51 protein-coding genes (2 of these 51 only partly in view) are annotated in these 55,991 nt (G+C 69.8%); 25 read left to right on the top strand and 26 right to left on the bottom strand.

Features of this window, described 5'->3' with window-relative positions; all coding sequences use genetic code 11:
- Together lepB and WQ53_RS07180 are read left to right on the top strand one after the other, a co-directional pair.
- Window positions 1-46 carry the 3' portion of a signal peptidase I gene (gene lepB, locus WQ53_RS07185; protein WP_052631511.1) on the top strand. 581 nt of this gene lie to the left of the window's left edge, so 46 of the gene's 627 nt are visible here — the last part of the coding sequence; its start codon lies off the left edge, out of view; the stop codon is at window positions 44-46.
- Window positions 47-201: 155 nt separating this feature from the next.
- A complete protein-coding gene (locus tag WQ53_RS07180; protein WP_052631510.1) occupies window positions 202-1,218 on the top strand; it encodes an alpha/beta fold hydrolase in 1,017 nt (338 codons plus the stop codon).
- Between the two features lie 242 nt (window positions 1,219-1,460).
- Here WQ53_RS07180 and WQ53_RS07175 read toward each other — a convergent pair whose 3' ends face one another.
- The 4 genes from WQ53_RS07175 to WQ53_RS07160 all read right to left on the bottom strand — a co-directional run bounded on the left by WQ53_RS07175 (window position 1,461) and on the right by WQ53_RS07160 (window position 4,225).
- The gene (locus WQ53_RS07175) at window positions 1,461-1,811 is read right to left on the bottom strand and encodes a VOC family protein (RefSeq protein WP_052631509.1); all 351 of its coding nucleotides are present in this window, start codon (window positions 1,809-1,811) and stop codon (window positions 1,461-1,463) included.
- A gap of 154 nt (window positions 1,812-1,965) precedes the next feature.
- A complete protein-coding gene (locus tag WQ53_RS16720) occupies window positions 1,966-2,241 on the bottom strand; it encodes a hypothetical protein (RefSeq protein WP_052631508.1) in 276 nt (91 codons plus the stop codon).
- Window positions 2,238-2,786, bottom strand: a complete 549-nt coding sequence (locus tag WQ53_RS07165) for a hypothetical protein (protein WP_144409262.1) — start codon at window positions 2,784-2,786, stop codon at window positions 2,238-2,240. Before WQ53_RS07165 ends, WQ53_RS16720 begins: the two co-directional genes overlap by 4 nt.
- Before the next feature lie 2 nt (window positions 2,787-2,788).
- Window positions 2,789-4,225, bottom strand: a complete 1,437-nt coding sequence (locus WQ53_RS07160; protein WP_052631506.1) for an amidohydrolase family protein — start codon at window positions 4,223-4,225, stop codon at window positions 2,789-2,791.
- A 167-nt stretch (window positions 4,226-4,392) separates the two neighbouring features.
- Here WQ53_RS07160 and WQ53_RS07155 point away from each other — a divergent pair, with 167 nt between their 5' ends.
- Both WQ53_RS07155 and WQ53_RS07150 read left to right on the top strand, forming a co-directional pair.
- Window positions 4,393-4,881 carry an RNA polymerase sigma factor gene (locus tag WQ53_RS07155; protein ID WP_052631505.1) on the top strand — a complete coding sequence of 163 codons (489 nt, stop codon included), beginning with the start codon at window positions 4,393-4,395 and terminating at the stop codon, window positions 4,879-4,881.
- Window positions 4,878-5,441: a hypothetical protein gene (locus tag WQ53_RS07150; RefSeq protein ID WP_052631504.1), complete on the top strand. Its 564-nt coding sequence runs from the start codon at window positions 4,878-4,880 to the stop codon at window positions 5,439-5,441. Before WQ53_RS07155 ends, WQ53_RS07150 begins: the two co-directional genes overlap by 4 nt.
- A 131-nt stretch (window positions 5,442-5,572) precedes the next feature.
- Here the strand turns inward: WQ53_RS07150 and WQ53_RS07145 are convergent, their stop codons facing one another.
- On the bottom strand, window positions 5,573-6,535 hold the full coding sequence (locus tag WQ53_RS07145) for a LysR family transcriptional regulator (protein WP_052631503.1): 963 nt from the start codon (window positions 6,533-6,535) through the stop codon (window positions 5,573-5,575).
- 117 nt (window positions 6,536-6,652) lie between these two features.
- Between WQ53_RS07145 and aceB the strand changes: the two genes are divergently transcribed.
- The 4 genes from aceB (at window position 6,653) to WQ53_RS07125 (ending at window position 13,926) form a co-directional block, all read left to right on the top strand.
- On the top strand, window positions 6,653-8,338 hold the full coding sequence (aceB, locus tag WQ53_RS07140; protein WP_052631502.1) for a malate synthase A: 1,686 nt from the start codon (window positions 6,653-6,655) through the stop codon (window positions 8,336-8,338).
- A 204-nt stretch (window positions 8,339-8,542) separates the two neighbouring features.
- The gene (gene aceA, locus WQ53_RS07135) at window positions 8,543-9,835 is read left to right on the top strand and encodes an isocitrate lyase (RefSeq protein WP_052631501.1); all 1,293 of its coding nucleotides are present in this window, start codon (window positions 8,543-8,545) and stop codon (window positions 9,833-9,835) included.
- A gap of 574 nt (window positions 9,836-10,409) precedes the next feature.
- Window positions 10,410-11,408 carry a GGDEF domain-containing protein gene (locus WQ53_RS07130; protein ID WP_052631500.1) on the top strand — a complete coding sequence of 333 codons (999 nt, stop codon included), beginning with the start codon at window positions 10,410-10,412 and terminating at the stop codon, window positions 11,406-11,408.
- Window positions 11,409-11,427: 19 nt separating this feature from the next.
- Window positions 11,428-13,926, top strand: a complete 2,499-nt coding sequence (locus WQ53_RS07125) for a putative peptide modification system cyclase (RefSeq protein ID WP_158497819.1) — start codon at window positions 11,428-11,430, stop codon at window positions 13,924-13,926.
- Window positions 13,927-13,960: 34 nt separating this feature from the next.
- On the opposite strand, the gene WQ53_RS07120 is transcribed toward WQ53_RS07125, so the two are convergent.
- The gene (locus tag WQ53_RS07120; RefSeq protein WP_052631498.1) at window positions 13,961-14,275 is read right to left on the bottom strand and encodes an NHLP-related RiPP peptide; all 315 of its coding nucleotides are present in this window, start codon (window positions 14,273-14,275) and stop codon (window positions 13,961-13,963) included.
- A gap of 86 nt (window positions 14,276-14,361) precedes the next feature.
- Here WQ53_RS07120 and WQ53_RS07115 point away from each other — a divergent pair, with 86 nt between their 5' ends.
- Entirely contained in the window at window positions 14,362-15,528 is a 1,167-nt protein-coding gene (locus tag WQ53_RS07115) for a putative peptide maturation dehydrogenase (protein ID WP_052631497.1), read from the top strand.
- 168 nt (window positions 15,529-15,696) lie between these two features.
- Here the strand turns inward: WQ53_RS07115 and WQ53_RS07110 are convergent, their stop codons facing one another.
- From WQ53_RS07110 to ubiK, 3 genes are all read right to left on the bottom strand, one after another.
- Entirely contained in the window at window positions 15,697-17,766 is a 2,070-nt protein-coding gene (locus WQ53_RS07110; RefSeq protein ID WP_052633964.1) for a S9 family peptidase, read from the bottom strand.
- Window positions 17,767-17,942: 176 nt separating this feature from the next.
- Complete coding sequence (locus tag WQ53_RS07105; protein ID WP_052631495.1) at window positions 17,943-19,451, bottom strand: YifB family Mg chelatase-like AAA ATPase; 1,509 nt, start codon at window positions 19,449-19,451, stop codon at window positions 17,943-17,945.
- A gap of 9 nt (window positions 19,452-19,460) precedes the next feature.
- Window positions 19,461-19,736, bottom strand: coding sequence for a ubiquinone biosynthesis accessory factor UbiK (gene ubiK / locus WQ53_RS07100; RefSeq protein ID WP_052631492.1), 276 nt, complete (start codon window positions 19,734-19,736; stop codon window positions 19,461-19,463).
- A gap of 177 nt (window positions 19,737-19,913) precedes the next feature.
- Here ubiK and WQ53_RS07095 point away from each other — a divergent pair, with 177 nt between their 5' ends.
- Window positions 19,914-20,252 (top strand): P-II family nitrogen regulator, encoded by a 339-nt coding sequence (locus WQ53_RS07095; protein ID WP_052631491.1) that lies wholly within the window; start codon window positions 19,914-19,916, stop codon window positions 20,250-20,252.
- 171 nt (window positions 20,253-20,423) lie between these two features.
- The gene (locus WQ53_RS07090) at window positions 20,424-20,684 is read left to right on the top strand and encodes an SHOCT domain-containing protein (protein ID WP_052631489.1); all 261 of its coding nucleotides are present in this window, start codon (window positions 20,424-20,426) and stop codon (window positions 20,682-20,684) included.
- 102 nt (window positions 20,685-20,786) lie between these two features.
- Here the strand turns inward: WQ53_RS07090 and speE are convergent, their stop codons facing one another.
- Window positions 20,787-21,647, bottom strand: coding sequence for a polyamine aminopropyltransferase (gene speE / locus WQ53_RS07085; RefSeq protein WP_052631486.1), 861 nt, complete (start codon window positions 21,645-21,647; stop codon window positions 20,787-20,789).
- Between the two features lie 317 nt (window positions 21,648-21,964).
- On the opposite strand from speE, the gene speA reads away from it, so the two are divergent.
- Together speA and WQ53_RS07075 are read left to right on the top strand one after the other, a co-directional pair.
- The gene (speA, locus tag WQ53_RS07080) at window positions 21,965-23,854 is read left to right on the top strand and encodes an arginine decarboxylase (RefSeq protein WP_052631485.1); all 1,890 of its coding nucleotides are present in this window, start codon (window positions 21,965-21,967) and stop codon (window positions 23,852-23,854) included.
- 85 nt (window positions 23,855-23,939) lie between these two features.
- Window positions 23,940-24,620, top strand: coding sequence for a MarC family NAAT transporter (locus WQ53_RS07075; RefSeq protein WP_052631483.1), 681 nt, complete (start codon window positions 23,940-23,942; stop codon window positions 24,618-24,620).
- Window positions 24,621-24,855: 235 nt separating this feature from the next.
- Here the strand turns inward: WQ53_RS07075 and WQ53_RS07070 are convergent, their stop codons facing one another.
- The 5 genes from WQ53_RS07070 to radC all read right to left on the bottom strand — a co-directional run bounded on the left by WQ53_RS07070 (window position 24,856) and on the right by radC (window position 29,640).
- Window positions 24,856-25,605, bottom strand: a complete 750-nt coding sequence (locus WQ53_RS07070; protein WP_052633963.1) for an SDR family NAD(P)-dependent oxidoreductase — start codon at window positions 25,603-25,605, stop codon at window positions 24,856-24,858.
- A gap of 217 nt (window positions 25,606-25,822) precedes the next feature.
- Window positions 25,823-26,545, bottom strand: coding sequence for an SPOR domain-containing protein (locus WQ53_RS07065; protein WP_052631481.1), 723 nt, complete (start codon window positions 26,543-26,545; stop codon window positions 25,823-25,825).
- Between the two features lie 52 nt (window positions 26,546-26,597).
- A complete protein-coding gene (gene argS / locus WQ53_RS07060) occupies window positions 26,598-28,286 on the bottom strand; it encodes an arginine--tRNA ligase (protein ID WP_052631479.1) in 1,689 nt (562 codons plus the stop codon).
- Between the two features lie 35 nt (window positions 28,287-28,321).
- Window positions 28,322-28,888 carry a DUF1697 domain-containing protein gene (locus WQ53_RS07055; RefSeq protein ID WP_052631477.1) on the bottom strand — a complete coding sequence of 189 codons (567 nt, stop codon included), beginning with the start codon at window positions 28,886-28,888 and terminating at the stop codon, window positions 28,322-28,324.
- A gap of 77 nt (window positions 28,889-28,965) precedes the next feature.
- Window positions 28,966-29,640, bottom strand: coding sequence for a RadC family protein (gene radC / locus WQ53_RS07050; protein ID WP_052631475.1), 675 nt, complete (start codon window positions 29,638-29,640; stop codon window positions 28,966-28,968).
- Window positions 29,641-29,735: 95 nt separating this feature from the next.
- Between radC and coaBC the strand changes: the two genes are divergently transcribed.
- From coaBC to WQ53_RS07035, 3 genes are read left to right on the top strand one after another with little or no spacing between them, the layout of a single operon-like run.
- Window positions 29,736-30,980: a bifunctional phosphopantothenoylcysteine decarboxylase/phosphopantothenate--cysteine ligase CoaBC gene (gene coaBC / locus WQ53_RS07045; protein ID WP_052631473.1), complete on the top strand. Its 1,245-nt coding sequence runs from the start codon at window positions 29,736-29,738 to the stop codon at window positions 30,978-30,980.
- Window positions 30,981-31,003: 23 nt separating this feature from the next.
- Window positions 31,004-31,462 (top strand): dUTP diphosphatase, encoded by a 459-nt coding sequence (gene dut / locus WQ53_RS07040; RefSeq protein ID WP_144409401.1) that lies wholly within the window; start codon window positions 31,004-31,006, stop codon window positions 31,460-31,462.
- Window positions 31,463-31,479: 17 nt separating this feature from the next.
- A complete protein-coding gene (locus tag WQ53_RS07035) occupies window positions 31,480-33,798 on the top strand; it encodes a phosphomannomutase/phosphoglucomutase (RefSeq protein WP_052631470.1) in 2,319 nt (772 codons plus the stop codon).
- Window positions 33,799-34,083: 285 nt separating this feature from the next.
- Here the strand turns inward: WQ53_RS07035 and WQ53_RS07030 are convergent, their stop codons facing one another.
- From WQ53_RS07030 to WQ53_RS16705, 6 genes are all read right to left on the bottom strand, one after another.
- The gene (locus WQ53_RS07030; RefSeq protein ID WP_052631468.1) at window positions 34,084-34,782 is read right to left on the bottom strand and encodes a hypothetical protein; all 699 of its coding nucleotides are present in this window, start codon (window positions 34,780-34,782) and stop codon (window positions 34,084-34,086) included.
- Window positions 34,783-34,804: 22 nt separating this feature from the next.
- Complete coding sequence (pyrE, locus tag WQ53_RS07025; RefSeq protein ID WP_052631466.1) at window positions 34,805-35,464, bottom strand: orotate phosphoribosyltransferase; 660 nt, start codon at window positions 35,462-35,464, stop codon at window positions 34,805-34,807.
- A 544-nt stretch (window positions 35,465-36,008) separates the two neighbouring features.
- Window positions 36,009-36,335: a hypothetical protein gene (locus WQ53_RS07020; RefSeq protein WP_052631464.1), complete on the bottom strand. Its 327-nt coding sequence runs from the start codon at window positions 36,333-36,335 to the stop codon at window positions 36,009-36,011.
- A 327-nt stretch (window positions 36,336-36,662) separates the two neighbouring features.
- Window positions 36,663-37,292, bottom strand: coding sequence for a hypothetical protein (locus WQ53_RS16715; RefSeq protein ID WP_144409261.1), 630 nt, complete (start codon window positions 37,290-37,292; stop codon window positions 36,663-36,665).
- A 143-nt stretch (window positions 37,293-37,435) separates the two neighbouring features.
- Window positions 37,436-37,753 (bottom strand): hypothetical protein, encoded by a 318-nt coding sequence (locus WQ53_RS16710; protein ID WP_144409260.1) that lies wholly within the window; start codon window positions 37,751-37,753, stop codon window positions 37,436-37,438.
- 9 nt (window positions 37,754-37,762) lie between these two features.
- Window positions 37,763-38,089 carry a hypothetical protein gene (locus tag WQ53_RS16705; protein WP_144409259.1) on the bottom strand — a complete coding sequence of 109 codons (327 nt, stop codon included), beginning with the start codon at window positions 38,087-38,089 and terminating at the stop codon, window positions 37,763-37,765.
- Between the two features lie 351 nt (window positions 38,090-38,440).
- On the opposite strand from WQ53_RS16705, the gene WQ53_RS07015 reads away from it, so the two are divergent.
- The 7 genes from WQ53_RS07015 (at window position 38,441) to WQ53_RS06985 (ending at window position 43,593) form a co-directional block, all read left to right on the top strand.
- Window positions 38,441-38,818, top strand: coding sequence for a helix-turn-helix domain-containing protein (locus tag WQ53_RS07015; protein ID WP_236685920.1), 378 nt, complete (start codon window positions 38,441-38,443; stop codon window positions 38,816-38,818).
- A gap of 172 nt (window positions 38,819-38,990) precedes the next feature.
- On the top strand, window positions 38,991-39,248 hold the full coding sequence (locus WQ53_RS07010) for a helix-turn-helix transcriptional regulator (protein WP_052631461.1): 258 nt from the start codon (window positions 38,991-38,993) through the stop codon (window positions 39,246-39,248).
- A complete protein-coding gene (locus tag WQ53_RS07005) occupies window positions 39,151-40,473 on the top strand; it encodes a type II toxin-antitoxin system HipA family toxin (protein WP_201774033.1) in 1,323 nt (440 codons plus the stop codon). The genes WQ53_RS07010 and WQ53_RS07005 overlap by 98 nt, the downstream gene beginning before the upstream one ends.
- A 172-nt stretch (window positions 40,474-40,645) precedes the next feature.
- Window positions 40,646-41,455 (top strand): exodeoxyribonuclease III, encoded by an 810-nt coding sequence (locus tag WQ53_RS07000; RefSeq protein WP_052631457.1) that lies wholly within the window; start codon window positions 40,646-40,648, stop codon window positions 41,453-41,455.
- Complete coding sequence (locus WQ53_RS06995) at window positions 41,452-42,771, top strand: AmpG family muropeptide MFS transporter (protein ID WP_052631455.1); 1,320 nt, start codon at window positions 41,452-41,454, stop codon at window positions 42,769-42,771. Before WQ53_RS07000 ends, WQ53_RS06995 begins: the two co-directional genes overlap by 4 nt.
- 76 nt (window positions 42,772-42,847) lie before the next feature.
- Window positions 42,848-43,075, top strand: coding sequence for a hypothetical protein (locus tag WQ53_RS06990; RefSeq protein WP_052631453.1), 228 nt, complete (start codon window positions 42,848-42,850; stop codon window positions 43,073-43,075).
- 11 nt (window positions 43,076-43,086) lie between these two features.
- A complete protein-coding gene (locus WQ53_RS06985) occupies window positions 43,087-43,593 on the top strand; it encodes an O-acetyl-ADP-ribose deacetylase (protein WP_052631451.1) in 507 nt (168 codons plus the stop codon).
- 265 nt (window positions 43,594-43,858) lie between these two features.
- Here WQ53_RS06985 and WQ53_RS06980 read toward each other — a convergent pair whose 3' ends face one another.
- The 3 genes from WQ53_RS06980 to WQ53_RS06970 form a co-directional block, all read right to left on the bottom strand.
- Window positions 43,859-44,863, bottom strand: a complete 1,005-nt coding sequence (locus tag WQ53_RS06980; protein WP_052633962.1) for an isoaspartyl peptidase/L-asparaginase family protein — start codon at window positions 44,861-44,863, stop codon at window positions 43,859-43,861.
- 71 nt (window positions 44,864-44,934) lie between these two features.
- Window positions 44,935-46,074, bottom strand: a complete 1,140-nt coding sequence (locus WQ53_RS06975; protein ID WP_052631449.1) for an anhydro-N-acetylmuramic acid kinase — start codon at window positions 46,072-46,074, stop codon at window positions 44,935-44,937.
- Between the two features lie 376 nt (window positions 46,075-46,450).
- Window positions 46,451-47,860, bottom strand: coding sequence for a peptidoglycan DD-metalloendopeptidase family protein (locus tag WQ53_RS06970; RefSeq protein WP_052631446.1), 1,410 nt, complete (start codon window positions 47,858-47,860; stop codon window positions 46,451-46,453).
- 173 nt (window positions 47,861-48,033) lie between these two features.
- Here WQ53_RS06970 and tyrS point away from each other — a divergent pair, with 173 nt between their 5' ends.
- A complete protein-coding gene (tyrS, locus tag WQ53_RS06965; RefSeq protein ID WP_052633961.1) occupies window positions 48,034-49,254 on the top strand; it encodes a tyrosine--tRNA ligase in 1,221 nt (406 codons plus the stop codon).
- A gap of 773 nt (window positions 49,255-50,027) precedes the next feature.
- On the opposite strand, the gene WQ53_RS06960 is transcribed toward tyrS, so the two are convergent.
- Window positions 50,028-51,179, bottom strand: coding sequence for a GGDEF domain-containing protein (locus WQ53_RS06960; RefSeq protein WP_052631443.1), 1,152 nt, complete (start codon window positions 51,177-51,179; stop codon window positions 50,028-50,030).
- A gap of 241 nt (window positions 51,180-51,420) precedes the next feature.
- Here WQ53_RS06960 and WQ53_RS17005 point away from each other — a divergent pair, with 241 nt between their 5' ends.
- Window positions 51,421-53,487: a tetratricopeptide repeat protein gene (locus WQ53_RS17005; RefSeq protein WP_052631441.1), complete on the top strand. Its 2,067-nt coding sequence runs from the start codon at window positions 51,421-51,423 to the stop codon at window positions 53,485-53,487.
- A 27-nt stretch (window positions 53,488-53,514) separates the two neighbouring features.
- Here WQ53_RS17005 and putA read toward each other — a convergent pair whose 3' ends face one another.
- Window positions 53,515-55,991, bottom strand: the 3' portion of a protein-coding gene (gene putA / locus WQ53_RS06950) for a bifunctional proline dehydrogenase/L-glutamate gamma-semialdehyde dehydrogenase PutA (protein ID WP_052631439.1). The gene runs 736 nt beyond the window's last position; 2,477 of the gene's 3,213 nt are visible here — the last part of the coding sequence; its start codon lies off the right edge, out of view; it ends in the stop codon at window positions 53,515-53,517.

Raw genomic sequence — 55,991 nt, 5'->3', positions numbered from 1 at the left:
GGTGTACTGGCGCCGCGGTGAGGGACCGGGCTGGCAGCGCCTGTAGTGCGGTCCGCCCAGCCCGTCGCCCGGTTCTCGATCCGCACAGCGACCGAGCCGCGCCACTCGACGAGTACCGGGCCTCTGGCCGCGGCTGTGTTGCCCGCTAGAATGCGCCGGCGGCTCGCCGCCGTTTGTCGCCACGGATCAGGAGCATCCCGAGTGAACCCGCCGTTCGTTGCGCTGCTGTCCCTAGCGTTGCTTTCCAGCCTGCCCGGTGCCGCGCACGGCAACCAACCGGACACCGAGGTGATTGCCGATGCCTACGCCAGTCCGGGGCAGCGGGTCGAGCTCGCCGACGGCCGCGCACTGAACTTGCGCTGCAGCGGCGAGGGTGAGCCAGTCGTCGTGCTGGAGGCGGGCGGCAACATGGACTCCAGCACCTGGTATCGGGTACAGCCACGGCTCGCGCAGCTGACCCGGGTATGCGCCTACGACAGGGCCGGCTATGGGTTCAGCGATGAAGGCCCGTATCCACGCGACCTGGAGGCGGATGTCGCCGATCTTCACGCATTCATTCGGGCGTCGGGCATTCCGACGCCGGTACTGCTGGTCGGGCATTCGCTAGGCAGCAACATCGTGCGCAGGGCCGCTCAGCTCCATCCCGGAATGGTCGCCGGACTGGTGCTCGTCGATCCCCCCGAGCAGGGGCCTGACGACCTGTTTCCAGAGGACTGGCGGTTGCAGGTGGCCTCCAGGGTCGCGCAGCGCGAAGAAATCCTGGGCGCCTGCGAGGGTGCCGCCGAAGCGGGCGACATGGACACCATCCGGCAAGCGTGCTTGCGTGCGCCGCCGCCGTGGATGAGCGAACCGGTCGCGGCAGCGATGACGCACAACAAGGCCAAGCCGTCGTACTGGCGAACGCTGCGCTCGGAGCTTGCGCACAACATCGACCTGTTCTCGGCACCGGTGGATGCCGACGAATCCTACGGGTCCATTCCGCTCGTGCTGCTGGCGGCCACCAGGCAGGACGGCGTCCCCGATGAGGTTCGCGCCGTCATCGGAGCTGCGCGTCGCGAAACCCATGCTCGCATCCTGGCGGCGTCCACCCGCAGCAGCCTGGTCGAGGTGGCGGACGCCTCGCACGACATCCAGCTGGATCAACCGGACGAGGTTGTCTCGGCGGTGAAGCGGTTGTTGGGCGCCGGGACCGGCGCGGATGCGCCGGCCGGCAACTGACAGGAAGGTCATTCACCACCGGTCAGTCGCATCCCTGAACGAGCATTCCAGGCCGCACGCGGGATTCCACGGATGCAATGCAGCGGCGGTGCCGCCAGGACGCGTGCTGGTGCTGGGCGACTATCGCGGCGACAGCGTCGACGGCTGCTGGTTCGGCTTCGAGGCCGATGCGATCTGCGCCCGTGCGGTTGCGCGGTCCTGGCGCCGCGGCGAGGCACCGGGCTGGCAGCGCAGCACTCCGCTCAGTCCGCCGTCCAGGCCGCCAGCGCGTAGCCGTCCGGATCGGCGAATTCGAAGCGGCGCCCGCCGGGGAAGTCGAACGCCGGCTTGACGATGCGGCCGCCGGCACCGGCTACGGCCGCTTCGGTGGCGGGCAGGTCCTGGGAATACAGCACCACCAGCGGTCCGCCGGGACGAGGCGTGCCATGGAAAAAGCCGCCGGTCAGGCGCCCGTCGCGGAACTCGCAGTAGTCCGGACCGTAGTCCTGGAAGGTCCAGCCGAAGGCCTGGCCGTAGAATGCCCTGGACGCCGCGATCGAGGCGACGGCGAACTCGAGGTAGTCGATGCGGTGGTGGTTGTCCGGGGTAGTCATCGTGGGCACGCCTTGGTGGATGTCGCCACCGATCCTGTCCGCGGGTGGGTCCGATGGTACGGGATTGCAGCCTGCGGCCGGAAGCGGGCGTGCAATGGTCGAGCCAGTGTGATCCAGTGCGGTCGCTGGCAGGCCAGCGACCGCGCCGTGCAGCTCAGGAAAAGCGCCGGCGCACCCTTTCCCACAGCTGCCGCCGCAGCTGGTAGACGCTGACGCCAAGCACCAGCGCTGTCAGCCAGAACGTGCCTTCGGTGGCCACCGCCGCGACGCTGGCCAGGACCAGCACCGTCCCGGTGCCGACCCCCATCAGGATGCCTGCGCCCAGTGCCAGCCACGACAGCAGGCAGATGCCGGCGGCGACGGCGATCCACCGCAGCTTGCGGCGGGAAGGAGGCTGCGGGGAGATTGCCTTGATGTTCGCCTCGTTCATTTCGCAACCCCGCCCGTGATCGGCTGCAGGTCCTTTGGCAACGGCGAGGCCGGTGTCTCGATCACGCCGACGTTGGACACGATCCACCAGCGCTCGCCATCGTTGAGCAGCTGGAAGTGGTTCAGGCCGCGCATCAGCGGCTTGTCGTCGTTGCGGCGAAGGCGGATCTCGAAGCTGCTCATCACCGAGGCCAGGCCGCCATGCTGTTCGACCCGCGTGACCAGCGGGATCTCGTGGAAGCCGGTGGCGGTGTAGGCCGACTCGGTGTGGGCGATGAGTTCTTCCGGGTCCATGCCCATGATGCCGCTGCCGATCGCGGAGTCCACCGCCACCGACATGCGCGCCCCTTCCAGGAACAGGGCGCGGTAGCGGTCCCAGTCGCGCCCGGCGCCGGCATCGGCGGAGATCACCTCGTACAGGGCATGCACGATGGCTTCGGGCGATTCCCAGTCCCTCGGGCTGGCGTTGGCCGTGCCGGCCAGGCCCAGGGCAAGGCCGGCGGCCAGCAGGCAGCGGGCGGTGGTGTGCTTGAACGTGTGCTTCATCTTCATTCTCCCTTGAGTTGGTCGAGTGCTTCTTGGTCGAGGAACCGGCCGTCGAGGACGACGGCATGGATGTCGCGGGTATGCCCGATGTCGTCGAGCGGGTTGGCGTCGAGCACCAGCAGGTCGGCCTCGTAGCCGGCGACGACGCGGCCCAGGCGCTTGCCCGCACCCAAGGCCTCGGCGGGGTTGCGGGTGGCGGCGAGCAGGATCCGCGGAACCGGCACGCCGGCGTCCGCCAGCAACTGCATTTCGCGATGCAGGCTGATCCCCGGCGCGATCCACGGGTTGCTCATGTCGGTGCCCAGGGTCATCCGCGCATCGGTGGCATGCAGCCGTACCGCCATGCGCTGCACCTTGGGCCAGATGGCGCGGGCACGGACGAAGTCTTCGGGCTGCCAGCCGATGGCGAAGGTGAACCAGTCGTTCCAGTTCGCCAGCAGCCGCGGATGCGCATGGTCGCGGGCATCGGCCTTGTAGGCGCTGTCCTGGTCCTGCACGAAGGCGGCGTGGAAGGCCACCAGCGTCGCGTCGAACACCGGGCGGTGCCGTTGGAAGGCGGCGACCACGCGATTGGCCTCGGGACCGTCGGGGTCGAAGTGTTCCCACCACTCGAAGAACGAATACGTGCCGCCGCGCGCCGTGCCCTGCCAGGCCGCTCGCTGCTCCACGGCCAGCAGGTCCGGGCTCAGCGGCATCAGGTGGACGATGCCGTCCAGCCCCAGCTCCAGCGCATCGGGCCATGCGATGCCTTCCAGGTGCGCCACCGCCGGGCGGCCGTGGCTGTGCGCCGCATCGATGCCGGCCTTCAGAAGATCCGGCGACAGGCCGGTGTAGAGCTTGATCCAGTCGGCCCCGGCCTCGACCTGCGCCTCGACCACCCGCTCCATCTCCTGCGTGGTGCGGGCCGCGATCGCCAGGCCCGGCAGGTCGGCGTTGTTGATCACGGGGCCGGCGTCGAACGCCTCCGGCCCGACCAGTTCGCCGCGCGCGATTGCCGCCTTGTAGCGGGCGGCCGCCGGCAGGTCGCCGCCCGGATTGCGCAGGGTGGTGACCCCGAAGGCCACCAGCCGGCGCGCGTTGTGTATGGCGATGTCGTCGTCGGCCTGCGCCTGCATGACCATGCGGCCGCGTTCGCGTTTGATCTCCATCGGGCCCAGGGTCAGGTGGGCATGCATGTCGATCAGGCCCGGCATCAGGTAGCGGCCGTGCAGATCGATGAGGCGGGCATCGCGCAGGCAGGCCTTGTCGCCGGCATTGGCGACGCGCACCAGGCGCCGTCCCTCTACCCGCACACACTTGGGCGCTGTGACGTGTTCGTGTTCGGCCTCGATGATGTGGACGTTGTCGAGGGCCAACGCATTCCCGGCGGGCCGGGCATCCGCCGGTGCGGCGAGCAGGGTGGACGAGAACAGCAGTGTTGCCAGGATCGGGCGCCGCATAATGGTGGCCTGTTGGCGGAGATGTCTGCCTCCGTAGTCGCCAAGGGCGCGGGAATACTTACGAAAAAAGTTTTCTTTTCCTGGCTGTAAGAAATCGCCTGCCGGCGTCGACTAGGGATTGCTGGCGGGCCATCCGGGCCGCCGATACCGCCATCCGAACCCGCCGCATGCATGCACTCTGGCCCAGCGTCCAAGCCTTCCACCCGCAGCTCTGGCGCGCGGTGTGCGGCTATGAACTCAACCATGCCGTGCGCGAGGAACTGCTGCAGGAAGTGCTTCTGGCGATCTGGGAGAGCCTGCCGCGATTGCGCGACCCGGACATGCTGCTTCCGTTCGTGCTGCGCATCGCCCACAACCTGGGAGCCAGCCACATACGGTCGGAGACGCGCATGCCGACCCCCGTGCCGTTCGACGAGAGCGTGCACGACATGCCGGACCCGACGGCGGGCGGTGACTGCGTGCGCACGCAATGGCTGTTCGAAGCCCTGGCCACGCTGCCACTCAACCTGCGGCAGGTGCTGATGCTGCAGCTGGAAGGTTTCGACTACCAGGAAATCGCGGACATGCTGGGGATCAGCCCGGAGAACGTGGGGGTGCGCCTGCACCGTGCCCGCGAGCGGCTCAAGGCGCTGTCCCGGGAGGAGGAACGACGATGAACTTCGACGACATCCTGAAAGACGCATGGCGGGGCGAGAGCCGCCATGCCGCATCCGTCGACTTGAGCCGCCGCGTACGCCGGCAGCGCCGACGGCACCGGCTGCTGCGCGCGCTGGAGGTGGCGCTGACGCTGATGGCCGTGCTGGTGTTCGGCCATGCGCTGGCGAGCGGACGCATCGGCCCCCCGCACTGGCTGCTGTTGCCGTTCTACCTGGTGTTCCTGCCGGTGGCCTGGGCCTTCATCCTGCGCACGCCACGGCGGTTCGGCGGGGACGTGGCGGAGAACGTGCAGTCGTATGCGAAGCTGCGGATCGCGCAACTGCGAACCGGGTTGCGCGACCTGTGGCTCGCGCGCGTCACGGCCTGGTCCTTGCTGGCGTATGCGATCGCAGCGAACGTGGGCGTCTGGACGCTGGGAGATGCTGATTGGCGGGCCGCAGGCCTGACGCTGCTGGGCTTCTCCCTGGCGTGGATCATTGGTATGTCCTGGTTCGGTCGCTGGCGGCGTCGGGCCTTGCTCAGGGAGTATCGCTCGATGAAGAGCCTGACGGGCGCTTGAGTGGAACTTCCAGGGCCTGGGCCACGTCCGCTTCTGGTCGGAACCTACTCTCGCCCGGTGCAGCGTCCGGCCATCGGCGCGTCCTCGCCGTAGCGGGCGCTGGGAAGGGCCATGCATGAGTACCGCCCGCCTCACCGCTCCGAATGTCCCGCCTCGTCGTACTCGCGCGGCGCCAGCAGGTCGGGCTTGATCAGGGCGATGAAGGCACGCGCCTGCGGCGACAGCACGCGGCCCTTGCGCACCACCACGCCGTAGCTGCGCGAGGGGAAGAACGCGGCCAGCGAGCGCGAGCCCAGGCGGTCGCGGTCGGGCTCGCCCAGGCAGATCGAGGGCACGATCGACACGCCCATGCCCATCGCCACGTACTGCTTGATCACGTCCCAGCCGCTGACCTCCAGCGCCACCGTGTACGGCACCCGGTTCTGCTGCAGCACCAGGTCGACCAGGCGCCAGGTGATCTGCCGCTTCGGCGGCAGGATCAGCGGATGGGCGGCCAGGTCGGCCAGTTCCAGCCGCGGCTTCTTCAGCAGCGGATGGCCGGGCGGGGCGATCAGGCGCTGCTCGAAACGGTAGGCGGCCTCGTAGCTGAGGTCGGCCGGCACGTCGAGCAGGGTGCCGACCACCAGCTCCACCGCATCCTCGCGCAGCAGGTCGGTGCCCTCGCTGGTGACCACGTTGTTGAGGGTCAGGCGCACGTCCGGGTGGCGGGCGCGGAAGGCCTCCACGATCTTCGGCAGCAGGTAGAGGATGGTCGAGCTGTTGGCGGCGATCTTCAGCTCGCCGGCGTCCAGGCCCTGCACCCGCTCGCGGAACGCCGCCTCCAGGCCGTCGATCTGCTCGACCAGGGGCAGGGCCATCTCGTACAGGACCTCGCCCTCCCGGGTCGGCGACAGGCGCCGGCCGTTGCGTTCCAGCAAGGGCACGCCCAAGTCCCGTTCCAGCGCCTGCAGCTGCAGGGTGATGGCCGGCTGGCTGACGAAAAGCGCGTCCGCGGCCCGCGACACCGACCCCAGCCGGACCGTCTGGCAGAACGCGCGCAGCGGCTTGAGCCGGTCGGATTTGTAGGAAAAACGCGGGCTTGCCTTGCTGGGCACGGAATGGTTGTGCCTATTTATTAGTTGTACTTATGAAGTACATTGCCAAAACTGTTTTGTCAAATACTTTGCCGCAGCGCAGCGTGGACTCCCGAGCCGAGCAGCCAGGAGCCTGCCATGTCCGCCACCGCCGCCACTGTCATCCCGACCCCGATCCGTCCGGCCCGTCCCGCCGTTGCCGTCGCCCCGCGCGCGGCCACCGGGCTTGCGTTGACCGAGCGCGTCGCCGGCCAGGAGCAGCTGCTGCCGGCGCCGCTGCTGGGCCTGCTGGTGTCGCTGCACCGGGCGATCGAGCCGGAGCGCCGGGCGCGCCTGGCCGCGCGCCGCGAGCGCCAGGCGTTCGTCGACGCCGGCGGCCTGCCGGACTTCCGCGCCGACACCGCTGCCCTGCGTGCCGGCGACTGGAAGGTCGCGCCGATCCCGCGCGCCTTGCAGGACCGCCGCGTGGAGATCACCGGCCCAACCGACCCGAAGATGGTGATCAACGCGCTGAACTCCGGCGCGCAGTGCTACATGGCCGACTTCGAGGACTCCACCGCGCCGACCTGGCGCAACCTGCTGGCCGGCCAGCGTGCGCTGGCCGCCGCCATCGACGGCACCCTGACCTTCGACGCGGAGAACGGCAAGCAGTACCGCCTGCGTCCGTACGAGGAGCGCGCGGTGCTGATCGTGCGCCCGCGCGGCTGGCACCTGGACGAGAAGCACGTGCGCGTTGACGGCGAGCCGATCGCCGGCGGCCTGTTCGACATGGCGGTGTTCGCCTGGCACAACGCGCGCACGCTGATGGCCAACGATCGCGGCCCGTACTTCTACCTGCCCAAGCTGCAGTCGATGGAAGAGGCTGCGCTGTGGGAGTCGGCGATTTCGCATGTCGAAGCGATGCTGGGCCTGCCGCACGGGCAGATGAAGGTCACCGTGCTGATCGAGACCCTGCCGGCGGTGTTCGAGATGGACGAGATCCTGCACGCGCTGAAGGACCGCATCGTCGGCCTGAACTGCGGCCGCTGGGACTACATCTTCTCCTACCTGAAGACCTTCCGCGCCCATGCCGACAAGGTGCTCCCCGAACGCGGCCAGGTGACCATGACCCAGCCGTTCCTGAAGGCCTACTCGGAACTGCTGATCCGCACCTGCCACCGGCGCGGCGCGCACGCGATGGGCGGCATGGCCGCGCAGATCCCGATCGCCGGCGACGAGGCCGCCAACGAGCAGGCACTGGCGCGGGTGCGCGCCGACAAGCTGCGCGAGGTCACCGCCGGCCATGACGGCACCTGGGTGGCGCATCCGGCGCTGATCCCGGTGGCGCGCGCGGTCTTCGACGCGCACATGCCCACGCCCCACCAGCACCATGTGCTGCGCGAGGACGTGCACGCCAGCCGCGATGGCCTGATCCGGCCCAGCGAGGGCACCATCACCCGCGAGGGCTTCGAGAACAACGTCGAGGTCTGCGTGCGCTACATGGCCGCCTGGCTGGACGGCAACGGCTGCGTGCCGATCCACTGGCTGATGGAGGACGCGGCCACCGCCGAGATCGCCCGCGCGCAGCTGTGGCAGTGGCTGCACCACTCCGATCCGCGCGGCCGCCATGCCGACGGCAGCCCGGTGCACCTGGCCGACGGCACGGTGATCGACTTCGCCCTGTTCGAGCGGACCCTGGCCGCGCTGCCGGACCGGCTGGGCGACACCGCCACCCTGCCGGGCGGATCGCGGATTCCCGAAGCCATCGGCCTGCTCGACGAACTGACCCGTGCCTGCCAGCTGGTCGAATTCCTGACCCTGCCGGCGTACGCGCGGATCGACTGACCGCCACCCGCGATCCCGTCCACCGGCGGGTCGCGACGAACGCCCCTGTGTAGGAGCGGGCATGACCGCGACCCGACGCCGTCGGCCCAGGCGACGCCCTCGTGATTCCGCCGCCCGTGTCGCGGTCATGCCCGCTCCTACAAAAGGCAAGCACGCCGCAACCTCCCCGCCGCCATACCGCACCCCGCCCCACGGAGACCCGCCATGACCACGCTGAAGACCGCCGACCAGATCCGGCACGAATGGAGCACCGACCCGCGCTGGGCCGGCATCACCCGCAACTACACCGCCGAGGACGTGGTCCGGCTGCGCGGCACCATCCCGGTCGAGCATTCGATCGCGAAGATCGGCGCGGAGAAGCTGTGGCGCTACCTGCACGAGAAGGACTTCGTGAACGCACTCGGTGCGCTGACCGGCAACCAGGCCATGCAGCAGGTCAAGGCGGGATTGAACGCGATCTACCTGTCCGGCTGGCAGGTCGCCGCCGACGCCAACCTGGCCGGGCAGATGTACCCGGACCAGTCGCTGTACCCGGCCGACTCGGTGCCGGCGGTGGTGAAGCGCATCAACAACGCGCTGCTGCGCGCCGACCAGCTGCACCACGCCGAGGGCGACGACAGCATCGACTTCCTGCAGCCGATCGTGGCCGACGCCGAGGCCGGCTTCGGCGGCGTGCTCAACGCCTTCGAGCTGATGAAGGCGATGATCGAGGCCGGCGCCTCGGGCGTGCACTTCGAGGACCAGCTGGCCTCGGTGAAGAAGTGCGGGCACATGGGTGGCAAGGTGCTGGTGCCGACCCGCGAGGCGGTGGAGAAGCTCAACGCCGCGCGCCTGGCCGCCGACGTCATGGGCGTGCCCACGATCCTGGTCGCGCGCACCGACGCCGAGGCCGCCGACCTGCTGACCTCCGACGTCGACGACAACGACAAGCCGTTCACCACCGGCGAGCGCACCGTCGAAGGCTTCTACAAGGTGCGCAACGGCCTGGAGCAGTCGATCAGCCGCGGCCTGGCCTACGCGCCCTACGCCGACCTGGTCTGGTGCGAGACCGGCAAGCCCGACCTGGAGTTCGCCCGCAGGTTCGCCGAAGCGATCCACGCCAGGTATCCGGGCAAGCTGCTGGCCTACAACTGCTCGCCGTCCTTCAACTGGAAGAAGAACCTGGACGACGCCACGATCGCCAAATTCCAGAAGGAGATCGCCGGCTACGGCTACAAGTTCCAGTTCATCACCCTGGCCGGCTTCCACGCGCTGAACTACTCGATGTTCAACCTGGCCCACGGCTACGCCCGCCGCCAGATGAGCGCCTTCGTCGAGCTGCAGGAGGCCGAGTTCGCCGCCGCCGAGAAGGGCTTCACCGCGGTCAAGCACCAGCGCGAGGTCGGCACCGGCTACTTCGACCAGGTGACCCAGGCGATCCAGCAGGGCCAGTCCTCGACCACCGCGCTCAAGGGCTCGACCGAGGAAGAACAGTTCCACGACCGCGCCGCGGCCTGAGGCCAGGACGGCCGGACCGGCAGCGCCGGAGGCAGGCCGGTCTTGCGGGTGCGCCTGGGAGAGGGCGCACCCGCTTTTTTTTCCCGGACCCGGCCGCTGCGCCCCCCGTTCCGACGTTACCCCTGTGTAGGAGCCGGGTTTGGCCGGCGACGCGACGACGCCGGCACAGGCGACGCCCTCGTGGTCCCGACGCCCGTGTCGCCGGCTGAACCCGGCTCCTACAGGACACATGCGACACGGGTATCGGAGTCACGCCATGCTGCGATATGGCCTGCCGGAATCGGGGAGCGCGCTTGCGCATGCGCCAGGCGCCGCCACCGGGCCTCGGCCGGGCCGGCCGCCGGTCCCGGCCCGTCGCGCCGCCCGCAAGGCCACCCGCCCCGGCCCACGCCCCCACCGGTCCATTCCCCGGATGCCCAGCGGTCGCCCCGGGCCGACGGCCGGTGGCCGACCTCCCATTTGGGTCCCGTGGCATACGCGACCCGATGGTATGCTCCCCGTTCACCCGGGGGGGGCCGGGTACGGGAGCCGTGGGATGTCGAGCGACGGCGTGGCACGCAACGTCCGAGACAGGATGGACCAGGATGGCAGCGGTGGCGGAAACGCCGCCCTGGCGGCGTGCGAGTTCGATTTGTTCGCCGCCGTCGGCCGCGAGCGGGTCGTGCGCGCCGGCGAGCGCGTGTTCCGCCGCGGCGACACCGGCGACCTCATGTACGTCATCGGCCACGGCCGGATCGAGCTGGACTTCGGCAACGACCTGGCCACCAAGCAGCTGGGGCCGCAGGAGTTCTTCGGCGAACTGGGCCTGCTGATCGGCGAGCACACCCGCAGCGCCGACGCGGTGGCCGCCACCGACGGCCGCCTGGTGGAACTGGGCCAGGAGGAGTTCCAGCAGCTGGTCGAGCGCAACCCGGGGCTGGTGGCGCAGTTCCTGCGCCGCTCCATCACCCGCGTGGTGCTCAACGAGCAGAGCCTGATCCGCCAGCTGCGCCGCCGCAACCAGGACTTGGAAACGGCGCTGGACAACCTCTACGCCACCACCCACCAGCTCAACCAGACCGAGGAGCTGATCCGCACCGACGAGCTCACCGGCCTGTACAACCGCCGCGGCCTGACCCTGCACCTGCAGGAGTGCCGCCGGCTGGGCATGAAGAACGCGATGGGCCTGGTGCTGGTGGACTGCGACCGCTTCAAGCAGGTCAACGACGACCACGGCCACCTGATCGGCGACCGCGTGCTGCAGAACATCGCCGGCATCCTGCGCTCGGTGGCCGGCGCCGACGACGTGCCTTGCCGCCTGGGCGGCGACGAATTCTGCCTGCTGGTGTCGGCGCACCGGCGCGAGGACGTGATGCGCTACGCCGATTTCGTGGTCACCACCACCCGCAGCCTGCTGCTGCTGCAGCAGGCGGTGCCGACCATCTGCCCGGTCAGCGTCGGCGCCTGCCTGGTGGAGCCCGAGCAGGACTGGAATGACTGGTACGCCCGCGCCGACTCGGCCCTGTACGAAGCCAAGCGCCTGGGCGGCAACCGGGCCTTCTGGATCGACGGCGCCGAATCGCTGGGTACCTGAGACGGCGACGATGGATGGCATGCCGCACGACGCCAACGCCCCGCAGCTGCGGACCCTGCTGCTGACCGACCTGTGCGACTCGACGAACCTGGTGGAGTCGCTGGGCGACAGCCGGGCCGCGGTCGTGTTCCGCGACCACGACCGCCTGGTGCTGGAACTGCAGCAGCGCTGGCGCGGCCGCCTGATCGATCGCTCCGACGGCCTGCTGCTGCTGTTCGAGCGCCCGCTGGACGGGCTCGGCTTCGCCCTGGACTACCGCCGCGGCCTGGACGCGCTCGGCCAGGCGCACCGCATCGGCCCGCTGCTGGCGCGCGCCGGCCTGCACGTGGGCGAGGTGCTGATCTGGCGCAACAGCGAGGAAGCGGTGAGCGCCGGCGCCAAGCCGGTGGAGGTCGAAGGCCTGGCCAAGCCGTTCGCCGCGCGGCTGATGCAGCTGGCCCGGCCCGGCCAGATCCTGCTGTCGTCGGTGGCCGAGCCGCTGGTGCGCCGCTCGGCGCGCGAGCTGGGCGAGCGCGGCGAGGCGCTGCAGTGGCGCACGCACGGGCGCTGGCACTTCAAGGGCGTACCGGAAGTGCAGGAAGTGCACGAGGTCGGCGAGCCCGGCTTCGCCCCGCTGCGCATGCCGCGCGGCGACGCCAAGGCGCGGCGCGAGATGCCGTTGTGGCGCCGGCCCGCCGCGCTGGTGGCCGAAGTGGTGCTCGTCGCCGGGCTGGTGGTGGGTGGCTGGTTCATCACCCGGCCCGAGCCGGCCATCGCCTTCTCCGAACGCGACTGGGTGGTGGTGGGCGACCTGCGCAACCTCACCGGCCAGACCGTGCTCGACGACTCGCTGGAGCAGGCGTTCCGGATCAGTCTGGAGCAGTCGCGGTACGTCAACGTGCTCAGCGACCTGAAAGTGCGGCAGACGCTTGCGCAGATGCGCCTGGATCCCGACGGCAGCAACCTGGATCGCAACCTGGCCTCGCAGGTGGCCTTGCGAGATGGGGCGCGGGCGGTAATTCTTCCAAGCGTTGCCGAAGTAAACAACAATCTTCAGTTCTCGGTTGAGATCATCGACCCGAAGACGCAAGCGACGATCTACTCAGAGAAGGCGAGCGGGAAAGGAATCGACTCCCTCCTCGACTCCATCGACCAAGTGGCTGGCAACCTTCGCGGAAAGCTTGGCGAGGCTATAGCATCCATCGAGCAGCAGGCGGCGCCACTGCCTCAGGCGACGACTTCGGAACTGGATGCATTGCGGGCCTACGCATTGGCCGAGACTTCGATCATCCAGGGGCGGTTTGACGAGGCGAAGGGCTTGTACGTGAGCGCCTTGCAGATCGACCCGTCGTTCGCCCGGGCGCATCTTGGGTTGGCGATGTTGGCCTGGGCGCTTGACGATTTCGATGCGGCACGCCGGCATGTCATGGATGCCGCTCGCGTGCGCGACACGCTTCCGCCGAGAGATCGTCTGCAGGTGGATGCGTGGCAGGTCGAGACATCTCCAGCCGGTGGATCCCTTGCCCAGTGGCTTACCTTGGCCAAGTTGTATCCCGATCATTTCGGTGCGCAGTCGAACGCATCGTGGCACTTGATGGTGGAAAATCGCTTCTCAGAGGCCTTGCCCCATGCGCTGGCAGCATCGGTCACGCAAGCCCCTCGGCGTGCCTATTCATTGGTTCATGTGGCTCGAATCTACACGGCACAAGGGCGGCCGAACGACGCCCTGGAAATTCTTGATCAAGCAAGCATGGCGGGAGGGGCGCCCGCCAGAAGTGCGCGGGCCGAAGCACTGGCACTGCTGGGCCGGCGCGAAGAGGCCGTGCGTTTGCTCGGAGAAGTGAAGCCCGAGGATAGCGCCTTCTTGTGGATGTTCGCTCAGCAGGGCCTTGCTTCCCTGGCGCTTGAAGAGGGAAATCCAGAGCGGGCGATCAGAATAGCCGAACAGATCCGTGACCGTTCATCACTAATGCCCGATCGGTTTCATCGACACTTCCGCCTGGTGAGCCTCGTGATCCTTTCGGCCGCAGGTAAGCCGGCTGACCCAGAGGAGCTCGAGAAGTTGGCGCGCGAGTTCCGTGCTGTGCTGGCGGACGAGAATATGGTTGCGCGACACGAAGAGATGTTCCGCTTCTCGATGCTCATCTATCTTGCACAGCGCGACGGCCGCACGGAATTTGCAGCACGGAATCTTCGTTGGTTGGAACCCGAGTCGACGAAGCTGCGTAATCGGCTGGTCGATAAGCTACTGACAGTGGTGCGTGCGAATCAAATGCGGCTGGAAGGCCGGAGCAATGACGGTGCGAACCTGTTGCGTCCACAACTCGACGGCTCGGAATTCGTCCAGGCGCGCGTGGTAATGCGCGAACTCAAGCGAGCTTCCGGCAGTTCAAGGGACGTCTTGGAGCAGGAAGATTGGCTCCGGGCGCATCGTGGTCAAGCGCTGGCTGAAGTGGCAATCACTCAGCTGATGCAACCACTAAATGTGGCGGACGTGGCAGCGGCCGGTGAATCGGCCGCTGCCACCAAATCGCACTAGCAAGTCGCGTTGCTGCGACACGTGTCGGCGGCAACTAGGCCTTTGGTAGCGACGATTCAACTTTTCCGGCTTCGAAATTGAAGATGATCGTCATCGCGGCCGCATTACGATCGGTCAAGTAGGCGTGGAGCGCCTTCCGCGCTTCCGCGATTTCCTCCTTCGGCGCCAACGTCGTGACCTGGGCGCAAAGCAGCTGGTCGGTGCTGCCGACCTTGTGGCCTACCTTCTCGAGCGCGGCACGCGGATCCTTGGTGAACAGCGCACGGAAGTCATCATCGTTGGACAGGCCGTCGAGAAGCTTGTCGACCACGGCCGGATCCATGGGCTGGCTCTTGGAGTCGCTGATCATCGTTTTCCCCTAGGGTGGTTCCCCGCACGAAATTGTGCGGTGATGCATGGTCATACTGTGGTGCCGGGCTTTCAAGGGGAGGCGGAATGCGGGTCAGACGTTGCGCGATCGTGTACCTGGAGCCGCGCGAGCAGGTGGAGTTCGACCTGGCTGGTCTCCTGGCCGGCGGCAGTGGCGCGTCCCGGTGGCAGGAATGGATCGCGCATGCGCCACATCTGGCGGCGCCGGTCACCATCGACGAGGCCGCGCGTGAGTGCCTGGGACGCCTGTCGGCTGAAGAATGGACAGTGGACGAAGCGCTGGCCGCGTGGCCCGAAGGTGCGCTGGACCGGTTGCTGGCACTGGGGCTGGCGATCGCCGAGGATGGCGACCAGGCGGTGGCCGATGCGAGCCTCCGCGACAGCCACTGGTGGGGGCCGGCAGCGATGTTCCATCGCGCCGGGCGCTGGGCCGGTGAGGACGCGGCGGCAGCGACAGAGGCGGCAGGTCTGTCCACCGCCGTCGGCCTGAGCACCCATCTCGGCGTGCCGCCGGCGGCGGTGGTGGAGCGCTGCGATCCGGCGCACAGGCTCGCGCTGCCGCGTGGCGAGGCCACCGACTTCGACGAATTGCTGAGGCGCCGGACCACGTGCCGCAACTTCGACCTCGAGCGTGCGTTGCCGCAGCCGTTGCTGGCGCGGATGCTGGAGCGCGTGTTCGCCGCCCAGGGGCAGTGGCGGATGGACGACGATACCGTGTTCCTCAAGAAGGGCAGCCCGTCCGGCGGCAGCCTGCATCCGACCGAGGCCTACCTGATCGTGCAGCGGGTCGAGGGCCTCGCGCCCGGCCTGTACCACTACCACCCGCTCGCGCATGCGCTCGAGCCGCTGCCAGCGCCGGACGTGCCGATGCGCGACCTGGCGATGAACGCGGTCGCCGGCCAGCACTGGTTCGCCGACGCACCGGTGCTGGTGGTGATGGCGGCGCGCTTCGGCCGCTGCTTCTGGAAGTACCGCCGCCATCCCAAGGCCTACCGCGCGGTGATCATGGACGCCGGGCACCTATCGCAGACGCTGTACCTGGGTGCGACCGACCTGGGCCTGGGGGCGTTCGTCACCTGCGCGGTCAACGAGGTCAATATCGAGCAGGCGTTGGGGCTCGACGCGCTGGAAGAAGGAGTGGTGGCGGTATGCGGCTTCGGCTGGCGTGGCGACACCATGCGCAACGCCGAGTTCGATCCCGCGGGCCGGGTGTGGCCAGTGCCGTCGGCCTGAGCGCGGCGGCCAGCCCGGCTCCTGCAAGCCTCGGCCGCTTTTTTGTAGGAGCCCAGCTTGCTGGCGACACGGGCGTCGGAACCACGAAGGTGGCGCCTGCGCCATGGGCGACGGGGGATCAGCGGGAACAGCGCGGGGCACCGAATGCACGGTGCCCCGCGGCCAAGCCTACTTCCGCACGTCCTGCGTATGGGCCTGCAGCGCCTCGGCCAACCCGGCCACGCCATCGGCGCCGGCGGGCACGGTGACGCTCGAGCCGGTCAGGTCCTCGCCGATCGGCTGGGCACGGCCGCCCAGGCAGTTGGCCAGGAAGTTCTCGGCGACGGCGTTGAAGGCTTTGCTGTTCTCCGGCCGCGCGAAGCCGTGGCCCTCGTCGGGGAACAGCACGTAGGTCACCGGGATGCCCTTGGCCTGCATCGCCTCGACGATCTGGTCGCTCTCGGCCTGCTTCACCCGCGGGTCGTTGGCGCCCTGGCCGATCAGCAGCGGCTTGGTGATCTGGTCGGCGCGGGTTAGTGGCGAGCGCTCGGTCAGCCAGGCCTTGCCCTCCTCGGTGCGCGGGTCGCCCATGCGCCGCGCCAGCTGCTCGTAGAAGCTGGCCCAGTACGGCGGCACCGTGGCCAGCAGGGTGTTGAGGTTGGACGGGCCGACGATGTCCACGCCGCAGGCGAAGGTCTCCGGGGTGAAGGTCAAGCCGACGAGCGTGGCGTAACCGCCGTAGCTGCCGCCCATGATCGCGACCTTGTCGGCGGTGGTGATGCCCTCGCCGACCGCCCAGTCGACCGCGTCGACCAGGTCGTCATGCATCTTGCCGGCCCACTCGCCGTCGCCGGCGTTGGTGAAATCCTTGCCGAAGCCGGTGGAGCCGCGGTAGTTGACCGACAGCACCGCGTAGCCGCGGTTGGCCAGCCACTGGTTCCAGCCGCTGTAGCCGTAGCCGTCGCGCGCCCACGGGCCGCCGTGGACAAGCAGCACCATCGGCACCGGCTCGTTGGGCTTGCCGTCGCCGTCCGGGTCGGCGTGCGCGGGCAGGGTGAGGTAGCTGGGCAGGGTCAGGCCGTCGCGCGACTTCAGCTCCTGCGGCCACATCGGCACCAGCGGCTTGCCGTCCAGCGCCGGGCGCGCGGAGAACAGCCGGGTCAGCTGGCCCTCGGCACCGGGCGTGCGGTCGTAGCGGTAGTAGACCACCGGTGACTCGGCCGCCGAGTAGGTGACGATCCAGGTGCGGTCGTCGAGGGTGCGCGCGTTGACCCCGACCTCGCCGGGGCCGATGGCCTCCAGCGTCTTCAGGTCGGCGGTCAGCGCGTCGCCCACCGGCTTCCATTCGTTGCGCAGGTAGTCCACCGACACCGCCTGCAGTTCGCCGGTGCGCGGGTCGGCCAGGCCGCCGCCGATGTCGGCGCGGGCATCCTCGGCCAGCAGGGTGCGCTGGCCGCTGGCGGTGTCGATCGCGTAGATCGCGGCGGTGTTGCGGTTGCGCGAGTCGGACAGGTACAGGGTGCTGCCGTCCTGGGTCAGGCCCACGGTATTGGTGGTGAGCACGTCCTCGAACGGGATGTCGTCGGACTTCTCCCAGCTGTTGCCGGCGCGCTTGAGCACGTCCATGCCGCCGTCGGGCCGCGAGCGGAAGGCGAAGCGAAGCGCATGGTCGCCGTCGGCGAGGTAGCCGGCGATCTCCTGGGTGTTCTTCTCGACCAGGGTGCGCTGGCCGCTGGCCAGGTCGACGCGGTACAGGTCGTGCCACCTGGTGTCGCGGTCGTTCATGCCGACCAGGATGCTGTCGGGCTGGTTCGGACTGACCCCGACCACCTGCGCGGTGGTCTTCGGGAACGGGGTGAGGTCGCGGGTCTGGTTGCCGGCCAGGTCCACCGAGTACAGGTGGAAGTCCTCGTCGCCGCCGGTGTCGCGCAGGTACAGCAGGGTGTCGGGACGGTAGGACCAGAAGTAGCTGCGGATGCCGCGGGCCTTGTCGTCGGTGACCGCGCGTGCGGCGGACGGGTCGTCGGCGGGCGCGACCCAGACGTTCATCACGCCCTCGACCGGCGCGATCCAGCTCAGGTACTTGCCGTCGGGGCTGATCTGCACCACCGCGCGCTCGGGATTGCCGAACAGCGCGTCGCGCGGGATCAGTTCCACTTCCTTGGGGGCGGCCGGCGCCTGCGCGGTGTCGCCTTGTTTGCCGGTGCAGGCGGCCAGGGCCAGGGCGAGGCTGGAGACGAGCAGGGTCGTGCGATGCATGCGGTGCATGGATGGGTGGCTCCGGGGACGCCGGGATGGCATCGGAACGGCCAAGCTAACGCGGAACGGCGGCGGCGTTCGTTGCAGACGCGTTAAACCGGGGGCATGACCGATGGGGGAGGCGGGTGGCGCCGGCAGCGGATCCGCGGTGTGCCGCGGATGGGCGCTGCACCCGCTCAGTGGTCCGCGCCGGGCGGCGGGGTGCGGTAGCCGAGGGCTTCGGCCAGGTGCGCGGTGGCGATGGCGGCCGCGTCGTCCAGGTCGGCGATGGTGCGCGCCACCCGCAGCACCCGGTGCAGGCTGCGGGCGGTGAGCTGCAGCCGGTCGGCGGCCTGCTCGAGCAGCTGCTGGCCGGCTGGGTCCAGGCGGCAGGCGTGGGCCAGGCCCGGCGCGTCGAGCCGGGCGTTGAGCTGGCCGCCACGTTCCAACTGGCACAGGCGGGCGGCGTGCACTCGCTGGCGGATTGCGGCGCTGGACTCGCCCGGCGGCGCGTCGGCGCGCAGCGCCTGCGGCGGCAGCCGCGCCATCGCCAGGTGCAGGTCGATCCGGTCCAGCAGCGGGCCGGACAGGCGGCTCCAGTACTGGCGGATGCGGTCGGGCGTGCAGCGGCAGCGCGCCGACGGGTCGCCGGCCCAGCCACAGGGGCACGGGTTCATCGCCGCCACCAGCTGGAAGCGGGCCGGGAACTCGGCGCTGCGGCCGGCGCGGGAGACGGTGATGCGGCCGGACTCCAGCGGCTCGCGCAGCACCTCGAGCGCGGCGCGGCTCCATTCCGGCAGTTCGTCCAGGAACAGCACGCCGTTGTGCGCCAGTGAGATCTCGCCCGGCCGCGGCGGGCTGCCGCCGCCGGCCAGGGCGACCGCGCTGGCGCCGTGGTGCGGCGTCCGCCACGGTCGCTGCCGCCAGTGTCGCGGGTCGAAGCCGCGGCCGCTGATCGAGGCCACCGCCGCCGTTTCCAGCGCTTCGGCCTCGCTCGCCTCGGGCAGCAGGCCGGGCAGGCGCGAGGCCAGCAGGGTCTTGCCGCAACCCGGTGGACCGCTCATCAGCAGGTGGTGCCCGCCGGCCGCGGCGATCTCCAGTGCGCGCCGCGCCTGCGCCTGGCCGCGCACGTCGGCCATGTCCGGTGGCGGTGCGGTGGCGGCGTCCGTTCCGGCCTCGGCGCGCGGCAGCGCGGTGCGGCCGTCCAGGCCGGCGCAGGTCTCCAGCAGGGTGCGGGCGACGTAGGCCTCGGCCTGGCGCGCCAGCGCCGCTTCGGCGCCGCTGCCGGCCGGCACCACCAGCCGGCGGCCGTCGCGGGCGGCGGCCAGCACCGCCGGCAGCACGCCGTCGACCGGGCGCAACTCGCCGGTCAGGCCCAGCTCGCCGAGGAACTCGCAGCCGGCAAGCGCGTCGCGGTCGATCTGGCCGCTGGCGGCGAGGATGCCCAGCGCGATCGGCAGGTCGAAGCGGCCGCCGTCCTTGGGCAGGTCGGCCGGGGCCAGGTTGATGGTGATGCGCCGCTGCGGGTACTCGAACTGCGCGCAGAGGATGGCCGCGCGCACCCGGTCGCGCGATTCGCGCACCGCGGCGGCGGGCAGGCCGACGATCTGGGTGGAGGGCAGCCCGCCGGACAGGTGCACTTCCACCTGCACCGGCGGGGCGGCGACGCCGGCGCGGGCGCGACTGTGCACCAGCGCCAGGCCCATGGCCGCGTCTCAGTGCGGGCTGGCGGGCGGCTGGCCGGCGGCGTGCAGGCGCGCTTCCAGTTCCTCCACCGCGCGCTCCAGCGATTCGAGCTTCTCGCGGGTGCGCAGCAGCACCGCGCGCTGCACGTCGAACTCCTCGCGGGTGACCAGGTCCAGTTTCGCCAGGCCGGCCTGCAGCGCGCCGCGGAAGCTGGCCTGCAGTTCCTCGCCGGATTCGCGCACGCCCGGCGGGACCAGTTCGCTGAGGCGGCGGGCGAGGTCGTCGATGTGGTTGAGGTCGATCATGGCGTTCTCCGGCGTTGAAGACAGCGTGCGCCGGCGTCGCGACGGCGGGAATCGGGCGGCGGCCCCGCGCGCGGTCGGAAAAGTCCGAGGCGGGCGTCGGCATTGGACCGGAGCGCCGCGGGCGAGGCAAGCGCGCGCCGCGCTATCCTGTCGCCCCCACGCCACTGGAGCCGCCGGATGAAGATGATCATGGCCGTGATCAAGCCGTTCAAGCTGGACGACGTGCGCGAGGCGCTGTCCAGCCAGGGCATCGCCGGCATCACCGTCACCGAGGTCAAGGGCTTCGGCCGGCAGAAGGGCCACACCGAGCTGTACCGCGGCGCCGAGTACGTGGTCGATTTCCTGCCCAAGGTGAAGGTCGAGATCGCGGTCACCGACGAGCAGGTCGAGGCGGTGGTCGAGGCGATCGTGCGCGCGGCCGGCACCGGCAAGATCGGCGACGGCAAGGTGTTCGTCTACGACCTCGGCCAGGTGGTGCGGATCCGCACCGGCGAACTGGACGCCGACGCGCTGTAGGCGGTCGTCTGCGGCACGGACCGGGCAGCACGCGCCATCCGGCCGCCGGTCGGATTCCGTGCTCCGTGTCGCACTTCCGTGTCCGGGCGGGCGTAGAGTGGATCCGCGCCGCCGGTGTTCGCAGCGGCGCGGGACGCGGCCCGGCCGCGTGCACGGACCAGGAGAACGGCAATGAGGAGAACCAGGAGCCTGCTCGGCACGGCCGCGCGTACCGCCGTGATCACCGGGACCGCCAAGGCGGTGCTGGGCAAGGGCAATCCGCAGGCACCGGCGCCGGAAGCGCCGGCCGTACCCGCTCCCGCCGCGGCGCCAGCGCCAGGAATGACCGAAGACAGGATCGCGATGCTGCAGAAACTCGGCGAGCTGCAGAAGAGCGGCGTGCTTACCGAGGAAGAGTTCGCGGCCGAGAAGGCCAAGATCCTGAGCGCCTGAGAACGCCTGGCGCCATGCGGCGCCGCAAACGGAATGCCCCGCCGAGGCGGGGCATTCGTTCGATGGCTGCCGTCGCGCTCCGCGGCGGCGCGGCGCCGGTCTTCAGCCCTGCGCTTCGCCCAGCGCCTCGGCCACGAAGGGCGGCGCGACCAGCACGCCCTGGTGCAGGTGCGCGCTGTAGTACTTCGTCGGGAAGCCCTTGGCCGCCGCGTCGCCGTCGCGGAAGCCGAAGCCCTGGCCCTTGCGCGCCATCGTCACGCTCCACCAGCCGGTCGGGTAGCACGGCTGCGGGAACGGCAGGGTCTTGAAGGTGGTGAAGCCGGCCTTGCCCATCTCCGCGCGCATCGCCTTGATCAGTTCGAGCTGCGCCAGCGGCGACTCGGACTGCTGCACGAGGATGCCGTCGTCCTTGAGCGCGCGGAAGCAGCTGGCGTAGAAGGCCTGGTTGAACAGGCCCTCGGCCGGGCCGACCGGGTCGGTCGAGTCGACGATCACCACGTCGACGCTGCCGGCCGGGCAGTTGGCCATGTAGGCCACGCCGTCGTCGAACAGCAGCTCGGCGCGCGGGTCGGCGTTGGAGTCGCACAGCTCCGGGAAGTGCTTCTCGGCCATGCGCGTGACCTGCTCGTCGATGTCGCACTGGGTGGCGCTCTCCACGCCCGGGTGCTTGAGCACCTCGCGCAGGGTGCCGCAGTCGCCGCCGCCGATGATCACCACGCGCCTGGGCGCCGGATGGGTGAACAGCACCGGGTGGGCGATCATCTCGTGGTACAGGAAGTTGTCGCGGCTGGTGAGCATCACCGCGCCGTCGATCAGCATCAGGTTGCCCCAGTCGCTGGTCTTGTAGACCTCGATCTTCTGGAACGGCGACTGGACTTCGTCGAGCTTGCCCTCGATCCGGTAGCCGATGGCCGATCCGGTCGGCTCGAAGTGCTCGATGTACCAGTTGTCCTGGGTGCTCATGGCGGTGTCCTTAATGCTTTTTCCCTTCTCCCCCCGGGACAGGGTGCCCTCGGGGTAGAAGGTGCCCCGAAGGGGCGGATGAGGGTCGGCGAAGCGGTGGCGGTGGGGCGTGGACTGAAACAGGTGGCTCAGAGGTCGGGCCGGGTGCTGCTTCTCCGACCCTCTCCCCAGCCCCTCTCCCGGAGGGAGAGGGGCTTCGAGCCCTGGAGGAGTTGCCTCCGGCGGGAGCCGGCTCGAGCGGGCGCGCATTGTAACGAAGCATTCTGAACCGGGGCGTTAGAATGCCCTCCCTTTATTGCAGCCCGAGCCGCACGCCGATGAGCGACTGGTCCGCCGACCACGCCCGCAAGACCTGGTCCATCCCGCACTGGTCCGGCGGCTACTTCGACGTGGCCGACGGCGCCATGCAGGTGCTGCCGCGTGGCGAGGGCGGCCCGGCGCTGGCCCTGCCGGCGCTGGTCGACGCCGCCCGCGCCCAGGGCATGCAGCTGCCGCTGCTGCTGCGCTTCCCGGACATCCTCGGCGACCGACTGGGCCGGCTGCAGGCCGCCTTCGCCCAGGCCATGGCCGACTGGGACTACGCCGGCGGCTACACCGCGGTCTACCCGATCAAGGTCAACCAGCACCGCGGCGTGGCCGGGACCCTGGCCTCGCACGCCGGCGAGGGCTTCGGCCTGGAGGCCGGCAGCAAGCCCGAGCTGATGGCGGTGCTGGCCCTGTCGCGGCCGGGCGGACTGATCGTGTGCAACGGCTACAAGGACCGCGAGTACATCCGCCTGGCCCTGATCGGGCGCAAGCTCGGCCTGGAGACCTTCATCGTCATCGAGAAGCCGTCCGAGCTGGCGCTGGTGCTGGAGGAGGCGCGCCACCTCGGCGTGCAGCCCGGCCTGGGCGTGCGCATGCGCCTGGCTTCGCTGGGCGCCGGCAAGTGGCAGAACAGCGGCGGCGACAAGGCCAAGTTCGGGCTGTCGCCGCGCCAGCTGCTGGACCTGTGGAAGTCGCTGCGCGAGGCCGGGATGACCGACTGCCTGCAGCTGCTGCACTTCCACATGGGCTCGCAGATCTCCAACGTCCGCGACATCGCCAACGGGATGCGTGAGGCAACCCGCTACTTCAGCGAACTCTCGCGCCTGGGCGCCAAGGTGCGCTACATGGACGTGGGCGGCGGCCTGGGCATCGACTACGAGGGCACCCGCTCGCGCAGCGAGTGCTCGATCAACTACGGCCTGAACCAGTACGCGGCCAACATCGTGCAGCCGCTGGCCGAGGCCTGCGCCGAGCAGGGGCTGGTGCCGCCGCGCATCGTCACCGAGTGCGGCCGGGCGATGACCGCCCACCACGCGGTGCTTGTGGCCAACACCACCGAGGTCGAGACCGCGCCGGAGGGCCGCGTGCCCGACGCGCACGACGACGAGCCGGCCGCGATCCGCCACCTGCGCGAACTGCACGCCGACCTGGACCGGCGCCCGCCGCTGGAGCTGTTCCACGAGGCCCAGCACTTCCACGCCGAAGGCCTGTCCGCCTACGCCCTGGGCCAGATCGACCTGCCGCAGCGCGCGCGGGTGGATGACCTGTTCTACGCGGTGGCCCACGGCGTGCGCGCGCGCCTGGATGGCGGCGAGCGCAGCCACCGGCCGGTGCTGGACGAGCTCAACGACCGCCTGGTCGACAAGTACTTCGTCAACTTCAGCGTGTTCGAGTCGATCCCCGACGCCTGGGCGATCGACCAGGTGTTCCCGATCGTGCCGATCGAGCGCCTGGACGAGGTGCCGGACCGCCGCGGCGTGATCGCCGACATGACCTGCGATTCCGACGGCACGGTCAAGACCTACGTCGAGAACGGCGGGCTGGATACCTCGCTGCCGCTGCACGCGGTGCGCCACGGCGAGAGCTACCGCATCGCCTTCTTCCTGGTCGGCGCCTACCAGGAGATCCTCGGCGACATCCACAACCTGTTCGGCGACACCGACGCGGTCGAAGTGCGGCTGACCGACGGCGGCGGCTACGAGTTGACCCAGCAGCGCCGCGGCGACACCACCGACGTCATGCTCGACTACGTCGGCTACCGCCTGGACGACCTGCGCGCGGCGTACGCGCAGCGTGTGCGCGAGGCCGGGCTGGCGCAGGCCGAAGCGGAGGCGATCGCCGCTGCGCTGGAGGCCGGCCTGACCGGCTACACCTACCTGTCCGACGAGCCGCTGGCGTGACCGCCGTCGCGTTTGTCCCGGCGAGGCGGCGAGGGCGAGGCCGCGCGTGTATGGTGGAGCTCCGGACGGGGCGGGAGGATGCGTAGTGCTTGAATTGCTGACGGCGGTCGGAATCGGCCTGGCCACGCTGCTGCCGCTGGCCAACCCGCTGACGACCGTGGCGTTGCTGATGGGCCTGTCGCGGGGGATGAGCGAGGCCGAGCGCGACCACCAAGCCCTGCGTGCCTCGATCTACGTGTTCGTGATCATGATGGTGGCGTACTACACCGGCCAGCTGGTCATGAACGTGTTCGGCATTTCGATCACCGGCCTGCGCATCGCCGGCGGCCTGATCGTGGCCTTCATCGGCTTCCGCATGCTGTTCCCGCAGCAGAAGCTGGACGAAACCCCGGAAGTGGAGCGCCGCACCGAGGAGCTGCGCCAGCACCGGACCGACGATATCGCCTTCATCCCGCTGGCCATGCCCAGCACCGCCGGGCCGGGCACCATCGCCCTGATCATCAGCACCGCCGCGGCGGTGAAGGACAAGCAGCCCTACGCCGAGTGGGTGATGCTGGTGGCGCCGCCGCTGATCTTCTTCTTGGCCAGCCTGATCCTGCTTCTGTGCCTGCGCAGCTCCGGCGCGATCATGCGCAGGCTCGGCAACAGTGGCGTGGAGGCGTTCTCGCGGCTGATGGGCTTCCTGCTGGTATGCATCGGCGTGCAGTTCGTGATCAACGGCGTCTACGAGGTCGCCGAGGAAGTGCACGTCCTGCTGTCGTTGTAGGAGCCGGGCTTGCCCGCGAGGCGATGCCGTCGGCACAGGCGACGGCATCGTGATCCCGACGCCCGTGTCGCCGACTGAAGTCAGCTCCTACAGGAGCGCGGCCGCGTCGCAGCGATTGTAGGAGCCGGATTCATCCGGCGACCCGACGCCGCCGGCACAGGCGACGCCCTCATGACCCCGACGCCCGTGTCGCCGGCTGAACCCGGCTCCTACAAGAAGCGGGGGATCATCCGCGTCAGCCGCGGAACACCTGGAACCCGGCGAACGACTGGGTCACCGGCATGATCTCCAGCCGGTTGATGTTGAGGTGCGCCGGCAGCGTGGCCACGTAGTAGATCTGCTCGGCGATGTCCTCGCCGGTCATCGGCTGCGCGCCCTTGTACAGGGTGTCGGAAGCGGCCTGGTTGCCATGGGTGCGGACCAGGGTGAACTCGGTCTCGGCCATGCCCGGCTCGATCGTGGTCACGCGCACACCGCTGCCGTGCAGGTCGGTGCGCAGGTTCAGCGAGAACTGGCTGACGAAGGCCTTGGTGCCGCCGTAGACGTTCCCGCCCGGGTACGGATACACGCCGGCCACCGAACTGACGTTGACGATCACGCCCTTGCGCGCGACGAGCGCCGGCAGCAGGCGATGGGTCAGCGTCACCAGCGCGGTGACGTTGGTGTCGATCATGACCCGCCAGTCCTCGAGGCTGGCCTGCTGCGCCGGCGCGGTGCCCAGCGCCAGGCCGGCGTTGTTGACCAGCACGTCGATTTCGGCGAAGCCGGCCGGCAGCGCATCCAGCGCCGCGGCCATCGCCGCTGCGTCGCGCACGTCGAAGCACGCCGGATGCACGTTCGCCGAGCCCAGTTCGTCGACCAGCGCCTGCAGGCGCTCGCGGCGGCGGCCGCCGGCCACCACCTTCCAGCCGGCGGCGACGAAGCGGCGTGCGGCGGCCAGGCCGAAGCCGGAGGTGGCGCCGGTGATGAAAGCGGTCTTGGACATCACGGATTCCATGCGGGAGAACCCCGCCGATTCTCGCACCATCGCGGGATAGTGGTCTGCCAGATGTGGGCCAAGTCCCACCTGCCGAGAACGCGGGCCGTAGAAGCAGCCCCCTTGAGTCAAGGGGGCGCGCCGGCAGGCGCAGGGGATGTGGATGCAACGGGCACGGGGCCCAAGGTTTGCGCAGCAAGCCTTGGGGTGATTCCGCCTAGCGGAATCACTGCGCGCGGATCGCCATCGCCGGCAGGCCGCTGTCGGCGAGCTTGCGCTTGGCTTCGGCCAGCTCGCTGGCGGTGGCATAGGGCCCCATGCGCACGCGGTACACGGTCTTGCCGTTGGCCTGCCCCGTCTCCACCCGGGCACCGAGGCCGAGCATGGCGATCCGGGCCTTCACTTCCTCCGCGTCGCCGGCCGCGCCGAACGCGCCGGCCTGCAGGATGTAGCGCGCGCCGTCGGCCGGCACCGCAGCCGTGGCGACGGTGGTGGCCGCTGCCGCGGTGGTGTCGGCCGGCGCGGCGGCCACCGCTGCGGTCGGCGCCGGCGTGCGGCCTTCCAGCGCGTCGCGGGCGCGGCGCGCCTCTTCCTGCGCGCGGCGGGCCTGTTCCTCGCGCGCGCTGGCGGCCAGCTCGGCGTCGGACAGGCGCACCTCGTTGCCTGGCAGCACGGTGTAGAAGTCGTATTGCGGCGCGGTGTCCGCCGGCTGCGCGCCGGTCGCCGGCGTCTCGGCGATGGCCTCGGTGTCGGCGATCGGCGCCGGCTGCGCGTCCGGGTTGGCGCGCGGGCCGAAGCGGGCGAAACCGTCGCCGTCCTTCTTCAGCAGGCCCGGCACCGCCAGGAACACCACCGCGCCGATGGCCAGTCCGGCCACCAGCCAGACCCACGCCGGGCGGCCGCTGCTGCCATTGCGCCGGGCCTGGTTCTTGCCACGTCTTGCCGCCATTACATCGTTCTCCCGTTCACCCGGCACGCCGCCTGGTGCGCTGCCCGGCGCATCACATCCGCTCCGGCGCGCTCACGCCGAGCAGGTCCAGGCCGTTGGCCAGGCCCTGTCGCACGGCCAAGGCCAGCGCCAGGCGCGCGTCGCGCAGGTCCGCGTCCTCCACCAGCACCGGCGTGTTCGCGTACCAGGTGTGGAAAGCATAGGCCAGTTCACGCAGGTACTGGGCGACCAGGTGCGGTTCCAGCGACTGGCCGGCCGCCTCGACCACCTCCGGCCAGCGCGACAGCTCCACCATCAGCGTGAGCGAGCCCTCGTCGTCCAGCTTGCCCAGGTGCGCCAGCGCGTTGGCCTGGTCGTACGCATAGCCCTTCTCGGCGGCCTGGCGCAGCAGGCTGGCGACGCGGGCGTGCGCGTACTGCACGTAGAACACCGGGTTGTCGTTGCTCTGCTGGCGCGCCAGGTCGATGTCGAACACCAGCTGCGAGTCGGGCTTGCGCGCGATCAGGAACCAGCGGGTGGCGTCGCGCCCGGCCTCCTCGATCAGGTCGCGCAGGGTCAGGTACGAACCAGCGCGCTTGGACAGCTTCACTTCCTCGCCGCCGCGCATCACCGTCACCATCTGGTGCAGCACGTACTCCGGCCAACCCTTGGGGATGCCCACGTCCAGCGCCTGCAGGCCGGCGCGCACCCGCGCCAGCGAACCGTGGTGGTCGGCGCCCAGCTCGGTGATCGCGCGCTCGTAGCCGCGCTGCCACTTGCTCAGGTGGTAGGCCACGTCCGGCACGAAGTAGGTGTAGCTGCCGTCGGACTTGCGCATGACCCGGTCCTTGTCGTCGCCGAAGTCGGTGGACTTCAGCCACAGCGCGCCGCCCTCCTCGTAGGTATGGCCCTTGGCGACCAGTTCGCGCACGGTCTCCTCGACCTTGCCGTCGGTGTACAGCGAGCTCTCGAGGAAATAGATGTCGAAGTCGACGCCGAACGCGGCCAGGTCCTGGTTCTGCTCGTTGCGCAGCCAGGCCACGGCGAAGCGGCGGATCGCGTCGGTGTCCTCGACGTCGCCCGCGCCGGCGACCTCGTGGCCCTCGATCTGCACCGTGTCGCCGCGCAGGTAGGCGTCAGCCACGTCCTGGATGTAGTCGCCGTTGTAAGCGTCGGCCGGCCAGTCGCCGTCACCGGGGCGCAGGCCGCGCAGGCGCGCCTGGGTGGAGCGGGCCAGGTTCTCGATCTGCACGCCGGCGTCGTTGTAGTAGAACTCGCGCTTGACGGTCCAGCCGTTGGCGCCGAGCACCCGGGCGATGCAGTCGCCGATCGCCGCGGCGCGGCCGTGGCCGACGTGCAGCGGGCCGGTCGGGTTGGCCGAGACGTACTCCACGCCGGCGACATGGCCGCGGCCGGAGGTGTTGCGGCCGTAGTCCTCGCCGTGTTTCAGCGCGGCGGCGATCTCGCGCTGCCAGGCGCCCGGGGCCAGCTGGAAGTTGATGAAGCCCGGCCCGGCGATCTCGACCCGGGCGACGTCGTCGCTGGCGGGCAGCGCCGCGACCAGCGCCTGCGCCAGCGCGCGCGGGTTGCTGCGCGCGGCCTTGGCCAGCAGCATCGCGGCGTTGGTGGCGAAGTCGCCGTGCTCGCGGGTCTTGGGCCGCTCGACCACGAAGTCCGGGGTGGCAGCGTCGGCCGGCAGGATGCCGCTGGCGCGCAGCGCGTCGATGCCCTGGGTGATCAGGGCGCTGAGGAGGGTTTTCACTCGGGGGGCGGGTTCATGCGGTCTGGTCGGGCATTTTACCCGCTCCGCCGGGCCCGGGCCGGCCTTGGGGATGGCGCCGGTGGGTCCGCGTCCAGTGCCGCGGCCATCGCCGCCAGCCGGGCGACCGTGTTCATGTTGCGCGCGGTGCCGGCGTCCCCGGCCGGGATCCGCAGCCGGGAATCGGCCATGCCGGCGCCGTAGGCCACGTAGATCTCGCGCTCGCCCAGGGCCAGCTGTTCGTCCTTCTGCTGGCTCACCGCCGCCAGCGCGTCGGCAGGCGGGGCATGGTCGAGGAAGATGGCGACGGTGCGGTTGGGCGCCTGGTCGGGGAAGGGATTGGCCGCCAGGATCCGTGCCAGCTCCGCGGCGGTGCGGACCAGCACCCGGACCGGTTTGCCGGCGTAGGCCTGCAGGCGCCGTTCGAGGGCGGCCTTGACCTGCGCCTCGCCGAGCCCGGCGTGGAACACGACATTGCCGCTGGCGATGTAGGTCCGTACCCCGGCATAGCCTTCGGCCTCGCACATGGCCTGCAGTTCCGACATCGGCAGCTTGCCGGTGCCGCCGACGTTGACCGCGCGCAGCAGGGCGGCATAGGCGGGCATCGCGGGCTCCTGGCGGTGGGCGAGGCTGCAATCTACCTTGTGTGCCTGCCTGCGGACGCAGGCGCAGGCGCAGGCGCTCAGACCAGCCCGCGTGCGGCCAGCGACACCGGCTCGCCATCGCCGACCACGAAGTGGTCCAGCAGCCGGACCTCCACCAACGCCAGCGCCTGCTTGAGCCGGACGGTCACGGCGCGATCGGCCGCCGACGGGTCGGCGCAGCCGGACGGGTGGTTGTGGCCGACGATCACCGCCGCGGCGTTGTGCGCCAGGGCGCGGCGCACCACCTCGCGCGGATGCACCTCGGCGCCGTCGATGGTGCCGTGGAACAGCTCCTCGAAGGCCAGCGAGCGGTGCCGGGTGTCCAGGAACAGCGCGGCGAAGACCTCGTGCCGGTGCGGCCGCAGGCGCCGGGCGAAGTAGCGGCCGGCCGCGACCGGGTCGGTCAGTGCCTCGCCGCGCTCCAGCGCCGCGGCCAGGTGGCGGTTGCCCAGTTCCAGCGCCGCGGCCAGCTGGCAGGCGCGGGCCGGCCCCAGGCCCGGCAGCTTGGCCAGGTCGCGCGCAGTACGGTCGAGCAGGGCACGCAGCGGGCCGTGCGCGGCCAGCAGGTCGCGCGAGGTCTGCACTGCGTCGCGGCCGGGCAGGCCCGAGCCGAGGAAGATCGCCAGCAGCTCGGCGTCCGACAGCACCGCCGCGCCGCGGCCGAGCAGCTTCTCGCGGGGACGCTCTGTGCTGGGCCATTCGCGGATGTGCATGGCGTCAGCCTGCCGCGCGGCTGCGCGCGCCGGCATCGGTGCGGCGGGGCGCTTGGAGTAAGCTGGTCGCCCTGTTCAGCGTAGGAAAACTCCAGGTGACTGCTACGGCCACCGGCCCGCTCGGCGGGCAGCGGATCCTGTTGTGCGTCGGCGGCGGGATCGCCGCCTACAAGGCGCTGGAACTGGTGCGGCGCCTGCGCGACGCCGGCGCGGCGGTGCAGGTGGCGATGACCGCCGGCGCCCAGCAGTTCGTCACCCCGCTCAGCTTCCAGGCCCTGTCCGGGCACCCGGCGCGCACCACCCTGTGGGACAGCGCCGCCGAGCAGGCGATGGGCCACCTGGAGCTGGCGCGCTGGGCCGACCGCGTGGTCGTGGCCCCGGCCACCGCCGACCTGCTGGCCAAGCTGGCGCACGGCCTGGCCGACGACCTGGTCAGCACCCTGTGCCTGGCCACCGAGGCGCCGCTGAGCGTGGTCCCGGCGATGAACCACCGCATGTGGCGGCACCCGGCCACCGCCGCCAACGTCGCCCTGCTGCGGTCGCGCGGGGTGCAGGTGATCGGTCCGGACGACGGTCCGCTGGCCGAGGGCGAATCCGGCCCAGGGCGCCTGCGCGAGCCCGACGCGATCGTCGCCGAACTGGCCGCCACGGCCGCACCGCAGGCCGGCCGGCCCGCGCCCCCGGGCCTGCTGCAGGGCCTGAAGGTGGTGGTCAGCGCCGGCCCGACCTACGAGGACCTGGACCCGGTGCGCTACCTGGGCAACCGCAGCAGCGGCAAGATGGGGTTCGCGGTGGCCGCCAGCGCGGCCCGGCAGGGCGCGCAGGTGGTGCTGGTGGCCGGCCCGGTGCAGCTGGACACGCCGCCGGGCGTGCAGCGGGTGGACGTGCGCTCGGCCGCGCAGATGCGCGCGGCGGTGTTCGCCGCCTTGCCGGCCGACATCTACATCGGCGCCGCCGCGGTGGCCGACTACGCCCCGCGCGCGTTCGCGCCGAACAAGATCAAGAAGACCGGCACCGGCGAGACCCTGGCGCTGGACCTGGTCCGCACCCCGGACATCCTGGCCGAGGTCGCCCGCCGCGAGGACGCCGGCCTGAAGCTGGTGGTCGGCTTCGCCGCCGAGACCGACCACGTCGCCGACTACGCCCGCCAGAAGCTGGAATCCAAGCGCCTGGACCTGATCGTGGCCAACCGCGTCGGCGTGCCAGGCGCCGGCTTCGAGAGCGACGACAACGCCATGACCGCCTTCTGGCCCGGCGGCGAGCGCGATTTCCCGCCGGCGCCGAAGGTGCGCCTGGCCGACGGCCTGGTCGAACTGGTCGCCGAGCGGCTGAAGGCATGAACGAGATGACGACCCATCCGGCGATGGTCCACGAGCTGGAAGTGAGGCTGCTGGACCCGCGCTTCGGCGACAGCTGGCCGATGCCCGAGTACGCCACCGCCGCCAGCGCCGGCTTGGACCTGCGCGCGGCGCTGGAGACCGAGCTTGTCCTGCAACCCGGGGACGCGGCGTTGGTACCCAGTGGCCTGTCCATCCACATCGGCGACCCGGGCCTGTGCGCGCTGGTGCTGCCGCGCTCGGGGCTGGGCCACCGCCACGGCATCGTGCTGGGCAACGGCACCGGCCTGATCGACGCCGACTACCAGGGCCCGCTGCTGATCAGCGTCTGGAACCGGGGCCGGGAAGCGTTCACGATCCAGCCGGGGGACCGCATCGCCCAGCTGGTGTTGGCACCGGTCGTGCGTGCGAAGCTGAAGGTGGTGGATACTTTCGCCGGCAGCGCGCGCGGCGAGGGTGGATTCGGCCACACCGGCGTACGTTGAACAGGGGAAAGGAACGCATGGTGCAGATGCAAGCAGGTCCGCTGTCGGCCGGGCAGGTCAGGAGGAGCGCGCCGCTGCTGGCGTTGCTGCTGGCGTTGCTGGCCGCCTGGTTCGCCTGGAGCGGCGTGGCGCAGTGGCGCGCCGACGCGCGCGAGCAGCAGCTGGTCGCGGCCCGTGACGGCATGGTGGCCGCCGCCGCCGCCGCGGTGGCGGCGCAGACCCGCGCCCTGGACGAGCGGCTCGCGCGCGAGGACGTGCAGGCCGCGCTGGCCGCCGCCGATCCGGCCGCCGCCGCCGCCGCGCTGACCGCCGGCTGGAACGGCGTGGAGCATGCGCAGTTCCTGCGCGCCGATCTGGTCGGCGCTTACGCCGATGCGGCCGGCTTCGGCTACGCCCGGCTCGGCCTGCTCGAGAAGGCGATGAGCGACGGCGCCGCGGTGGCTGCGGTGGTCCGCGACGAAGGCGCGCCGCGCCTGGGTCTGGCCGCGCCGGCGGCGCTGGCCGGCGTCCCCGCGGTGGCCTACGTGCGCCTGCCGCTGGCGTCGCTGACCGCGGGCCTGGAACAGGCCGCCGTACCCGGCGGCGCCTACCTGGCGCTGCGCCAGGGCGGCTACAACGTGGCCGAGCGCGGCGACGCCGCGCTGGCCGGCAGCGCCGACGTGCTCTCGCGCGAGGTCGGCAAGACCGGCCTGCGCGCCGCCGCCGCGGTGCCGGACGTGGCCCGCGGCCCGTTCGGGCTGGGCGCCATCCCGTGCCTGGTCGCCGCCGTGGTGCTCGCGCTGCTGGCGGTGCTGGCGATGCTGCTTGCCTACGGCAAGCTGCCGCAGGTGCGCCGCAAGGCGGTGGTGGTCGAGGAGGAAACGCCGACCCTGGGCCAGACCATCCGGCGCGACCAGGAAACGGCGCCGGCCGCCCCGGCGCGCGCCGCGCCGGTGGTGGCCGAGGTCCAGCTGACGCCGGGGATCTTCCGCGCCTACGACATCCGCGGCGTGGTCGGGCGCGAACTGACCCCGCAGGTCGCCGCCTGGATCGGCCAGGCCATCGGCAGCGTGATGGCCGAGCAGGGCCTGACCGAGATCGTGGTCGGCCGCGACGGCCGCCTGTCCGGCCCGGAGCTGGCCGGCGGCCTGATCGAGGGCCTGCGTAAGGCCGGCCGCAACGTGATCGACGTGGGCATGGTCCCGACCCCGGTGGTGTACTTCGCCGCCTACCACCTGCGCGCCGGCAGCGGCGTGGCGGTGACCGGCAGCCACAACCCGCCCGACTACAACGGCTTCAAGGTCGTGGTCGGCGGCGAGACCCTGTCCGGCACCGCCATCCACGACCTGTACGCGCGCATCCGCGACGGTCGCCTGCTCCAGGCCGACAGCGTCGGCTCACTGCAGCAGCAGGCGGTGGACGAGGACTACATCCGCCGCATCGCCGACGACGTGCAGCTGGAGCGGCCGCTGAAGGTGGTGGCCGACGCCGGGAATGGGGTTGCCGGGGACATCGCCCCGCGCCTGCTGGAGGCGATCGGCGCCGAGGTGATCCCGCTGTATTGCGACGTCGACGGCAGCTTCCCCAACCACCATCCAGACCCCAGCGATCCGCACAACCTCGAGGACCTGATCGCCACGGTCAAGCGCTTCGACGCCGACCTGGGCCTGGCCTTCGACGGCGACGGCGACCGCCTGGGCGTGGTCACGAAGGAAGGCCAGATCATCTTCCCCGACCGGCTGCTGATGCTGTACGCGGCCGACGTGCTGATGCGCAACCCGGGTGCGCTGGTGATCTACGACGTCAAGTGCACCGGCAAGCTGTCCGACTACATCCTGCGCCACGGCGGCAGCCCGCTGATGTGGAAGACCGGCCACTCGCTGATCAAGTCCAAGATGCGCGAGACCGAGGCCGAGCTGGCCGGCGAGATGAGCGGCCACTTTTTCTTCAAGGAGCGCTGGTACGGTTTCGACGACGGCCTGTACTCGGCCGCGCGCCTGCTGGAGATCCTGGCCGGCCGCTTCGAGACCCCGTCGGAAGTGCTGGCCGAACTGCCCGACAGCGTGGCCACGCCCGAGATCAAGGTGCCGATGGACGGCGACCCGCACGTGCTGGTCGCGCAGTTCGCCGCCGCCGTGCAGGCCGAGGGCACCGAGTTCGCCAACGCACGCCTGGCCACCATCGACGGCCTGCGCGCGGACTGGAACGACGGCTGGGGCCTGCTGCGCGCCTCCAACACCACGCCGGTGCTGGTGCTGCGCTTCGAGGCCGAAAGCGAGCAGGCACTGGCGCGGATCAAGAACCTCTACCGCGAGCAGCTACGCGTGCTGCTGCCGGAGGCGACGCTGGACTTCTGAGGTGGCGGATCGCGCGCCGGCCACCGCACCGGCGCGCTTCCTGCAGGAGCCCGGCTTGCTGGCGATACGTGCGTCGGGACCACGGGGGCGTCGCCTGGACCGACGGCGTCGGGTCGCCGGCTGAACCCGGCTCCTACAACAGCCCCGGCGCCGCCGCTCTCCTGTAGGAGCTGACTTCAGTCGGCGACACGAGCGTCGGAATCATGAGGACGTCGCCTGCACCGACGGCGTCACGTCGCCGGCAAGCCCGGCTCCTACACACACAGGCCCACGAGGTACGAGGGGCTACTGCCTCGGCGCCGGCGGCAGGTCGATGCCCGCCCGCGTGCCCGGCGCATCACTGGCCCTCAGCTCGCGATACCGCCGCAGGATGTCGTCGATCTCCACGTCCAGCTCGGCGCGCTGGCGCTCGAAGCTGGCCTGCAGCGCGGTGTTGTACCGCAGCTGCGTATGGCGGGTGCGGATGTCCGTGGCCAGCTTCTCGGGAATCGGCTTGCCCGCCAGCTCGCGCTCGCCGGCGGTGCGCAGCAGCGTGACCAGGCCCTCACGCAGGCTGGACACGTTGTAGCGCGAGGTGTTGATGCTGTTGTCGACCAGGTTGACCCGCTCGGCGAACACCCGGCGCAGTTCGTCCTCGGTCTGGAACGAGGTCAGCATCGCCTGGTCGGTGCGGCGCCGGGTCTCGGCGGCCAGCGACTCCATGCGCCGCCTGGTCTCTTCCTCGGCCTGCGCCGCGCGTTCCTCGTCGGTCAGCGCGCGCTGCACCTCGCCGGTGCGCATGCCGCTGCTGATGCTGATCTCCTCGCGCGCGGCGGCCATGGCCTCCGGCGGCAGCGAGTCGGCGCACTTGCGCTGGCCGTTCTCGTTCCAGCAGTACAGCTTCTTGTTCGCCGCCGCCTTGTCCTGCGCGGCCGCCAGCGCCGGCAGGAGCAGGCCCGCCGCGAGCAATCCCGATAGCGATGGATGGAACGTCTTCACTGGCATCACGGCAGCCCCCTGCTGTCAGTCAGCCCGTCGGATCGACGCCGTAGCGGGCCCGGTAGGCGAGCAGCGGCGCGCGGAATGCCGCCAGTTTCTCGTTTCCGTCGGCGAATGCAAGCAGGTCGGCCAGCCCGGCCACCGCCAGCACCGGCACGCCGGCCTCGGCGGCGACCGCCTGGGCGGCCGAGCGGCGGTCGGCCTCGGCGGCGATCTCCTGCCGGTCCAGCGCCACCACGATCCCTGCCACCTGGCCGCCGGCCCCGGCGATCGTCGCCAGTGCCTCGCGGATCGCGGTGCCGGCGGTGATCACGTCGTCCACCACCAGCACCCGGCGCCCGGCCAGCGGCGCGCCGATCAGGGTGCCGCCCTCGCCGTGGGCCTTGGCCTCCTTGCGGTTGAACGCCAGCGGCAGGTCGCGGCCGCGGCCGGCGTACTCGCAGGCCAGCGCGGTGGCCAGCGGGATGCCCTTGTAGGCCGGGCCGAACAGCAGGTCGAACTCCAGCCCGGCCGCGTCGATGGCGTCGGCGTAGCAGGCCGCCAGCGTGGCCAGGGTGGCGCCGCTGTCGAAGCGGCCGGCGTTGAAGAAGTAGGGCGAGACCCGGCCGGACTTGAGGGTGAACTCGCCGAAGCGCAGCGCGTCGGCGTCCAGGGCCAGCTGCAGGAAACGGGTGCGGTGGTCGGACATCGCTGTCGCCGGGGGAGGGGCGGAAGGGGCGGATAGGATACCCGCTGCCCATACCCTGGCCACGAGCGATATCAACCCATGGGCTTGTGGCCCGGGAATGTCACTCATCCCGACACCTTGCCCCGGGAGGCGAGGCGCCTCCGCAACGCAGGATCACTCCTGCCTGGTTCGGACATCCGCAGGGATGGTCGGGTCCGCTTTGCCGTGATTTGTCGGCGACTGGAAAGAATTGCGGTCGGAATGTATGACCTTAGGCATCTTTCTTGGATGCTGGACGGGCGGGTCTCCACCGGTGTCGTCACGGGTCCGAGCCCGTCGAATGCCCTCCTTCTGATCGGAAAGGTCCGGCTTCTCATCCTGGCTGCTCGGGCGTGCCGCAGGTGGATTCCCGGGGGCTTGCGGGGACTGCGCCGGAGCCGGTTCCGATTCCGATTCCGATTCATTGGAGTGTGCAGTGCCGACAAACGCGGCGGCACAAGAAGCGACCGCCACCATCAATATCCTGTACATGGGCGTGTCCGTCCGGATTCCATGAAAACGAAAGTCATGCCGTGTCGCCATGCGTCGCCTTCCAGCCAAGCGTGATGTCGAAGTAGAACCGTCTTCGGCCCTGCCACTCCGGCGCACCTGCGTCCTTCACGTCGACCACCAGTTCGTCTATCACGAATCCATCGCGATGCAGCAGCCGTTGCTGCGAGAGCTTCCCTTCCTCGCCCATCGCCCGGATGACGTGGCGGACCACCGCATGCTCGACGGCTACGTAGTCGCGCGTCTCGGAAACGACCAGCGGGGAGTCGTCCTTGCCGTTGCCGGACAGCACGGGGAAGTCGGGGCCGAGGTCGCGATGGAGCAGTTCCGCCAGGGTCGTCATGGTTGCTATGTCAGGTCAGGGTGGGCTCGGGTGCGGCAACTAGAACTCGGCGGGATCGATGGTCTGCATGCGCATGTTGCCGCCCGCAACGCGGTAGAGGGTCAATGTCGTGTTGCTGTACTTGATGGAAAAGGGGGGCTAGAGGAAATAAATACTTAAAACATATATTTCCTCTGGTCCCTTTTTGCTTGCGCAATGTTGCCGCCTGCAACACGGTAGAGAGTGGATGTCATGTTGCTGTATTCGATGCCGCCGGGATTCTCGGTTTCTTTCAACGTGAACATCCCAGACTTGGATGCATCATCCGAATGGCAGTTCCATCCGGCCCTAACTATTCGGGGCGGCCAGCAGCTTAAATACATCCATAAGCTGGGTCATGCCGGAAGTTACGTACTGATTTGCGTATCCATTCACTCGTGGACTTTCATTTGAATCTGATAGTTCGATCGCTCGTATCCATATGGGTGATAGATGCTGAAGGGCGGACTCTATAGCTTCATGCGGAGAAAAAATGTCCGTCGAGTTTATAAAGTTCACAAACTGATCTATTGCGTAATGATGGTCGTCGCGCACTTCTTTGAAGTACGTAGTTCCGCGAATATCTCCTATCGGCTCCAGTGCAACGCCGCTGGCGAGACCCCACACGTCTTTGCCGGAAACGGGCGAAAATTTCTTGATTGATTCAGGTATCAAGTTGTTTGTTTCCGCAATCGCATAAGCTGCAACTGGGAAAAGAGTGGTTGCAATTCTAGCTAATGCAACTCCTCGGACTGTTGGTGTTCCGCCTAGATTTTTGATTTGTGCTCTATATGCACGCTCACCCTCATCTGCCGCGGTGCGCGCTGAAGAAAAGTAAGTGTCAAATATAGATTTTCTTCCTAAATTTCGCTTTCTAAGGGTGAATACTATTACTGCCAACACGGCAAGGAATAATCCAATTGAGATAATTAATACCATGATCAAGCTCTCCTTGAGCGGGCCGCCATCGTTTCTTTCCTGATGACGCAGGCGGGCGTGCTTTTACTAAGCTTGGTCAAGAGATCCATTTTCTGCCATTTTCCTGCTCCACTCAGTCAGTAGCGGATATGCCTTATCAATTCTCATCTTCGAAATAAGCGTTGCCACCACGAGATGCGATGCATTTCTGGCGCAATAATTGGGAGAATCTCAGACTTTAATAAATTTACTATTTTTTTCTCGCTCGTGCCTCGCGTGAAAACATATGCAACCGAACTATCTTTCTCGGAGATAATCCAAGGCCTGCTTTGCGCATCAAGGCCCAAAGAATCCGGGTCTGGGGCTATGACTATTCTTCCCTGTTTGACCAAATCTTCCACTGCGGCTGCATTGCTTCCTGGGTCGCTTGCTAGGTAGCGAGCTATTAGGCGAACACTCTTTCTGTAATCAGAATCATCCATGGAATTTGGTCATTTCCTGTCGTACGGAAGTGGGCTCCGAGAAATAAGACTCCATTGCGGATTGCCGTTCTCGGAGGCGCGTGCACCAATTTCTAGGAGCAGTCGTTTGGTGGATTCCTCGTCGGCTCCAATGACATGCATCAATGTGTCAATGTTTCGCCACTTGTAATCTGGATGGTCTAGCATTTGCCGGAGCAGATCTCGTCTCGGCTCATCTGCCTTTTTAGCCAAGCGATTTGAGTAGTATTGGTTGGCGATCGAGGCAGCTATCGTTGCAAAGCTTCCGATGATGGCGCCAGCTACGCCAATCAAGGCAATAATGGTGGTGTCAGCCATGCACGTCATAGATTGCACGCCGCTTGGTGTGCAGCCTTGTATTGCTCGTACTTGAGAATCGCGTCCTCGCCGTGCGCGTAGCAGTAGCAGTCGGGGCGTAGACGCGCTTTTCGGTCCTGTACAGGTCTTAGTCGATGCGCCCGACTTGGAGGACATATATTTTCCGCATGCGCCGTCCCTGCCTTGGCCAGCAGCGCCAGGGCGCCGACCACGATCGCGGCGATGGATGTCCGGCCCATGCGCTCCTCCCCTGTACAGGCGCTCCGAACGGCGGCTGTCGGAGTATGGATATTCCGAACTTCAAGAGTCAAGCAGGGCCGGACGACAGCGGTAGGGAAGCTCCATATTTTGATGGCCTGGCATTTCCGGCGGGCCGTAGACATGAAGAGCTTTGGCGACAGGTTGCGCGCCGCGCGCATCGCCGCCGGGATGACCCAGGAGCAACTGGGCTTCGCCCTGGGTGTCACCAAGTCTTCGGTGTCGGCCTGGGAGAACGACCGGGAGACGCCCGGCTTCCGGTTGCTGCCGTCGCTCCGAACGGCGTTGGGATGCTCGCTGGACGAGCTGATCGTCGGTCCGGCGGCTGCGTCGGCGACCCGGGACACGGTCAGGGAGGCGCCGGAGCTCTACATCGGCAACGCGGACGAGAAGACCCTGCTGGTCCGCTATCGGTCGCTTCCGCCCAAGCGGCGCCAGGCCGTGCTGGAGTTGATCAAGCCGGCCAAGTGAAGATGCGGGTACACGCCTCTGCTCGGGTCTTGATCTGCTTTGCGAGTCTTTGCTTCGGGTCGGTGCGACGTGCAGGCCCGTCAGCTTCGGCGTTGACCGACCCTGATCGACAAACGCCAGCCTGAAGTATCGTTAACTTTACATCTATGCAGCGAAGTGTAGTATTCGATACATGGACGCAGAAACCCTCCTCGCGCGCTTTGGCAAGTCGCTGCGCGAGGCCCGCAAGCGGCGCGGCCTGACCCAGGCGCAACTGGCAGCGCTTGCCGGCGTGCCCCGGCTGAAGGTGATCCAGGTCGAACGCGGCGAGGCCTCGGTGTCGATCGGCGCCTATGCCGAGGTCGCCGCGGCGCTGGGACTGGAGTTCACGCCGGTGCCGGCGCGCCGGCCCACGCTGGACGAGGTGGCGGAGTTGCTGGCGAATGGCTAGCGCGCCCGCCATCCCGGCTTCCATCGACCGGTTGCGCGTCGGAACGCCGCAGGGCGACAGCGGCCTCCTGGCCAGGACCGGTGAGGGCTACCTGTTCGGCTACCACGCCGATGCCCCGCGGTCGGCGGAGATCAGCCTGCTGATGCCGCAACGGCCGGAGCAGTACGTCAGCCGGGAACTGCATCCGATCTTCCAGATGAACCTGCCGGAAGGGTACGTGCTGGAACGCCTGCGCCAGCGGCTGGCGAAGGCGACAAGCATGGATCCCATGCTGCTGCTGGCGCTGACCGGGCGCGAGGCGGCGATCGGACGCGTCCATGTCCAGGCGCCTGCCGGACTCGTCGAAGCCTTCGCTCCCGGGGAAGGCGACGGGCGCGGCGAGCGCTTGTCGCAGATCCTGGCCTGGGACGGGGCCGAAGACCTGTTCGAGGAACTGGCCCCGCGCTACCTCTTCCGCACCGGGGTGTCCGGCGTGCAGCCCAAGCTGCTGGTGCCGGAAGCCCGCGAGCCGGACGGCAAGGTGTCGGTCGCCACGGTGGACCTGATCGTCAAGAGCGGCGGCGCCGACTATCCGGGGCTGGCGGTGAACGAGTTCGTCTGCATGTCGATCGCCCGGCGGGCGGGCATTCCCGTGCCGGAGTTCCACCTGTCGGACAATCGGCAACTGTTCGTGATGCGGCGCTTCGACCGGACCGCGGACGGGCAGGCGCTCGGTTTCGAGGAGATGGCCGTGCTGATGGCCAGGGGCGCTGCGCAGAAGTACGAGGGCAGCTACGAGCAGGTGGCCCGGTTCGTGTCGCTGTTCTGCTCGCCGGACCGCCGCCTCGCTTCGCTGGCGCAGTTGTTCGACCAGGTGGCGTTGTCCTGCATCCTCGGCAATGGCGATGCGCACCTGAAGAACTTCGGCGTCCTGTACGGGGATCCCACCTCCGAGGACGTCTGGCTGGCGCCGGCCTACGATCTGGTCAACACGACCGCCTATATCGCCGAGGACAGCCTGGCGTTGACGCTCGGGGGCTCGAAGAGCTTCTTCGCGTCGCGCGTCCACCTGATGGACTTCGCCGGACGTTGCCAGGTCGGCGATCCCCGCGGGCGCATCCTCGGTCTCCTGGCGGCCGTCGAAGCGGGGATGGCGGCACATGCGGGCTTGCTGGCGGAAGCGCCGGTCGTGCGCGCCGGGCTGCGAGGGGCCTTCGAGCAGTTTGCGTCCGGGTTTGTGTCCTGACCGTGTGCAGACGCGGCCGGGCCGCGGCATGGGGGGGGATTCGCCAAGGCGTCGTCTTTGCCGATGGCGTCGGGTCGCGGTCATGCCCGCTCCTACAGGAATGCGTGGGGGCGGATGCCACGGGAGGGATGGGATTCGCTAGGCTAGGGGCTGGTCTGTTCCGGTTCCCCGCATGCGCATCATCAGCTTCAACGCCAACGGCATCCGTTCCGCCGCGAACAAGGGCTTCTTCGACTGGCTCGACGCACAGAAGGCCGATGTGGTCTGCCTGCAGGAGACCAAGTCGCAGGAGGACCAGCTGTCCGACCCGCGCTTCCGCCCCGACGGCCACCACTGCTTCTATCGCGACGCGAGCACCAAGAAGGGCTACAGCGGCGTGGCGATCTATGCCAGGCGCGAGCCCGACGAGGTGCGCACGGCGCTGGGACGACCGGACTTCGACGAGGAAGGCCGCTACATCGAGGCGCGCTTCGGCAACCTGAGCGTGGTCTCGTTCTACATCCCGTCCGGTTCGTCGGGCGAGCTGCGCCAGGGCTACAAGTTCCAGGTGATGGAGTGGCTCAAGCCGATCCTCGACCAGTGGCTGGTCAGCGGCCGCGACTACGTGCTGTGCGGCGACTGGAACATCGTCCGCAGCCGCCTGGACATCAAGAACTGGACCTCCAACCAGAAGAACTCCGGCTGCCTGCCGCCGGAGCGCGACTGGCTCAACGGGCTGTGCGCGGATTGCGACGACGAGGCCGACGCTACCGCCGGGCGCGGCTGGGTCGACGCCTACCGGGTGCTGCATCCGCAAGGCCAGGACTACACCTGGTGGAGCAACCGCGGCGCGGCGCGCGCCAACAACGTGGGATGGCGGATCGACTACCAGTTCGTCACGCCGTCGCTGCGCGATCGCCTGCGCGCCTGCTCGATCTACCGCGAGCAGCGCTTCTCCGACCATGCGCCGTTCACCGTGGACTACGCGGACGCCAGCAAGTGAGCACCGACGCGACCGCCGCGCCGGCCAGGCGCTCCTACAAGGGCTGGGCCGGGATCCGCCGCGCCTTCGGCACGCCCTCGGCGCTGACCATGGCGGTCCTCGGCTTCGGCTGCGGCCTGCCGTTCCTGCCGATCGCGTCGATGACCCTGTCCACGCGCCTGCGCGATTCGGGCCTGGACCTGGGCAGCATCGGCCTGATCAGCCTGGCCAGCTTCTTCTACCTGCTCAAGTTCCTGTGGGCGCCGCTGCTGGACCGCTATCTGTTCAAGCCGCTGGGCTTCCTCGGCCGGCGCCGCTCGTGGCTGCTGGCGGCGCAGCTGGGCGTGGCGGTGGGTCTGGTCGCGCTGGCCTTCGTCCGCCCGGAGCTGGGGGTGATGCCGCTGGTGGGGTGGGTGCTGTTCACCTCTTTCGCCGGCGCCACCCAGGACGCGGTGGTCGATGCCTACCGCATCGAGATCGCGCCGGTCGACGCGCAGGCCGCGCTGGCCGCGACCTATACCCTGGGCTACCGCATCGGCCTGATCCTGGGCGGGGCCGGCGCGCTGTACCTGGCCGACTTCGCCGGCTGGACGGTGGCCTACCTGGGCATGGCCGCGCTGATGGCGCTGCCGCTGCTGGCGACCGTGCTCAGCCGCGAACCGGCCGCGCAGGAACTCACGGTGCAGCGCCGGATCGATTTCCTCGGCGCGTTCTGGCAGCCGTTCGCCAGCTTCTTCCGCAACAACGGCGTGACCTTCGGCCTGGCGCTGCTGGTGTTCGTGGGCCTGTTCAAGTTCCCCGACCAGGTGATCGGAGTGATGGCCGGGCCGTTCTACCTTGACTCGGGCTACACCAAGGCCGACATCGCCACCGTGTCCAAGCTGTACGGGATCTGGGCCGGGATCGGCGGGGCGTTCCTGGGCGGCATATGCGTGGCCGCGTTCGGCTTCCGCCGCATGCTGCTGGTGGCGGCGCTGGGGGTGGCGCTGTCGAACCTGGCGTTCCTGCTGATGGCCCAGCACCCGTCGCAGATCTGGGCGTTCTACGCGGCCATCACCGCCGACAACGTCGCCCAGGGATTCGCCGGGACCACCCTGGTCGCGTTCATGTCGTCGCTGACCGACCGCAACTTCACCGCCACCCAGTTCGCGCTGATGGTGTCGCTGGCCAACCTGCCGGGCAAGTTCGCCGGGGGGCTGTCCGGCTACCTGGTCGAGGCCAGTTCCTACAGCACCTTCTTCGTGCTCAGCGCGCTCACGGTGATACCGACCCTGCTGCTGCTGGCGTGGCTGTGGCCGCGCATCCGCGAGGCCGCGGCGGCGCCAGGGGCCGGCTGAACGGGCGCGGCCGGCGCCGGTACCCGGCCGCGTTCGATTCGTGGCAGTCTTGCGGCATGCCGAGCAGGGGGCGCTCATGACCGATCTGCTGCTGCGTGACATCGATCCGATCCTGGCCGACCGCATCCGCCGCGTGTCGGTGGCCCGCGGCTGGACCCAGCACGAGACCATCCTGCGCCTGCTGGAGCAGGGGCTGTTCGCCTCCGAGCACGAAGTCCGCAGCGGCTTCGAGGACAGCGAGGTGGATGCCCTGGCCGAGGCGATCGCGGCGCTGAAGGACGTGCCGGCGGGCAAGGGGTTCTGAGCGCGGCCGCCATGGCGCCGGTCCGCTTGCGCACGCTTCGCGCCGACATCACCACCCTGCGGGTGGATGCCATCGTCAACGCGGCCAACGGTTCGCTGCTCGGCGGCGGCGGCGTGGACGGCGCGATCCACCGCGCGGCCGGGCCCGGATTATTGGAGGAATGCCGGCGCCTCGGCGGCTGCCCGACCGGGCAGGCGCGGATCACTGCCGGCCACCGGCTGCCGGCGCGGCACGTCATCCATACCGTCGGTCCGGTCTGGCGCGGCGGCGACGCCGGCGAGGCGGCGCTGCTGGCCGCCTGCTACCGCAACAGCCTGCTGCTGGCCGAGGCGGCCGGTTGCGCGACGGTCGCGTTTCCCTCGATCAGCACCGGTGTGTACGGCTATCCGCTGCACCTGGCCGCGCCGGTGGCGGTGGCCAGCGTCGCCGGCTTCGCCGCCGCGACGGTGCGCGAGGTGGTGTTCTGCTGTTTTTCCGAGGCCGACCTGGAGGGGTATCGGGTGGTGCTGGGGGAGTAGGCGTAGCGGCGCCTCGACGGGCGCACAGATATCGCGCCTGCACCTCTCCACTCCGTCGTTCCCGCGCAGGCGGGAACCCAGCGACTTTCGCTTTGCGCTTGCGGCACCAGGCATCACCGGCATGCGTTCGGTGGCAAGTGATATGCCGCTACTGATCAAGAGGCTGAAGTCACTGGGTTCCCGCCTGCGCGGGAACGACGGAGAAGGGTGCGGGCGTGGAGCAAGAGGCGCCCCCGGAATCCCGGGCGTCCGTTGCCCGGCCCACTCAGGGCAGCGGCAGCGCCTCGCCCGCGAACACCGCCACATGCGGTACGCCGTCGGCGCCGATCCAGCCGCGGTACATGCCCTCGGTGTTGAACGGGAAGGCGATGCTGCCGTCGGCGCCCAGCGCGATCGCGCCGCCGTCGCCGCCGGCCGCAGGGATGTCGCGGTTGATCACGTCCTCGGCCGCCTGCGCCAGCGGCTGCCCGGCCAGGCGCACCCGCGCGCAGATCTCGTGCGCGGCGGCGGTGCGGATGTAGAACTCGCCCCAGCCGGTGCCCGACACCGCGCAGCGGGCGTCGGCCCAGGTGCCGGCACCGATGATCGGCGAGTCACCAACCCGGCCCCAGCGCTTGTTGGTCATGCCGCCGGTGGAGGTGCCGGCGGCGAGCCGTCCTTCGGCATCCAGCGCCAGCGCGCCGACCGTGCCGAAGTAGTCCAGCGGCTGTTCCACCCGCGACTGCGCGGAGGCCTCGGCCTGCAGCGCCTTCTGCAGTTGCTGCCAGCGTTTCTCGGTGCGGAACCAGGACGGGTCGACCAGTTCCAGGCCCTGCTCCCGGGCGAAAGCTTCGGCGCCGGCGCCGATCAGCATCGCGTGGCGCGAGCGTTCCATCACCGCGCGCGCCAGCAGGATCGGATGCCGCACGCGCTGCACGCCGGCCACCGCGCCGGCCTTGCCGCTGGCGCCGTCCATGATCGAGGCGTCCAGTTCGTTGCGGCCGTCATGGGTGAACACCGCGCCGCGCCCGGCGTTGAACTGCGGCGCGTCCTCCAGTACTGCGATCGCCGCGGTCACCGCCTCCAGCGCCGGCTTGCCGGCCTGCAGCTGCGCATGGCCGGCGCGCAGGGCCGCCTCGAGCGCGCTGCGCGTGGCCGCTTCATCCTCCTCCGTCAGGCCGGCGCGGACGACGCCGGCGCCGCCATGGATCACCAGCAGCGGAGCCGGGCGTTCGGCGGCGACGGCCAGCGGCGCGGCCAGGGCCAGGCTGCAGGCGAGCAGGCCGCGCAGTGCGTGGCGCCAGGCGCCGGCGGGCCGGTGCCGGCTGGAAGTGCGTGTCATGGGCAAGGTTTCCTCGTGCTTCATGCGGGGTGGACGACGCCGAGCACGCGCGGGCCGCGCGCGCCGGTGACCGCCGGCAGGTTGCCGGGCAGGCCGGCCAGGGTCTGGCGTGCCAGCCAGGCGAAGGCCATGGCCTCGACGAAATCCGGGTCCAGGCCGTGCGCGGCGGTCGATTCGAGCGCGGCGTCGGGCAGGCGCGCGGCGATGCGTGCCAGCAGCTGCGGATTGCGCACGCCGCCGCCGCAGGCGATCACCCGCGCGGTGCCGGGCTGGTGCGCCAGCAGCGCGCCAGCGATGGTGGCCGCGCTCAGTTCCAGCAGGGTCGCCTGTACGTCGGCCGGCGATTCGTCGCCGTGCAGCTTCGACTGCACCCAGTCCAGGTGGAACTGTTCGCGGCCTGTGCTCTTGGGCGGCGGCAGCGCGAACCAGGGTTCCTCGAGCAGGCGCGCCAGCAGCGCGGCGTCGACCTGGCCGCTGGCGGCGAAGGCGCCGTCGGCGTCGAAGCCCTCACCGGTGTGGCGCAGGCACCAGGCATCGAGCAGCGCGTTGGCCGGGCCGGTGTCGAAGCCGCGGACGGCCTGTCCCGGATCATCCGATCCGGGAGCTCCGGCACGCGGCAGCAGGGTGTAGTTGGCGATGCCGCCCAGGTTGAGCACCGCGCGGTCCTCGTCCGGGGTATGCAGCAGCGCGGCGTGGAAGGCCGGCACCAGCGGCGCGCCGTGGCCGCCGGCGGCGACGTCGCGGCGGCGGAAGTCGGCGACGGTGGCGATGCCGGTGCGCTCGGCGATCACGTTGCCGTCGCCGACCTGCAGCGTGAACGGCGCGTCCCCGTGCGGGCGGTGGCGCAGGGTCTGGCCGTGCGAGCCGATCGCGGCGACCTGCGCCGGTGCGACGCCGGCCTCGTCCAGCAAGCCCAGTGCGGCGGCGGCGAAGGCCTGCGCGACCTGCACGTCCAGGCGGCCCAGTTCGTCCAGCGAGGCCGGCTCGCCGCCCTGGCCCAGCGCGACCAGGCGTTCGCGCAGCGCCGGCGCCCAGGGTTGCGTGCGCGCGGCGCGCAGGCGCAGCCCGGCGGTGCCTGCGTCATCGGGGAATTCGACCAGCGCGGCATCGATGCCGTCGGCGCTGGTGCCGGAGATCAGGCCGAGGAAGAGGTGCGACATGCGCGCAGGTTAGCTGGATCGCATGCCGTCGGCTAATGCGGAACGCAGCTTCCGGAAACGCGTCCGGCTCGTCGGGGTGCAGTGGCATCGCAGTGCCGACGGCGTCGTGTCGCCGGCTGAACCCGGCTCCTACCGTGGACGTATCGACGTCCTCGTCCCGTGCGGCGTCACCTTGTAGGAGCCGACTTCAGTCGGCGACACGGGCGTCGGAGAGATAGGAGCGTCGCCTGTACCGATGCCCATCATGTTGTGGCAGAAGGCGCGTTCCGCAGCAGGGCGGCTGCCGCCCATGACGTCGGGATGCAACGGCGTCGCCGGTGCCGAGGGCGTCGTGTCGCCGGCTGAACCCGGCTCCTACAAGGGAGGCGGCGAGGGCTCAGCCGCGCTTGTTCTTCTTCGCCGCGTCGGTGTGGGCGAACATCAGCTGTTCCATCGACTCCATCCGCGCCAGAGTCGGCGCGGTCGCCGCCTTGAACGCGGCCAGGTCGGCGCCCTTCAGCGGCTCCGGTGGCGGCATGGTCACCGACAGCGGGTTGCGGTGCACGCCGTTGACCCGGAATTCGTAGTGCAGGTGCGGGCCGGTGGCCAGGCCGGTGGCGCCGACGTAGCCGATCACCGTGCCCTGCGAGACCGCCTGGCCCTTCTTGACCTTGCCGAAGCGCGACATGTGCGCGTACAGCGTGGTGTGGCCCTTGCCGTGGTCGAGGATCACCACGTTGCCGTAGCCGCGCTGGGTGCCGACGAACTGCACGCGCGCGTCGCCGGCGGCCATGATCGGGGTGCCGGTGGACGCGGCGTAATCCACGCCCTTGTGCATGCGCATCGTGCCCAGCACCGGGTGCCGGCGCGAGCCGAACTTCGAGGACAGCCGCGCGTACTGGATCGGCATGCGGATGAAGCTCTTCTTCAGCGGTCGGCCGTCGGCGGTGAAGTACTCGGCCTTGCCGTTGCGCTCGAAGCGGAAGCCGGTATAGGTCTTGCCGGCGGTGGAGAAGGTCGCGGCGAGGATCCGGCCAGTACCGATCCGCTCGCCCTCGCGCCAGGTCTCCTCGACCACCGCGCTGAAGCGGTCGCCCGGCTGCACGTCCTTGAAGTCGATGTCGTACTTGAAGATGTCGTCGGTCATCACCGCGATCGCCGCCGGGCTCAGGCCGGCCTTGCGCCCGGCCGCGTACAGCGAGTGGTCGATCTCGGCGCTGGTCACCGCCAGGCGGGTGGTGGTGGCGCGCTCGAGCACCTTCTCGTGGACGCGCTCGCCGCGCAGGTCGAGCTCGACCCGCTGGGTCGGGCTGCGGTCGAAGCGGAAGCCGCGCAGGTCGCCGTGCTCGTCCAGCTCGAAGCCCAGCTCGACGCCGGGGCGCAGGCGGGTCAGCGCCTCGCGGTTGGCCGGGTTGTCGAGGATGCGGTGCATGGTCGCGGCCGGCACGCCCATCTTGTCGAACACGCCGCCCAGGGTCTGGCCGGATTCGATCTGGACCACGTCCCATGAGCGGCCCGCGCCTTCGACCGGCGCACGCACGGTCAGCGGCGGCAGCTGCAGCGGCAGGGTGGCGTGCAGCTGGGAGGCGGGCTCCAGCTGCGAGGAGAAACCGGGGACGATGGTGGCGACCAGTGCGCCAAGGGTCGCGAACAGGCTGGCGTGCAGCCAGTGGCGGCGGGTCCAGCGGGTGTTGAAGGCAGCGGGGAACCGCTCCTTCAGCTTGCGGTGCAGGTGACGGTGGTGAAGGATGCCGAGGCGGTCGTGGAACTGCTGCTTGCGGACGCGGCCGTGGTCGGTCAGTGGCATCGCTTAACTTCCTTCACGGGACCCCGGAGTGCGGCCCACTGGGCGGGTACCATAAACACCTGAAACTAGTGCGTCAAACCATTGAAGAACCTGAACTTTTCGCTGGCTTTCCGGTTAACCCGCACGTAACATTTCGTTCAAGTTTGTAGTCGCCCCGAACCGTGGAGCCGGCCGTGTTTTCCGAGAAGTCCGTCACAGAATCCCTTGCGTTGATCGGCCGTGGCGCCGACGAGGTCCTCAAGCGCGAGGAACTGGAGGCGCGCCTGAAGCCCGGTCGCCCGCTGCGGGTCAAGGCCGGCTTCGACCCGACCGCGCCGGACCTGCACCTGGGCCATACGGTGCTGCTGAACAAGATGCGCCAGTTCCAGGACCTGGGGCATCAGGTGATCTTCCTGATCGGCGACTTCACCGGGATGATCGGCGACCCGAGCGGCAAGAACGTCACCCGCAAGCCGCTGACCCGCGAGGACGTGCTGGCCAACGCACGCACCTACGAGGAGCAGGTGTTCAAGGTGCTGGACCGCGAGCGCACCGAGGTGCGCTTCAACAGCGAGTGGTTCGGGAAGATGGGCGCGGCCGACATGATCCGCCTGGCCGGCCAGTACACGGTGGCGCGCATGCTCGAGCGCGACGACTTCGCCAAGCGCTACGCGGCGCAGCAGTCGATCGCGATCCACGAGTTCCTCTACCCGCTGGTGCAGGGCTACGACTCGGTGGCGCTGCAGGCCGACGTGGAGCTGGGCGGCACCGACCAGAAGTTCAACCTGCTGATGGGCCGCGGCCTGCAGGAGCACCACGGCCAGGCGCCGCAGATCGTGCTGACGATGCCGTTGCTGGAGGGCCTGGACGGGGTCGCCAAGATGTCCAAATCGCTGGGCAACTACATCGGCATCAGCGAGCCGGCGATCGACATCGTGACCAAGGCGATGAAGGTTGGCGACGCGCTGATGTGGCGCTGGATCGAGCTGCTCAGCTTCGACATCTCCGTGGCCGAGGCGGCGAAGCTGCGTGGGGAAGTGGACGCCGGCGCGTTGAACCCGCGCGAGGTCAAGCTGCGCCTGGCGCGCGAGTTGGCGACGCGCTTCCACGACGCGGCCGCGGCCGAGCAGGCCATCGCCGGCTGGCACGCGGTGGTCACCGGCCAGGGCGACACTTCGACGCTGCCGCTGCAGGACGTGGCGGTGCCGGCGGAAGGCCTGCGCATCGCCGCGCTGCTGACGGCCGCCGGGATCACGCCGTCCAACTCGGAGGCCAACCGCAAGCTCAAGGAGCGCGCGGTCAAGGTCGACGGTGCGGTGGTCGAGGACGCGGCGCTGAGCTTCACGCCCGGCTTCGAGGGCGTGCTGCAGGTGGGCAAGCGCAACTTCGCGCGGGTGCGGCTGGTCGCCGGCTGACGACCGACAGGCGGTGGCGTGCGTCCTGCGCACGCGGCGCCTGTAGCTTTGCTGCAACTGCAACTGCAACTGCAACTGCAACTGCAACTGCAAGAGCGCCGAGTGTGGTTGGCTCCGGGCTGAGCCGCGGCAGGCCGGGGGTATTGCGGTCGTCTCGACGGCACATCCATGTGCCGACTCGCCGACGTGGCCATCCCTGGCCACTGCCGCAATACCCCCGGCCCGCCACGTCTCCCGGAGCTTTGGCGTCGTGGCTTCGTTCGGCCGGATGACAGCCCATGGCTGCTCTTTGTAGGAGCCGGGCTTGCCCGCGATGCGACGCTGTCGGCACAGGCGACGCCTTCATGATTCCGACGCCCGTGTCGCCGACTGAAGTCAGCTCCTACAGGAGAGCGGCCGCGCCGTGGCTGTTGTAGGAGCCGGGTTCAGCCGGCGACCCGACGCCGTGGGCACAGGCGACGTCCTCGTGATTCCGACGCCCGTGTCGCGGTCATGCCCGCTCCTGCAGAAGGCAGTGCTGCCATGGGTTTCCCTTCCTCCGTAGGCGAAAGGAAGGGCCGGGGAGGGGATTTTGCTGTTGTTCCTCCGATCGAAGCCACGCCCTCAAAGCTCCCGAGGCCGTCGTGCCCTGGGGGTCTGGCGCAAGCAGCACATGGATGTGCTGCGGTCGCGACTTGGAGGCAGGACGCCGCAGCGGAGCGATGCGCCATACCCCCAGGGCACGACGGCCCCTTCCGAAGCCGACGCTTCTTGCTTCAAGGGTCGCCTCGACCTCAAAGCGTATGCGTCACCACGCAATCGCGCCCGGCACGCTTGGCCGTGTACAGCGCCTCGTCGGCGCCGCGCATCAGCATCGACAGCGGCATCGGCCGGTTGGACACGGCCACGCCGAGGCTGACGGTCACCCGGACCGGCGGCGCCGGCGGGTCCAGGCGCATGGTCGACAGCGACATGCGGATGCGCTCGGCCAGCTGCGCCGCGTTGCGCGCGTCCGGGCCGGTCACCACGATCACGAACTCCTCGCCGCCGGTGCGCGCGAACACGTCGTGCTCGCGGGTCTGGCTGCGGATCGTGTCGCTGAGCTTCTGCAGCACCAGATCGCCGATCTCGTGCCCGTAGCGGTCGTTGACCCGCTTGAAGTGGTCCAGGTCCAGCGCGATCACCGCCAGGTGGGCCTCGCGGGTCAGCCGTTCCAGTTCCGGATCCAGCCGCGCGAACAGGCCGCGGCGGTTGAGCGTGCCGGTGAGCGGGTCGAGCATCGCCGTCTGCCGCAGCGACTCGGCCGCGCGGAAGCTGGCCAGCATCAGCATGCAGAAGTTGATCAGGTACCAGGTCGACAGGTCGACGTTGACCCAGGCCTCGTTGGGTCCGTACTGGCCGGTGAACGCCTGCAACAGGTCGCGCCCGTAGAGGAACGCCAGCACCGCGCTGCCGAGCATCACCAGCCGCGCCGGCACGCGCAGCGGCGGCACGTCCAGCCGGCGCAACTGCCAGAGCAGGATGCCCAGCATCACCAGCTCGGCCAGGCTCATCGCCGCGCCCTGGCCGTCGATCGCGTCGCCGGCCAGCCAGGCCAGCAGCGACAGGGCGACGAACGCCGGCACCAGCATCCACTCGGCGCGGCGCAGCGGCCGCTGCTGCACGAACTTGATCCCCGCGCCCGCCAGCACCGCCAGGCCGCCGCAGGCGAGCACGCCGCCGATCGCGGCCGCCACGACCGTCGCAGTCTCCGAACCGGCGCGCTCCAGCCCCGTAGCGGTGCCGTCCAGCATCGCCGCGCCCACCGAATAGAGAAAGTGGCCCACGCCCCAGGAGGCGATGCCGCGCACCCCGCGCGACACGCGTGACACGTACCAGAACAGGCCCAGCAGGATTGCCGCCAACGCGCAGTCGGTCAGCAGCAGGTTGTAGAAGTCGGTGGTCATCTGCCTCCCGGGCAGCACTCCCTGGCGCCGACTATGCGGCATCGACGCCGGTGGTTTCCATCCCGGCAGGACGATGCGGAACCGGCCGGGTCGCCCATCGGCATTGCGGCGGGCCGGTGGCGGAACCTGGTTGCCTGGACCGCCATCGGTCGTCCGGGGAGGGGGCGCACACGGTCGCGACGCGCGGTGGCCGGATCCGGGCAGGTCCGCCGTTCAGCTAGGAACGCCCGAGCCCAAGCCCATGACGCCTCCGTCCGGCACCCGTCCCGCCTGCCTTCCCGGCGTCCTGCTGCTGCTGGGGCTGGTCGTACTGGCGGTGCTGCGTTCGCACCACGGCACCCGGCTGGACAGCTTCACCGTGGACGAGCCGTGGCACATCGTCGCGGGCGTTTCCTACGTGCGTACGGGCGACTACCGGCTCAACCCCGAGCATCCGCCGCTGGTCAAGCTCGCGGCGGGCGCGGCCATGCCCGCCGGCTTCGTTCTGCGGCCGCCGGCGCCCCTGCATGAAAAATTGCAGGAACGGGACATGGTCGAGGAGACGATGTTCTACGACAACGACGCCGCCCGCGCGCAGCAGCGCGCCCGGGTGGCGATGTGGCTGTTGAACGGGTCGCTGCTGCTCGCACTGGGCCTGGTGCTGTGGCGCGCGCTGGGCCTGGCATGGGCGGCGGGCGCGCTGGCGTTCCTGGCCATCGAGCCGACCGTGGCCGCGCACCTGCCGGTGGTGATGACGGACCTGCCGCTGGCGTTGACGCTGGCGATCGCGGCGGCCTGCGCCGGCCTGCTGGCGGCCGGCTGGCGCTGGCGCTGGGTGGCAGGGCTGGGCGTGGCCCTGGGCCTGGCGCTCTCCGCCAAGCACTCGGCGTTGGCCGGGATCGGCGGCATCCTGGCCGTGCTCGGTGTGGCGGTGCCGTGGGGATGGCGCAGCGAGGGCCTGCGCGGCGTGGTCCTGCGCCTGGCGAAACTGGCCGTGGCACTGCTGCTGGCGATCGTCGTGCTGTGGGCCCTGTACGGGTTCCGTTTCCATGCCGGCACGAACGGCAGCGACGGGTTCAACCGCGAACTGCCGGACAAGCTCGCCGAGATCCAGAGCGACCACTGGCGCGAAGGCATCGCCTTCGCCGACCGCTGGCAACTGCTGCCGCGCAGCTACCTGTGGGGGCTGGCCGATACCGTGCGCACCGGGGTCGAGGGACGCTCGATCAGCGAGCACTTCGTGTGGGGCCGGATGTACGAGGGCCATCCGCCCTGGTTCAGCTGGCCGGCGATCATCGCCGCCAAGGTGCCGCTGGCGCTGTTGCTGCTCAGCGTGCTGGGCGCGTTCGCGTTGTGGAGGCTGCCGCTGGCGCCGGCCGCGCGCTGGACGCTGTGGGCGGTGCTCGGGTCCAGCGCCTTCCACCTGGTGGCGCTGGTCGGCTCCGGTGCGATCTGGGGCGGCGTGCGCCATGCGATGCCGGTGCTGGTGGCGATGGCGGTGCTGGCCGGCGCGGCGGTGCAATACGCCTGGCAACGACGGCCCCGGGCCTGGCGGGTGCCGGCGGTCGCGCTGCTGGCGGTCGCACTGGCAATGACGGTCCGCGAGCCGCGGGTCTGGGAATACCACAACGAACTGGTCGGCGGCAGCGGCGGCGCCTACCGCTACTTCGACAACGAAGGCCTCGACCTGGGGCAGCGCTTCGCCGAAATCCGCGAATTCCACGATCGCGTCATCCGCCCCAGCGGCCAGCCGATGTACCTGAACCTCTGGATGATCGAGGAGCAGATGCGCGCCGCCGGCCTCAACAACCGGCGCCGGGTCGAGGACCTGCGCGACGACAACGTGCAGGGTGTGTACGAAGGATATTTCGTGCATTCGCGCAGCCATCGGCTGCCCTGGCCGTCCCGTGACTGGGATCCGGCGGAGGGGTTCGCGGGCCTGCACCGGGTTGCCTCGTTCGGCAACACCGACATCTGGCAGGGGCGGCAGCTCATGCCGCGCGCACGGGCGCACGGCATGCAGTCGAAGGCGATCGACTACATCTACAAGGAGCGCGGCGAGGATTGGCGGCTGGTGGCGCTGAGGCTGGAGGAAGTGGTGGCGCTGTTCCCGCAGTCGGTGGCGAGCGGTATCGAACTGGGCAACGCCTACGTGCGCCTGGGCGATGGCCCGGACGCGATCCGCGCCTACCGGCGCTTCCTCGACCAGGACAAGGCGCCGGTGGACGCCGGGGTGCGCCGCCAGGTGGAGGCGCAGATCGCCGGCATCCGGGCCGCCGGCGACCAGGTGGCGGCGGTCGGCCCGATGCGCAATCCCACGCTGGAATGATGGCGCGGCGGCGTGCCGCCGCCGCGCTCAGTCGCCCAGCGTGAGCAGCGAGGCGTTGCCACCGGCGGCGGTGGTGTTCACCGTCACCGTCTTCTCGGTGGCGAAGCGCGGCAGGTAGTGCGGGCCGCCGGCCTTGGGGCCGGTGCCGGACAGGCCCTGGCCGCCGAACGGCTGCACCCCGACCACCGCGCCGATCTGGTTGCGGTTGACGTAGACGTTGCCGACCTTGATCCGCGAGGCGATGCGCTCGACGGTCTCGTCGATGCGCGAGTGGATGCCCAGGGTCAGGCCGTAGCCGGTGGCGTTGACCTGCTCGATCACCGCGTCGAGCTGGTCGGCCTTCCAGCGGATCAGGTGCAGGACCGGGCCGAACACCTCGCGCTGCAGCTGCGACAGCGAGGCCAGCGCATAGGCACGCGGGGCGAAGAAGCTGCCGTGCGCGGTCGCCTCGCCGGTCGGCACGGTGGCGATGTGGGTGGCTTCGCGGTCCATCCGCTGTGCGTGCGCCTTGAGCAGTTCCAGCGCGTCGGCGTCGATCACCGGGCCGACGTCGGTGGCCAGCGCGCCGGGGTCGCCGACCTTCAGCTCGGCCATCGCGCCGGCGAGCATGGTCGTCACCTTGTCGGCGATGTCCTCCTGCACGAACAGCACGCGCGCGGCCGAGCAGCGCTGGCCGGCGGAAGTGAACGCGCTGGCGATCGCGTCCTTGACCAGCTGCTCGGGCAGCGCCGAGGAGTCGGCGATCAGCGCGTTCTGGCCGCCGGTCTCGGCGATCAGCACCGCGATGGCCGCGTCCTCGCGCGCGGCCAGGGCGCGGTTGATCGCGCGCGCGGTCTCGGTCGAACCGGTGAAGGCCACACCCGCCACGCGCGCGTCGCGGGTCAGCGCGGCGCCGACGGTGGCGCCGTCGCCCGGGACGAACTGCAGCACCTCGGCCGGCACGCCCGCTTCGTGCAGCAGCTTCACCGCGGCATGGCCGATCAGGCTGGTCTGCTCGGCCGGCTTGGCGACCACGCTGTTGCCGGCGGCCAGCGCCGCGCTCACCTGGCCCAGGAAGATCGCCAGCGGGAAGTTCCAGGGGCTGATGCACACGAACACGCCGCGGCCGTGCAGCTGCAGCGCGTTGGATTCGCCGGTCGGCCCGGGCAGCTGCTCCGGTGCGCCGAACTGGCGCCGCGCCTGGGCGGCGTAGTAGCGCAGGAAGTCGACCGCCTCGCGCACCTCGGCGACCGAGTCGGGCAGGGTCTTGCCGGCCTCGCGCACGCACAGCGCCATGAACTCCGGCATGCGCTGCTCGAGCAGGGTCGCGGCGTGCTCGAGGATCGCGGCGCGGCTGGCGGCCGGGGTGCGGTCCCAGGCCGGCTGCGCGGCCACGGCATTGCCCAGCGCCCTGTCGACGGCGGCCGCATCGGCCGGCTGCCAGTGGCCGACGACCTGGCGGCGGTCGGCGGGGTTGCGCACCGCCAGCAGTTCGCCGGTGGCGACGGCGCCCGGCACCAGCGGCCCGGCGCGCCAGGGGCCGGCGTGCTCGTTCAGACGCGCGGCCAGGGCCTGCAGTTCTTGGTCGTCGGCGAGGTTGGCGCCCATGGAGTTGTTCCTGTCGAAGCCTTGCTGGGTGTAGAGGTCGCGCGGCAGCGGGATGCGCGGATGCGGGATGGTGGCGAAGCCGGACACGGCGGCGACCGGATCCTGGACCAGGTCGGCCACCGGCACGTCCTCGTCGGTGATCCGGTTGACGAAGCTGGAGTTGGCGCCGTTCTCGAGCAGGCGCCGGACCAGGTACGGCAGCAGGTCCTCGTGGCTGCCCACCGGCGCGTACACGCGGCAGGGCACGCCCAGGCGGTCGGCCGGCACCACCTCGGCGTAGAGGTCGTCGCCCATGCCGTGCAGCTTCTGGTGCTCGTAGTCGCGGCCGCCGGCAATGGCGCGGATCGCGGCGATGGTCTGCGCGTTGTGGGTGGCGAACATCGGGTACAGCGCGTCGGCATGGCCGAACATGCGCCGCGCGCAGGCCAGGTAGGACACGTCGGTGTTCTGCTTGCGGGTGAACACCGGGTAGCCGGCCTGGCCCTCGACCTGGGCGCGCTTGATCTCCGCGTCCCAGTACGCGCCCTTGACCAGGCGCACCGGGATCCGGCGGCCGACCCGGCGGGCCAGGTCGGCGAGGAAGTCGATCACGAACGGCGCACGCTTCTGGTAGGCCTGCACCGCCAGGCCATAGCCCTCCCAGCCTTCGAGCGAGGGATCGGAGAAGGTGGCCTCGATCAGGTCCAGCGACAGCTCCAGGCGGTCGCTCTCCTCGGCGTCGACGGTGTAGCCGATGCCGTAGGACTTCGCCAGCTGCGCCAGCTCCAGCACCGCGGGCGCCAGCTCGGCCATCACCCGCTCGCGCTTGGCGTGTTCGTAGCGCGGGAACAGCGCCGAGAGCTTGATCGAGATGCTGGGCGCGGCGAACACGTCGGTGCCCGTGTAATTCCCGCTCTTGCCGATGGCGTGGATCGCGT

Origin of the sequence: Pseudoxanthomonas suwonensis (assembly GCF_000972865.1) — a bacterium.
GTDB classification, from domain to species: Bacteria; Pseudomonadota; Gammaproteobacteria; order Xanthomonadales; family Xanthomonadaceae; genus Pseudoxanthomonas; species Pseudoxanthomonas suwonensis_B.
The sequence above is the reverse complement of the archived record's forward strand: the minus strand, read 5'-3'. Positions and strand labels throughout refer to the sequence as shown.

Bases quoted from the DNA above. Each gene is read 5' to 3' on its own strand.
- WQ53_RS07175 (WP_052631509.1), bottom strand. From the start codon at position 1,811: ATGACTACCCCGGACAACCACCACCGCATCGACTACCTCGAGTTCGCC.
- WQ53_RS16720 (WP_052631508.1), bottom strand. From the start codon at position 2,241: ATGAACGAGGCGAACATCAAGGCAATCTCCCCGCAGCCTCCTTCCCGC.
- WQ53_RS07165 (WP_144409262.1), bottom strand. From the start codon at position 2,786: ATGAAGCACACGTTCAAGCACACCACCGCCCGCTGCCTGCTGGCCGCC.
- WQ53_RS07160 (WP_052631506.1), bottom strand. From the start codon at position 4,225: ATGCGGCGCCCGATCCTGGCAACACTGCTGTTCTCGTCCACCCTGCTC.
- WQ53_RS07155 (WP_052631505.1), top strand. From the start codon at position 4,393: ATGCATGCACTCTGGCCCAGCGTCCAAGCCTTCCACCCGCAGCTCTGG.
- WQ53_RS07150 (WP_052631504.1), top strand. From the start codon at position 4,878: ATGAACTTCGACGACATCCTGAAAGACGCATGGCGGGGCGAGAGCCGC.
- aceB (WP_052631502.1), top strand. From the start codon at position 6,653: ATGTCCGCCACCGCCGCCACTGTCATCCCGACCCCGATCCGTCCGGCC.
- aceA (WP_052631501.1), top strand. From the start codon at position 8,543: ATGACCACGCTGAAGACCGCCGACCAGATCCGGCACGAATGGAGCACC.
- WQ53_RS07130 (WP_052631500.1), top strand. From the start codon at position 10,410: ATGGACCAGGATGGCAGCGGTGGCGGAAACGCCGCCCTGGCGGCGTGC.
- WQ53_RS07125 (WP_158497819.1), top strand. From the start codon at position 11,428: ATGCCGCACGACGCCAACGCCCCGCAGCTGCGGACCCTGCTGCTGACC.
- WQ53_RS07120 (WP_052631498.1), bottom strand. From the start codon at position 14,275: ATGATCAGCGACTCCAAGAGCCAGCCCATGGATCCGGCCGTGGTCGAC.
- WQ53_RS07115 (WP_052631497.1), top strand. From the start codon at position 14,362: ATGCGGGTCAGACGTTGCGCGATCGTGTACCTGGAGCCGCGCGAGCAG.
- WQ53_RS07110 (WP_052633964.1), bottom strand. From the start codon at position 17,766: ATGCATCGCACGACCCTGCTCGTCTCCAGCCTCGCCCTGGCCCTGGCC.
- WQ53_RS07105 (WP_052631495.1), bottom strand. From the start codon at position 19,451: ATGGGCCTGGCGCTGGTGCACAGTCGCGCCCGCGCCGGCGTCGCCGCC.
- ubiK (WP_052631492.1), bottom strand. From the start codon at position 19,736: ATGATCGACCTCAACCACATCGACGACCTCGCCCGCCGCCTCAGCGAA.
- WQ53_RS07095 (WP_052631491.1), top strand. From the start codon at position 19,914: ATGAAGATGATCATGGCCGTGATCAAGCCGTTCAAGCTGGACGACGTG.
- WQ53_RS07090 (WP_052631489.1), top strand. From the start codon at position 20,424: ATGAGGAGAACCAGGAGCCTGCTCGGCACGGCCGCGCGTACCGCCGTG.
- speE (WP_052631486.1), bottom strand. From the start codon at position 21,647: ATGAGCACCCAGGACAACTGGTACATCGAGCACTTCGAGCCGACCGGA.
- speA (WP_052631485.1), top strand. From the start codon at position 21,965: ATGAGCGACTGGTCCGCCGACCACGCCCGCAAGACCTGGTCCATCCCG.
- WQ53_RS07070 (WP_052633963.1), bottom strand. From the start codon at position 25,605: ATGTCCAAGACCGCTTTCATCACCGGCGCCACCTCCGGCTTCGGCCTG.
- WQ53_RS07065 (WP_052631481.1), bottom strand. From the start codon at position 26,545: ATGGCGGCAAGACGTGGCAAGAACCAGGCCCGGCGCAATGGCAGCAGC.
- WQ53_RS07055 (WP_052631477.1), bottom strand. From the start codon at position 28,888: ATGCCCGCCTATGCCGCCCTGCTGCGCGCGGTCAACGTCGGCGGCACC.
- radC (WP_052631475.1), bottom strand. From the start codon at position 29,640: ATGCACATCCGCGAATGGCCCAGCACAGAGCGTCCCCGCGAGAAGCTG.
- dut (WP_144409401.1), top strand. From the start codon at position 31,004: ATGGTCCACGAGCTGGAAGTGAGGCTGCTGGACCCGCGCTTCGGCGAC.
- WQ53_RS07035 (WP_052631470.1), top strand. From the start codon at position 31,480: ATGGTGCAGATGCAAGCAGGTCCGCTGTCGGCCGGGCAGGTCAGGAGG.
- WQ53_RS07030 (WP_052631468.1), bottom strand. From the start codon at position 34,782: ATGCCAGTGAAGACGTTCCATCCATCGCTATCGGGATTGCTCGCGGCG.
- pyrE (WP_052631466.1), bottom strand. From the start codon at position 35,464: ATGTCCGACCACCGCACCCGTTTCCTGCAGCTGGCCCTGGACGCCGAC.
- WQ53_RS07020 (WP_052631464.1), bottom strand. From the start codon at position 36,335: ATGACGACCCTGGCGGAACTGCTCCATCGCGACCTCGGCCCCGACTTC.
- WQ53_RS16715 (WP_144409261.1), bottom strand. From the start codon at position 37,292: ATGGTATTAATTATCTCAATTGGATTATTCCTTGCCGTGTTGGCAGTA.
- WQ53_RS16710 (WP_144409260.1), bottom strand. From the start codon at position 37,753: ATGGATGATTCTGATTACAGAAAGAGTGTTCGCCTAATAGCTCGCTAC.
- WQ53_RS16705 (WP_144409259.1), bottom strand. From the start codon at position 38,089: ATGGCTGACACCACCATTATTGCCTTGATTGGCGTAGCTGGCGCCATC.
- WQ53_RS07015 (WP_236685920.1), top strand. From the start codon at position 38,441: ATGGCCTGGCATTTCCGGCGGGCCGTAGACATGAAGAGCTTTGGCGAC.
- WQ53_RS07010 (WP_052631461.1), top strand. From the start codon at position 38,991: ATGGACGCAGAAACCCTCCTCGCGCGCTTTGGCAAGTCGCTGCGCGAG.
- WQ53_RS07005 (WP_201774033.1), top strand. From the start codon at position 39,151: ATGCCGAGGTCGCCGCGGCGCTGGGACTGGAGTTCACGCCGGTGCCGG.
- WQ53_RS07000 (WP_052631457.1), top strand. From the start codon at position 40,646: ATGCGCATCATCAGCTTCAACGCCAACGGCATCCGTTCCGCCGCGAAC.
- WQ53_RS06990 (WP_052631453.1), top strand. From the start codon at position 42,848: ATGACCGATCTGCTGCTGCGTGACATCGATCCGATCCTGGCCGACCGC.
- WQ53_RS06985 (WP_052631451.1), top strand. From the start codon at position 43,087: ATGGCGCCGGTCCGCTTGCGCACGCTTCGCGCCGACATCACCACCCTG.
- WQ53_RS06975 (WP_052631449.1), bottom strand. From the start codon at position 46,074: ATGTCGCACCTCTTCCTCGGCCTGATCTCCGGCACCAGCGCCGACGGC.
- WQ53_RS06970 (WP_052631446.1), bottom strand. From the start codon at position 47,860: ATGCCACTGACCGACCACGGCCGCGTCCGCAAGCAGCAGTTCCACGAC.
- WQ53_RS06960 (WP_052631443.1), bottom strand. From the start codon at position 51,179: ATGACCACCGACTTCTACAACCTGCTGCTGACCGACTGCGCGTTGGCG.
- WQ53_RS17005 (WP_052631441.1), top strand. From the start codon at position 51,421: ATGACGCCTCCGTCCGGCACCCGTCCCGCCTGCCTTCCCGGCGTCCTG.